Consider the following 55,888-nt stretch of genomic DNA (forward strand, 5'->3'; position numbering starts at 1 on the left):
CGGGACGTCGCCCTGTACGCCGAGCTGTACCGTGCGGGCCGTCTCCTCCTCGACGAACTCGTCACCCGTACCTACCCGGTGGAGGACTTCGCGAGGGCGACGGCGGACGCGGAGGCGGGGCGGGTGGCGCGGGGGGTGCTCACGTTCTGACGGCGCCGCTCTCCGCCCTGAACGTCCGCCGGTACGCCGTCGGGGTGACCCCGAGCGCCGCCTGAAGGTGCTGGCGCATCGACTGGGCGGTGCCGAAACCGGCGTCCCGGGCGACCTGGTCGACGGAGAGCCCGGTGGACTCCAGCAGGTGCCGGGCCCGTTCGACGCGCTGCTGGGTGAGCCACTGGCCGGGGCTGACGCCCACCTCCTCACGGAAGCGGCGTGTGAACGTCCGTACCGACATGGTCTCCTGGGCGGCCATGTCCCGCAGCTGGATGGGCTCGTGGAGGCGGCCGAGCGCCCACGCGCGCGCGGCGGTCGTGCCCGACAGCTGCGGGTCGGGCACCGGCCGCTCGATGTACTGCGCCTGTCCACCGTCGCGGTGCGGCGGGACGACCGTACGGCGGGCGACCTCGTTGGCGACGGCCGTGCCGTGGTCGCGGCGCAGCATGTGCAGGCACAGGTCGATGCCGGCGGCGACGCCCGCCGAGGTCAGGACGTCGCCGTCGTCGACGAACAGGACGTCGGGGTCGACCCTGACGCTGGGGAACAGGCGCTGGAGACGGGCGGCGTCGGCCCAGTGCGTGGTCGCGGGGCGCCCGTCGAGGACGCCGGCGGCGGCCAGGACGTACACGCCGGTGCAGATGGAGGCGAGGCGGGTGCCGGGGCGGATGCGGGCGAGGGCGCCGGCGAGGTCGTCGGTCAGGATGCCCTCCTCGAAGACCGGACCGAGTTCGTACGACGCCGGGACGATCACGGTGTCGGCGGTGGCCAGCGCCTCCGGGCCGTGTGCGACCTGGACGGCGAAGTCCGCGTCGGTCTCGACCGGGCCCGGCGGCCGGACCGAGCAGGTGACGACCTCGTACAGGTGCCGCCCCTCGGCGTCCCTGGGGCGGCCGAAGATGCGGTGCGGGATCCCCAGTTCGAAGGGGAGCAGTCCGTCGAGGGCGAGGACCACGACGCGGTGCGGGCGGAAGCCGGACAGGCTCATGGCCCGATCCTAGCGAAGGTCGTCCTTCGGGCCACTCGCCCGGGGAGACGGCGGACCCGAGGCTCTTTGACGTGACTCAGACTGACGCGACTCGGACGGACGGGACTCGGCCGGGCGGATCCGAGGCAGACGTGTCCAGGACAGACCTTTCCCAGTCGGTGGAAGCCGTCGGTGGGGTCGGCCGTGCCGGGAAACGGCGGCCGCGGATCCACCGGGCGTGGTTCGTCGCCGCCGTCACCTTCGTCACGATCATCGGTGCGGCCGCCTTCCGCTCCCTGCCCGGCCTGCTCATCGACCCGCTGAACGACGACTTCGGCTGGTCGCGCGGGACGATCGGCGCGGCCGTGTCGATCAACCTGGCCCTCTACGGCCTCACCGCGCCCTTCGCGGCGGCCCTGATGGACCGCTTCGGCATCCGCCGGGTCGTCGCCGTCGCGCTGACCGTGATCGCGCTCGGCTCCGGCCTGACCGTATGGATGACGGCGGCCTGGCAACTGCTGCTCTGCTGGGGTCTGCTGGTCGGCCTCGGCTCCGGCTCGATGGCGCTCGCCTTCGCCGCGACGGTCACCAACCGCTGGTTCACCGAGCGCCGGGGCCTGGTCAGCGGCATCCTCACCGCGGCCGCCGCCTCCGGCCAGCTGATCTTCCTGCCGCTGCTGTCCTGGATGATCACCCGGTACGACTGGCGGCCGGCGGCGGTGACGGTCGCCCTCGCGGCCCTCGCGGTCGTCCCCTTCGTCTGGCTGCTGCTGCGCGACCATCCGGCGGACGTCGGGCAGATGCCGTACGGGGCGAAGGAGTTCGTCCCCAAGCCGCCCCCGGTGCCGGGTGCGGCACGGCGCGCGGTCACGGTCCTGGCCGCGGCGGTGCGCACGGGCCCGTTCTGGCTGCTGGCCGGGAGCTTCGCGATCTGCGGCGCCTCCACGAACGGACTGGTCCAGACCCACTTCGTGCCGGCCGCCCACGACCACCACATGCCCGTCACGGCGGCGGCCTCCCTGCTGGCGGTGATCGGCGTGTTCGACGTGGTCGGCACGATAGCCTCCGGCTGGTTCACGGACCGCTTCGAACCGCGCCGGCTGCTGGCGGTGTACTACGCGCTCCGCGGCATCTCACTCCTCTTCCTGCCGATCCTGCTGGCCCCGACGGTCCACCCCCCGATGATCTTCTTCATCGTCTTCTACGGCCTCGACTGGGTCGCCACCGTCCCGCCCACCATGGCCCTGTGCCGCGAGCACTACGGCGAGGACAGCGCCATCGTCTTCGGCTGGGTCCTCGCCTCCCACCAGGTCGGCGCGGCCCTGGTCGCCTTCCTCGGCGGCGTGGCCCGCGACACCTTCGGGTCGTACGACGTCGTCTGGTACGCCTCGGGAGCGCTGTGCGCGGCGGCGGCACTGATGGCCCTGGTGATCCGGCGCAGGCCCACGGGCCCCGTCGCGCCTGCCGTGCCGGCGGTGGGGTGACGGGTGGGGTGCGGTGGGCCGGGTGGTCCGTCGGGACGCCGGTGCCGGCGGCTGCGCGGGTGTCGGAAGCGTTGGATCGGACGGCGGCCGGCCGGGGCCCGATGTGAGGTGGCGGTCGGCCGGCGCGACCCCCGCGGGTGACGCGGAGCGCTGTCTATCCGCGGTCCGGTGCCGGTGTGTCGGTGCCGTTCGGGGGTGTTGTGGTCGGCGTGTGGAGGACGGCGCGGGCTTGTTCGGCGGCGCGGGTCATGCTTTCGCTGACGAAGTCGAGGAAGCGTGCGACGTTCTCCAGGCGGGTGGCGGCGGGAGTGAGGGGCCCGAGCACGGCGGTGCCCTGTCGTGCGATCTCGACGATGTGGGCGGTGGAGCGGGCGCTGGCGATCATGGACTGGTACCAGATGTCGTCGTCGACGATGTAACGCTCGCGGCGGCCTTCGTCGCGTTCGCGGCGCACGAAGGCCTGACTCTCGAGGAAGGCGACCGCCTTCGAGATGGACGCCGGGCTGACGTGTAGGCGCTGGGCGAGTTCGGCGGCGGTGAGGCTGCCGCTGTCGGTGATGGTGAGACAGGCCATCACCCGCGACATCATCTTGGGCATGCCCGAAGCCATCAGGACGGTGGTGAACGTCTCCTCGAACGCGGCCACGGCCTCCGCGTCGCGCCCGTCGGCCCGCGCGGGTGCCTGCGATCCATGGGGTGGGGCCTGCCGACGGCGGTGGGTGCGGTGTTCGGTGGCGCGGTGGGCGAGGTCCGCGCGGTAACTGGTGGGGCCACCGTTGCGCATCACCTCACGCGTGATGGTCGAGGTCGGTCGCTCGAGGCGTCGGGCGATCTCGGCGTAGGCGAGGCCGTCGGCCAGTCCCGACGCGATCTCCTGGCGTTCGGCCTGGGTGAGTCTGCCTCCCGGCATCGCGGTCTCCCTCTTGCTCTGCGGGGGTGGTCCCCGGTGCTCCGGTCCCCGGTGTTCTGTGGTGCTCCTCGGCGCCGAGCATAGCGTTCACCTTCAACCTGTTGCAACGCCAGTGCCGCCGTCGTTGCGTTAATCGAGAGGTCTAGTGCAACAATTTATTGGCGTTGAGCTGCGGTTATTACCTTTCATCGCAACGAAGTAGTTGTCGGACCCGTGAATGCAACGTAGCGTTTCCGGTGTCAGAAAAAAACAGCGCGTACTGGGAGAGCATGATGCAGACCTTCGCCACCTCCGCCCCGATCTCCGTCGTCCTGGACATCCCCGCCGGCCGTGTCCAGCTCATCGCGGCGGACCGCGCCGACACCACCGTCGAGGTCCTGCCCGTCAACCCCTCCAAGGGCAGCGACACCCGGACCGCCGAGCAGACGACCGTCGACTACGCCGACGGCGTCCTGCGGATCACGGCCTCGGGCGTCGGCAACCGCCTGACCGGTTCATCCGGTGCCGTGGAGGTCACCGTCCAGCTGCCCGCCGGCTCCCGCGTCGAGGCCAAGGCCGCCAGTGCCGAGCTGCGCGGCGTGGGGCGCCTGGGCGAGGTCGTCTTCGACGGCGCCTACCGCCGGATCAAGCTCGACGAGGCGGCGGGTGTCCGTCTCACCGCTGTCGACGGCGACGTCGAGATCGGCCGGCTGGGCGGGCCGGCGGAGATCAGCACCGCACGCGGCGACATCCGCGTCGCCGAGGCCGTGCGCGGCGCGGTCGTGCTCAGCACCCAGTCCGGCAGCATCTCGATCGCCGCCGCGGCCGGGGTCTCGGCCGCCCTGGACGCCGGCACCGGCCACGGCCGCGTCAGCAACTCCCTCAAGAACGACGGCACCACCGAACTCGACATCCGCGCCACCACCTCCCACGGCGACATCACCGCCCGCAGCCTGTAGTACCCCGCCCCCACAGAGAGAGGAGCACCTCCATGTCCAGCTTGGCCATCGCGGCGAACGGGCTGCGCAAGTCCTACGGCGACAAGGTCGTACTCGACGGCATCGACCTGGCCGTCCCGGAAGGCACGGTGTTCTCCCTGCTCGGCCCGAACGGCGCCGGCAAGACCACGGCCGTCAAGATCCTCTCCACGCTCATCACCGCCGACGGCGGCGATCTGCGGGTCGCCGGCCACGACCTGGCCGCCGATCCGCAGGCGGTACGGGCCGCGATCGGTGTCACCGGGCAGTTCTCCGCCGTCGACGGGCTGATCACCGGCGAGGAGAACATGTTCCTCATGGCGGACCTGAACCACCTCTCCAAGGCCGAGGGGCGGCGGGTGGCCGCCGAACTGCTGGAGCGCTTCGACCTCACCGACGCCGCGAAGAAGCCCGCCTCCACCTACTCCGGCGGCATGAAGCGCCGCCTCGACATCGCCATGACCCTGGTCGGCAACCCGCGGATCATCTTCCTCGACGAGCCCACCACCGGCCTCGACCCCCGCTCCCGGCACAACATGTGGCAGATCATCCGCGAGCTGGTCTCCGACGGCGTCACCGTCTTCCTCACCACGCAGTACCTGGAGGAGGCCGACCAGCTCGCCGACCGCATCGCCGTCCTCAACGACGGCAGGATCGCCGCGGAGGGCACCGCCGAGGAGCTGAAGCGGCTGATCCCGGGCGGACACGTCCGGCTGCGCTTCGAGGATCCGCGAGGCTATGAAGCGGCCGCCATCGCCCTCGGTGAGGCCACCCGCGACGACGAGGCCCTCGCCCTCCAGATCCCCTCGGGCGGTAGTCAGCGCGAACTGCGCTCCATCCTCGACTGGCTGGACGCCGCCGGCGTCGAGGCGGACGAGCTGACGGTGCACACCCCCGACCTCGACGACGTGTTCTTCGCCCTGACCGGCGCCGCCGCAGTCCCCCACCAGTCCAAGGAGACCGCCCGATGAGCACCCTCTCCCTCGCCGTACGCGACTCGTCGACGATGCTGCGCCGCAATCTGCTGCACGCCCGCCGCTATCCGTCGCTGACCCTGAACCTGCTGCTCACGCCGATCATGATGCTGCTGCTCTTCGTCTACATCTTCGGCGACGTGATGAGCGCGGGCATCGACGGCGGTGGCGCCGACCGCTCCGAGTACATCGCCTATATCGTCCCGGGCATCCTCATGATGACCATAGGCAGCACCGTGATCGGGGCCGCGGTGTCGGTCTCCACCGACATGGCCGAGGGCGTCATCGCCCGCTTGCGCACGATGGCGATCCACCGCGGCTCCGTGATCATCGGACATGTCGTCGGCAGCGTGCTACAGGTGCTCGCCAGCCTGGTCCTCGTGGGTGTCGTCGCGGTGGCCATCGGCTTCCGGTCCACGGACGCGACGGCCCTGGAATGGCTCGCGGCGTTCGCGCTGCTCGCGCTGTTCGCACTGGCGCTCACCTGGATCGCGGTCGGCATGGGCCTGGCCAGCCCGAACGCCGAGGCCGCCAGCAACATGGCCATGCCGCTCATCCTCCTCCCGCTCATCTCCAGCGCCTTCATCCCCGCCGACACGATGCCGGGCTGGTTCCAGCCGATCGCCGAGTACCAGCCCTTCACCCCCGCCATCGAGACCCTGCGCGGCCTGCTGCTCGGCACCGAGATCGGCAACAACGGGTGGATCGCGATCGCCTGGTGCCTGGCTCTCTGCGCGCTCGGCTACTCCTGGTCGACGTCACTGTTCAACCGCGACCCGAAGTAGCCCACTTGGCGACGCGGACCCCCGCACTTCCCGCCCCGGGGCGGCGTATCTCCGACACGCGTCGGGTACGCCGCCCCGACGCGTCAGAGGAACCGCCCCCGGTGGAACAGCAGCGGTGCCTCGTTCCCGTCGGCCGCCCCCAACGCGGTCACCCGGCCCACGACGATGAGGTGGTCGCCGCCCGTGTGGACGGCGTGGATCGTGCAGTCGATCCAGGCGAGGGCGCCGGTGAGGCGGGGAGCGCCGGAGACCGGGGTCGGGGCGTGGACGACGTCCGCGAACTTGTCGGCGCCGCTGACGGCGAAGGCACGGCACACCTCGCGCTGGCCCGCGGCGAGGACGTTGACGCAGAAGACGCCCGCGGCGGCGATCCGGGGCCAGGTCGTGGACGTACGGCCGACCATGAAGGAGACGAGGGGTGGGTCGAGGGAGAGGGAGCAGAAGGACTGGCAGGCGAAGCCGGCGGGGGATCCGCCGGGGGCGGTGGCCGGTGCCGTGACCACGGTCAGCCCCGTCGCGAAGTTCCCCAGCACCCGCCGGAACTCGCCCTGGTCGACCGGCGCCCGCTCGTCCTCACGGACGCAGCGCAGCTCCGGGCGTGGCAGCGGCTCGACCGGTCCTGCCCGAAGGTGCCGGACGGCCGCGGCCGCCGCTCCAGCGTGTCCCATCATGCGTCCATTGAAACTGACGGAACGTCAGATGGGAAGGGCGGGGCGGCCCGGGACGGCGGCGGAACGTAGGGTGCGGCCGTGACCTGGGTGGGGAGGCGGCGCGGAGTCGGTCCGGGCGGGGCGTACGAGCCTCCGCGGTTGTCCGCAGCGCGGCTGGCCGGTGTCTGGCGGGACGAGGAGGGCGCGGCGCTGCGGCTGTTGCCGGGCGGGCGGGCCGAGCTGCCGCGGATGCCCGCGGCGGCCGATCCCTTCGCGGACGCCGACTTCGAGGTGTGCGAGGGCACCGGCACCTGGACGCCCGAGGCGGACGGCGAGTGCTCCGGCCGGGCCGGTGTCGTCGTACGCGTCGAAACGGGCAGCGGTACCGGCAGCGGCTGTGGGTACGAGACCGAGTGGACGATCGCCGGGACCGACCGCGCGCCCGAGCTGTTCGCGATCTTCGGTGACCCGGACGCGGGGGCGTCGCGTGTCCTGACGCGGGCCCCCTGAGCGCCGTCACCGGCCCCGGAACCGGGCCTCCCGCCGTTCCGTGAAGCTGGCCACGCCCTCCCTGGCGTCCGCCGTGGTCATGTTGATCTCCTGGGCGGCGGCCTCGGCGGCGAAGGCAGCGGCGCGGTCGCTGTCGAGGGACGTGTTGACGAGGTGTTTGGTGAGGGCCAGGGCCCGGGTGGGGCCGGCGGCGAGGCGGTCGGCCCAGGCGCGGGCCGTCTTCGCCAACTCGTCCGCGGGAAGTACGCGGTTGACCAGGCCGAGGTGCTCCGCGTCCGCGGCCGTGAGCGCGTCGCCGAAGAACATCAGCTCCTTGGCGCGCTGCGGGCCGAGGAGACGGGGCAGGAGGTAGGTGCCGCCGCCGTCGGGGACGAGGCCGCGGCGCACGAACACCTCGATGAAGCGTGCCGGTTCGGCGGCGAGGACGAGGTCGCAGGCGAGGGCGAGATGCGCGCCGAGGCCGGCCGCCGTGCCGTTGACGGCCGCGATCACCGGTTTCTCGCAGTCCAGGACGGCGGCGATCAGGCGCTGCGCCCCGAGACGGAGGGTGCGGGCGACATCGCCGGGGATCCGTTCGCCCCTCGCGCCCCCGCCCCGCAGGTCCGCGCCCGCACAGAAACCGCGGCCCGCTCCGGTCAGGACGACCGCCCTGACCTCCGGGTCCGCGGAGGCCTCCGAGAAAAGCCGGATCAGGCGTTCGCGCAGGTCGGGAGTGATGGCGTTGAGGGATTCGGGGCGGTTGAGGGTGAAGGTCGAGACGTGCTGCTCAGTGGCGTGCCGTACCGATGACTCGGCGGAGGGCTGCGGCTTGTCGGACAAGGGCGACGCACGGGGGTAATCGGCCATGTTCATCTCATTCCGCTCGGTGGTACGGCGGCATCCGCGGTACCGGCGTCGGTACCGGAGGCGGCGGAGGCGTCGAGGTGTCGGAGGCGTCGAGGTGTCGGAGGCGGTGGCGGCCGCGGCGCCCGGTCCTCCCTCAGCGGCAGACCGCCAGCGCGTCCAGTGCCACGGCGCCCTGTCCCCACGGCAGGACCACCAAGGGGTTGATGTCGAGTTCCGCGAGGTCGTCCCCCAGTTCCAGCGCCATGCGCTGCACCCGCAGGACGACCTCCACCAGCGCGTCCCGGTCGGCGGGTGGGCGTCCTCTGACCCCGTCCAGCAGGGCCCGCCCGCGCAGTTCCGCGAGCATGTCGCGGGCCTGCTCCTCCCCGAAGGGCGGCACGCGTACCGCCACGTCCCGCAGAACCTCCACCAGGACACCGCCCAGCCCGACCGTCACCGTCGGCCCGAACAGCGCGTCGTGCGTCATTCCCACGACCATCTCCACGCCCCGCTCGACCATCTGGCACACCAGGACGCCGTCCAGCGGTACGCCCTCGTAGCGGGCGATGTCGGTGAGGTCGCGGTAGGCGTCGCGGACCTGGCTCGCGGAGGTGAGGCCGACCTTGACCAGGCCCAGCTCCGTCTTGTGGGCGATGCGCTCTCCGGACGCCTTCATCACCACCGGGTAGCCGACCAGCCCGGCCGCCCGCACGGCCGCCGCCGCGCTCGTCACCAACTGCTCGCGCGGCACACGGATCCCGTACGCCCGCAGCAGCTGCTTGGCCGCGTGCTCGCTCAGCTGCTGACCCGGTCGCATCAGCATCCTCGCCTTGCGGCTGGACGGCGAGGGGGTGCGGGGAGCCTCGTCGAAGGGGGAGCGGTAGGCGGCCGCGAACCGGTGGTGGGCGAGGTAGGCGCGCACGGCGGTCAGACAGTTGCCGACCGTGCGGAAGGTCGCCACGCGAGAGGAGCCGAGCAGTACGTCCCGGTACGCGGGCTCGGTGCCGACCGGCGACCCCCACACCACGCACACCAGCTTGTCCGTCCCCTCGGCGGCGTCCACCAGGTCCCGCACGAGCCGGTCGCTCAGCGGGGGGAAGGGGCCGGTGATCGGGCAGATCAGGACGCCGACCTCCGGGTCGTCCAGGAGCGCGTCGATGATCTTCCGGCCGCGCCGGTCGCCGACCGGATGACCGCCGTTGTCGACCGGGTTCGCGACGTTCAGGTTCTCCGGTATCCACCGGTGCAGCTCCGCCTGGCGGGCCGCGGACAACTCCGGCAACCGCAGCCCGGCCGCCGTCGCCAGGTCGGCGACGTGGGCGCCGGTGCCGCCCGAGATCGCGTACACCACGACGCCGTCCGCACGCGGTGCCTTCGCTCGGGCCAACAGAGCCGCCGTGTCCTGGAGTTCGTCGAGTCCGTCGACCCGGATCACGCCGTACTGACGCATCGCCGCGTCCACCACCTCGTCCGCGCCGGTCAGCTTGCCGGTGTGGGTGGCGGCGGTGCGGGCGCCGGCGTCGGTGCGGCCGACTTTCACGGCGACGACCGGCACCCCGCGTCGGGCGGCCCGGTCGGCGGCGAGCAGGAAGGCCCGGCCGTCCTTGAGGCCCTCGACGTAACAGGCGATGGCGCCGACCTCGGGGCGTTCGGCGAAGTAGGAGAGGAAGTCGGCGGTCTCCAGATCGGCCTCGTTGCCGGTGGGTGCCCAGTGGGAGAGGCGGATGCCGAGTTCCTGGAGGGCGAACACCGGGCGGCCCTGGTGGCCGGACTGGGTGATCAGCGCGATCGCCGGCCCGTCGAGATCGTCCCGGAAGTGCTCGAAGGCGTTGAGGTTGGTGTTGGGCCCCAGCAGCCGTATCCCCGAGCGGGTCACGGCCGCCGCGAGCCGTTCCTGGGCCGCGGCGCCCCGGGCGCCCGTCTCCGCGAAGCCGGAGGCGAAGACGACGGCGAACTTCACCTTCGCCTCGGCCAGCTCCTCGATCACCGGAAGCGGATCGGCGACCAGCAGCACCGCCAGGTCGACCTGCTCGGGCAGGTCGGCGACGGACGGGCGGCAGGGGATGCCGAAGACGGTGGTGCGAGTGGGGTGCACGGGGTGCAGCCGCGCCCCCACCCGCTCGGCCCAGTCCACCAGTTGGCGTGTGACACCGGTGTTGGGGCGTCCTTCGGCGTCCGAGGCGCCGATCACCGCGACCGACCCCGGCCGGAAGAACCGGTCCAGATCGGGGACCTCGGCATGCAGCGGGCGCCCGCTGACGTCCAGATCGCCCGCCTCGGCGGGCCGGCCGTGGACGGCGAAGCCGGGTCGCTCGTCGCACGCGAGAACCCGGGCCCGGCGGGAGTCGGTGGTGAGGGTGCCGTGGGTTGATCCAAGCATCGGTCCGCCCGCTCCTGTGTGACTGCCTGGTAACTGACGTTCTGTCAGATTACAGAACTGACGAGTCGTCAGGAATGGGTGTGCACGGAGGATGTGCGGCGAAGACGGAGGAGCGCAGGCGGACGGTCCGCGACCCCGTCAGCCCTACCCTTCGGTCCCGGCTCCTCAACCCCGGTCCTTCGGCCCCCGCCCCAGCTCGCGGCGTACCGCCTTCGCGATGCGGTCCGCGTCGATGGACAGCTCGCGGAGGGTGCCGCTGATGGGGTTGGTGAAGCCGGTGAAGTAGAGGCGGGGGGCGGCGGCCGCCGTGCGGCGGCCGTGGACCATCGGTCTGCCTCGGGGGTCGAGGACGTCGAGGTGGCCGACCAAACCCTCCAGGGCACGCGCGTACCCGGTGGCGGCGATCACGGCGTCCGGCTGGACGCGGGTGCCGTCGGCGAGGACGACCTTGCCGTCCTCGAAGCCCTGCACGGCGGCCACGACCTCCACCCTGCCCTTGCGCACCGCGTCGATCAGGCCGACGTCCTGCACGGGAATCGCCCCTTCGCGGACGCGGGTGTAGAGCCCGGTGCCGGGCCGCGGCAGCCCCTGCGCCGACAGGTCCGGCACGCTCACCTTGGCCAGCACCCGGCACATCAGGTCGACGAGCGCGACGGGCAGTCGGCGTACGAGGATGCCGCTGTACTGCGCAGGCCAGCCGGCGGTGGAGCGGCGCACGATGTGGGGAACGGTCCGCACGGCCAGCCGCACCCGCTCGGCGCCGCTCTCCACCAGGTCGACGGCGATCTCGGCGCCGGTGTTGCCGACGCCGACGACGAGGACGTCCCGGCCCGCGTAGGGGGTGCCGTTGCGGTAGGTGGAGGCATGGGTCAGTTCGCCGGTGAACGTGTCGCGTCCGGGCCAGTCGGGCAGGGACGGGGTGTGGTTGTAGCCGGTCGCGACGACGACCGCCGCTCCGGTCAGCTCGCGTCCGCCGGAGGCGTGCAGCAGCCAGCCCGTGCCGTCGGGGGTCTGCTCGACGCGGGAGACCTCGACGCCGGTGACGATCTCCAGCTCGTGGTGCTCGGCGTACTTCTCCAGGTACCGGACCACGTCGTCGCGGGCCACCCACCGTCCGAAGCGGCGGGGCATCGGCAGGCCGGGCAGGGCCGAGCGGCGCCGGGTGGTGTGCAGGCGCAGCCGGTCGTAGTGGCGCCGCCAGGACGCGCCGACCCGGTCGGACTTCTCCACCACGACGGCGCGTATCCCCTGGGCGCGCAGCGCGTACGCGGTGGCGAGGCCGCCGGGGCCGCCGCCGATGACGTAGACCGGGCGGTCGGCCTGGTTCGCGGCGCTGGTCACGGAGGGGTTCGGCTGCGGTGCGGAGTCTTCCATGAGCGCGAGCGTAATCACGCAGGGCATTGATGGGTCTCGGTCAAGACGGGAATTGGTTGCGGATCGATCACGCCTGTACGGGTGGTGTGTGCGGTGGGTGACGTCGGTCACGGTTGTGGACCTGCCGTGAAGCCGGATCCTGCTGCCGGTGGCCCGGCGCCCTCTCCCGTCGGGGCGGTCGCGGGGGCCGCTCGACGGCTTCCCGCCCCGCCACATCTGACGTACCGTCAGATTCATGGACACGATCTGGCTCACCGGCGCGCAATGGCTGGCCGTGCTGCGGATCGGGCTCGGCCTGTGGTGGCTGGAGAGCTGGCGGCACAAGGACAGGAAGGGCTGGTTCGAGCGCGGTACCGGCATCGCGTGGGCGGGGGGCGTCGCGGCCGAGCACCGCTGGACCGCCGTACGGTCCGGCTTCGACGCGGTGGTGGCGCCGAGGCCGCGCGTGATGGCGTACGTCGTCGTGTACGCGGAGCTGGCACTCGGCCTGGGCCTCGTCCTCGGGTTCCTCACGCCGATCGCCCTGGTGGGGGGCCTGCTGCTGAACCTCCTCTACTTCGTCCTCATGATCCATGACTGGGCGGAGCAGGGGCAGAACGCGATGATGGCCCTGATCTCGGCGGTCGCCCTGTTCGCCATGGCGTGGCAGAGCTGGTCGCTGGACAGCGCGCTGGGGTGGTTCCGCTGACCTCGCGGTACGACGTCCCGGAGGCCGATGCCTTCACGCGCGCGTACTGGGACGCGGCGGCCGGGGGCAGGCTGCTGATCCGGCGCTGCGGGGCGTGCGGGCGGGCCCACCACTACCCGCGGGAGTTCTGCCCGCACTGCTGGAGCGAGGACGTGCGCTGGGAGGAGGCGAGCGGCAGGGCGGTCCTCTACACCTGGTCGGTCGTCCACCGCAACGACCTGCCGCCCTTCGGGGAGCGGACGCCGTACGTCGCCGCCGTGGTCGATCTCGTGGAGGGACCGCGGATGGCGACGGAGCTGGTGGGAGAGGGCGAGCCGCGGGCGGGGGCGGAGCTGGAAGTGACGTTCCGGGAGGGGGTGCCGGTGTTCCGGCGGGCCCTTCGATCACGCGCAGGGTGATCCGTTCGGGCCTCGTTCGCCCGCCCCCGCATCCTGTGACGGCCCGAGTCCGTGGCTTTCCCGTGGTGGGGCGGGGTCCGGCGCCCTCCCCTGTGTCCATGAACGTCAAGCCCGGAGCTGGCCACGCGGAGGCGCCGGGGGAGCGGGAGGATCCGGAGGTGCGGCCCGGAGCCCGCCGCCATGAGGGAGCTCCTCGGATCCGTCGCATGGCGAGGACCTCTCCTGGTGGACGAGAGGGCGGGAACCGCGCTCGGAGCGGGCGGGAGCAGCCGGCCGCGGTGGTCCCCGTCCGAACTGCGGGGGCGACTCGGTCCCAGCCGCCGAGCAGCCCGGCGTCGGCCTGCGCGTTGCAGAGGTTGTAGCCGCCGGCCGCGTGGGCCTTCTCGGTGTGGCCGTCGACCGTGACGGAGCAGTTGATGTCCCCGGAGCCCTGAAGCTGGGCGGTCACCGTGTAGTAGAGCGCGTCGTCGCCCAAGGGCAGGGTGGCCTCGAACGTGCCGTCGTTCGGAGGGGGCCCAGCGCGCCGGCGGGGGCGGTGCCCGTCCTGCCAGTCACCGACCACCGCGCCCGCCGCGGGCCCTTTCTCGCAGGCGTCTCCGGAGGAACTCGCGTACAGCCTCACGCTGCCCGCCGCGCCACGAAGTCCGGGGGTCGCCCGCGCCGTCGCGCGTACGGTGCTCCCCGCACACGGCCTCGCCGAGGCCACCGTCGCGGTGGTGCAGATGGTGGGCGAACTGGCCGCCTGCGCCTGCCGTTTCTCCACGACGGAGGTGTACGTGTCGCTGCGCTACCGGGAGAGCGGTCTGCGCGTCACGGTCTACGACGGTCACGCCCGCCACGCCAACGCCCGCCTGGGCGCTGCCTGCGACCTGTATCGCCGGGCCTCCCTCCGCGTGCTGGACCGGGTGGTCCGGGCCTGCCACGGCGAGTGGGGCATCGGCGGCGACCGTGCGTCGGGCGCGGGTACCCGGATGTGGGCGGTGCTGCCGCGTGCGGGGGCGAACGGGTACTCCCTCGGCGGCCGCCCGTACGAGTGACCGCACGCGCGAAGCGGGTGCCTCTCTCGATCGCACGGGGTGCGGTCACGGGCACAACGCGGTGGTGGTCGAGGAGCGCGCCGCGTCAGCCGTGTCCTCAGCCCCTCACGGCCACAGCAGCTCCCGCGTCCAGTCCCGCTCGCCCCGTCGGTAGGCCAGCCGCACGTGCCGCCGTCTCGCGTCGCCCTGGAAATACTCCACCTCGTCCGGGCGGAGCCGGTACAGCGTCCAGGTCGGGGACTCGGCGGCCGGGTTCGAGGCGGCCTGTTCCCAGGCGGTGGACGATGCCGTCGCCAAGGCCTCCAGGGAGGGCAGGACCTCGCTCTGGTGGCCGGTCAGGGCGGCCGCCAGGGCCCCCGTCGACCGGGCGTGCAGGTCGGCCCGTGCTTCCGCCGCCGGGGCGACGGACACCGGGCCGCGAACCCGGACCTGGCGGCCCAGCGCGGGCCAGTAGAAGGTCAGGGCCGCGTAGGAGCGGGCGTCGAGCTGGCGGCCCTTGCGGCTGCTCGCGTGGGTGGCGAAGGACCAGCCGAACTCGTCGGCGCCGTGCAGCATCACGATCCGTGCGTCCGGCGCACCGGCCTCGTCCGTGGTCGACAGGGTCATGGTGTGCGGTTCCCGCTCGCCCGCCGCGACCGCCTCGGCGAACCAGCGCGTGAACAGCGCCAGCGGCTCGGCGGGAGCCGTCGCCGGGTCGAAGGGCGGCAGCTCGGTCACCTCCGGGTCCCACACCCGCAGCGACCTCAGCAGCTCGTGAAGATCCGTTCCCATGGTCCGAGTATCGGTCAGGACAGCGTCCGGTACCCGGCCGGAGGGCCCACCGGCTCGGGCCGCTCCACCCCGTACCCGATCCCTTGGATCGCCGGCATCGCCCAGTGGCACGCCCCGTGGAGAACGCACGTCGTGCCGTGACCCTAGGACCTCCCCAGCACCACCGTCCCGGAGGAACAGAACCAACCGCCCGTGCCCGACGCCACCCCCAGCCGGGGCAGGCTCCCGTCCCCACGTCGTACCTGACGGGCCCCCGCCTCGCCCCGCAGTTGCCGTACCGCTTCCACCAGGAGGAACAGGCCCCGCATGCCCGGGTGTTGGGACGACAGGCCGCCGCCGTCGGTGTTGACCGGGAGGGCGCCGCCCTCGACCCGGAGGCGGCCCCTCTCGACGTACGGACCCCCCTCGCCCTTTCCGCAGAAGCCGAGGTCCTCCAGGGTCACCAACGTCATGTAGGTGAACGCGTCGTAGATCTGCGCGAAGTCCATCTCGGCCGGCCGCACCCCCGCCCGTCCGAAGGCGAGCCGGCCGCTGACCGCCGCCGGGGTCACCGTGAAGTCGTCCCACTCCGTCATGCTCGCGTGGGAGACGTATTCGCCGGTGCCGAGGATCCACACCGGGGCCGTGCGGCAGTCCCGGACGTACTCCTCGGCCGCGAGCAGGACCGCCGCGCCGCCGTCGGAGCGGACGCAGCAGTGGAGCTTCGTGAACGGGTCCGCGATCATCGGGCCGGACAGGACCTCGTCGACCGTCAGCGGCGTGCGGAACATCGCCTCCGGGTTCAGGGCCGCGTTGGCCCGCGTCTGGACCGCCACCTGCGCCAACTGCTCGATCGTCGTGCCGTGTTCGATCATGTGGCGACGGGCCGCCATCGCGTACTTGGCGATCAGCGTGTGGCCGTAGGGCACCTCGAACTGGAGCGGGCCGCGCGCGCCGAACGCGTACGTGCCGGTGCGGCGGCCCGCCCGCACGTCGGCGCGGGCCGTCGAGCCGTACGCCAGCAGCACCGCGTCCGCGTGTCCCGCCGTGATCGCGTCCGCCGCGTGCGCCGCCATCACCTCCCAGGTCGAGCCGCCGACCGAGGTCGAGTCCACCCAGGTGGGACGCAGGCCCAGGTACTCGGCCACCTCGACCGGCGCGAGCGTGCCGAGCCCGGCCGAGGCGAAGCCGTCGACCCGCGAGCGGTCGAGGCCCGCGTCCGCCAGCGCGCGGCGGGCCGCCTGGGCGTGCAGCGCGTACGGCGTCGCGTCGTCCACCCGGCCGCAGTCGGACAGCGCCACCCCGACCACGGCCACCCTCCGCTGCCCCACCGTCATGAATCTGACGGTACATCAGATCAGGTGGGCGGTGGCAGGTGCCGGATGCCTGGGAAACCCGGTTCCCGACGCCTAATATGACGACCCGTCAGTCACGAGAGGAGTTCCGCCCATGGACCCCGGCCTCACCGCCGAACAGGACGAGATCCGCCGCACGCTGCGCGAACTGCTCCACCAGCGCTGCGGCCCGCACGGACTGCGCGCCGCCCTCGACACCCCGGCCGGCCACGACCCCGCCCTGTGGACCGCCCTCGCCGGCCACCTCGGCCTGCCCGGCCTCGCACTCCCGGAGGCGTACGGCGGTGTCGGCTGCCCCGTCGCCGACCTCGCCCTCGCCTGCGAGGAGACCGGACGCGCCCTCGCCCCCACCCCGCTCCTCGCCACCGCCGTTCTCGCCGCGCCCCTGATCCTGGCTCTCGGCACCGACGCCCAGCGCACCACCCTCCTCCCGCGGATCGCCGCCGGCACCCTCACCGCCACCCTCGCCGTCCCCGCCCCGGCCCTCGCCGTCGCCCTCGCACTGACCTGCGAGAACGACGGCGACTGGGCCGGTGGCGGCCGGGCCGGAGGCGTGCAGGCCCGGCGGGTCGCGGGCGCCTGGCGGCTGTACGGCGAGGCCGCGCAGGTCCTCGACGGGCACAGCGCCGGCCTGCTCCTCGTCGCCGCCCACACCGGCGGATACGTCCGCTCCCGCACCCTCCTCTTCGCCGTCGCGGGGGACAGCGCCGGGCTCCGCCGCGTACGGCAGACCGCGCTGGACGCCACCCGGCCGCAGGGTCGTGTCCAACTCAGGGACGTGGAGGCGGAGGTGCTGGGGAGCGGTGACGAGCAGGGCGTCCCGCAGGTCCTCGCCGCGCTCGGTGAGCGGGCCGCCGCCGTCCTCGCCTGCGAAGCCGTCGGCGCCGCCGACCGCGCGCTGGAGCGGACGGTGGAGTACGTCGGGCAGCGCGTGCAGTTCGGACGGGCGATCGGTTCCTTCCAGGCAGTCCAGCACCGGCTCGCCGACGTCCACGTCCAGCTCCAGGCGGCCCGGTCCGCGGCCTACTACGCCGCCTGGGCGACCGGCCGGGAGGAGCACGTCGGCGGGCTCGCCCTCGCCCAGGCGCTGGAGGCCCTGCGCGCGGCCGCCGCAGAGGCCATCCAGCTCCACGGCGGCATCGGATTCACCTGGGAGCACGACGCCCACCTCTACTTCAAGCGCGCCGCCGGCGACGAGCTGCTGTTCGGGCCCGCGCACCGGCTGCGCGCCCACGCGGCCGACCGGGCCCGCCTCTTCACGGGCGAGGAGGTGACGGTGTGACCCGCTTCCGCGGCGGCGGACCGCAACCGTCCCCCGGCCACGAAGGCGGCCCCGCCCCCACCCCCGCCCTCGGGGTCCGTCTCGTCCGGAAGGTCTCCTCCACCCCCGCCTTCGCCAAGACCGCCCCCCACCTCGTCCCCGCCCTCGACCGGGCCGTCCACCGCCTCACCGGGGGAAAGGTCCTGCTCAGCGCCCACTTGCTGCCGGGGCTCGTCCTCACCGCGACCGGTGCCCGCAGCGGGCGGCCCCGGCGCACCCCGCTCGCCTGCCTGCCCGAGGAGGGTGGCCGTGGCTGGCTCCTGGTCGGTTCCAACTTCGGGCGGCCCGGCCATCCGGCGTGGACCGCCAACCTGCTCGCCCACCCGGACGCCGAGGTCAGCTGGAAGGGCGTCGACATCCCGGTGACGGCCCGGCTGCTGACGGGCGAGGAGCGGGCGGCGGCCTGGCAGGCGGCGCTGGCCTTCTGGCCGCCGTACGCGACGTATCAGGCACGGGTGGAGCGGGAGATCCGCCTCTTCCGGCTCAGCCGCCGAGAGCGAGCCGCTGGACCAGAAGGAACGCGCCGATCCCCAGCATCGCCGCCCCCGACGTCCGGGTGACCGCGCGGGCCGCCGCCGGGCGGGCACCCAGCAGCCTGCGGGCCAGGACGCCCACCGTCGCGTAGACGGCGGCGCAGCACGCCATGTGCAGCAGCCCGAGGCCGGCGGTCTGTGCCGGGACCGGCAGGCGCGGGTCGCGGGTGACGAGGAACTGGGGCAGGACGGAGAGGTAGAGCAGCAGGCCCTTGGGATTGAGGCCGCTGATCGTCGCGCCGCGCAGGAAGACCCGCCACCGCTTTCGTTCCGCCGCTTCCCCCGCCCGCGGCACGCCCGGTCGGCGCAGCACGCTCCACCCCAGCCACACCAGGTACGCCGCCCCGGCCACCGTCAGCACGGTGAGCAGCCGGGGGGACCCCGCCACCAGGACCGCGAGGCCCGCCGCGGCCAGCGCCGTGTGCAGGGCATAGCCGCTGACCAGGCCGGTCACGGCCAGGCCCACCGAGCGGCCGCGCAGCCCGGCGGCGATCACGTACGCCCAGTCGGCGCCCGGTACGCACACCAGCAGCAGGTCCACGGCGAGGAAGGAGAGCAGCGTTGCGGAGTCCATGAAGGGGACATTAGGCGCGATACGGCCGAAGGTGTTCCCGAAGTTTTCTCGAAACCGGGGCAACTGGGAAAGGATCTGCCCCATGGACGACGTGGACCGGAAAATCCTTGCCGAATTGCAGCAGGACGGGCGGCTGACCGTGACGGAGCTGGCCGCACGGGTGCGGCTGAGCGTCTCGCCGTGCCACCGGCGGCTGCGGGAGCTGGAGCGGTCCGGGGCGATCAGCGGCTACCGGGCGGTGGTGGAGCCGACGGCCGTCGGGCTGACCTTCGAGGCGCTGGTCTTCGTCTCCATGCGGCAGGAGGACCGGGACACGGTCGCCGAGTTCGAGCGGGCCGTCGGTGAGGTGGAGCACGTGCTGGACGCGCAGCGGCTGTTCGGGGAGCCGGACTACCTGCTGCGGGTGGCCACCGCCGACCTCGCGGCCTTCCAGCGGCTGTACGACGAGCGGCTGGCGACGCTGCCGGGGGTACAGCGGCTCACCTCGACGCTGGTGATGAAGCACGTGGTGCGTGACCGGCCCCTGCCCGGCTGACCCGTCTCACGCCCCTTCGTCGCTCCGAGTCAAGCGTCCGCATAGCGCGGCAGGCGGTGGCCCATCCGGACGACCGGATGGACCACCGCCTGCCAGACAGGACTTGAGACGTGCAAAAGGACGGACCGCGGGGGCCGCGGGCTACTTCGTCGGCTTCTTGCCGGTGACGCCCAGGTACACCAGCAGCGCGACGTTCGGCTTGAGTTCAGCCTGCTTGACGCCCCACGCGCTGAAACCCTTCTGGTGCGAGGCGACCGCCGCGAGCATCGCGACCAGCGAACCGGCGACCGCGCCCGGGTTCACGTCCTTGTCGACCTTGCCCTTGGACTGCAACTCGGCGACGGCGTCCGAGAGGGAGTTGTTCACCGAGTTGAGGATCTTCATGCGGAGTTTGTAGAAACGTTTGTCGCCCTCGGCCGCACCGAGGTCGACGACGCGGAGGATCGCGTCGTTCCTCTTCCAGAACTCCAGGAACCCGTCGACGAGTTCCTGGGCGGTCTGCCAGCCGGCCTTGCCGACCCAGGACCGTCCCTCCAGCAACTGGGTCAACCCGGCGCCCTCGGCGGCCATTTGCTCCGCGATCTCCAGGACGGCGCCCTCGACGTCCGGGAAGTACTGGTAGAAGGTCGCGGGCGAAGTGCCCGCCTTCCGGGCCACATCGATGACCTTGACGTCCCGGTAGGGCGAGGAGCTGAGCATCTCGCTGAGGCAGTCGAGCAACTTCTGCCGCGTCGCCTGCCCGCGCCGACCGGCCACGCGGCCGTCGACGGTACGCACTTGTCCTGTCATGTCGTCAGCTTACCGAGGGGTGATCGGAGCGCGATTCGGCCGACTGCAAATGGGGTGCGCGGAGGCCTCGAGGCGGGTGTGCCTGGTCTGCGGCTTGCGTGGAGCGCCGTTAGTTTGGCTGTATGGCCGAAAACAGGGCATCGGTGTACGCAGAGGGCGTCCCCTGCTGGGTGGACGCGCAGCTGCCCGACGTGGACGCGGGCAAGCGGTTCTACGGCGAGCTGTTCGGGTGGGCCTTCGAGGAGGCGTACGGCTCCTCCGTGTGGGCCCGGCTGGACGGCGCGCCGGTCGCCGCCCTGGGCCGCAAGACGGACGGCCGAATGCCCACCGTGTGGACCGTGTCCTTCGCGACCCCGGACGTGGAGGCGACCGTACGCCGTATCCGTACGGGCGGCGGGCAGGTGGTCACGGCGCCGGTGCCGGTCGACGGGGCGGGCGTCGCGGCCCTGGCCGCCGATCCCGAGGGCGCCGTCTTCGGCCTGTGGCAGGCGGGCAGCCACCCCGGCTTCGGGGTGCGGCACAGATCCGGCGCGTTCGCCTGGGCGCAGCTGTACGCCCGTGACACCGCGACCGCCAACACCTTCTACGGCCACCTCTTCCACGAGGCCCTGTTCGGTCCGGAGGCGGAGCCCGACTTCGGGCGGGCGCCGGTCTCGGACGTCTTCCCCGAGGTCATGCCGCCCCACTTCCTGGTCCACTTCGGCGTCGACGACTGCGAGGCGGCTCTCGGCGCGGTGAGCCGGCTCGGTGGGCGGGTACAGGCGGACCCGTTCACCGCCTCGTACGGAACGGTGGCCGTCGTCACCGACGACCAGGGGGCGTCGTTCGCGCTGCTCCAGCGCTGAACCCTCTCGTCCGCGGGCGGGCCGGCGGGCAGGTCATGCACGGGGGCAGGGACCTGCGACAGGGCGTGTACGGGGGCATACGTGCGGGTCGTGCGCGTAGGCGTGTGCCTCATTGCGCTGATATGAAATGAGACACCCCGATTGTCTCGGGGTTCGCAACCGGTGGCCCGGCCAGGAAGAATCGGGGTGCGTGCCGCCACGGCGGTGCGGTGGTGAGACGCTGCACGGGGTCGCGTACACATATGGGTGACGTGGCCCGTACGGGGAGGTGGCAGGCAAGTGGTGGATCAGCTGACGCAGCACGATCCGCGGCGGATCGGGCCGTTCGAGGTGCTGGGGCGGCTGGGCGCCGGCGGCATGGGGCTGGTCTATCTCGCGCGTTCGGCCTCCGGCCGACGCGTGGCGATCAAGACGGTCCGCACGGAACTGGCCGAGGACCAGCTGTTCCGGGTCCGCTTCACCCGCGAGGTGGAGGCGGCGCGGGCGGTCTCCGGCTTCTACACGGCCGCCGTCGTCGACGCCGATCCGCGTGCCGCCGTGCCGTGGCTGGCGACCGCCTATGTGCCCGCGCCCTCCCTCGAGGAGATAGTGAACGACTGCGGGCCGCTCCCGGCCCAGGCGGTGCGCTGGCTGGCCGCGGGCATCGCGGAGGCCCTCCAGTCCATCCACGGCGCCGGGCTCGTGCACCGCGACCTGAAGCCCTCCAACGTCCTCGTCGTGGAGGACGGCCCCCGGGTGATCGACTTCGGCATCGCTTCCGGCGTATCGAACACCCGTTTGACGATGACGAACGTCGCCGTGGGCACCCCGGCCTACATGTCCCCCGAGCAGGCCAAGGACTCGCGCAGTGTCACCGGCGCCAGCGACGTCTTCTCCCTCGGCTCGACACTCGTCTTCGCGGCCACCGGACACCCCCCGTTCCACGGCGCCAACCCGGTCGAGACCGTCTTCATGCTGCTGCGCGAAGGCCCCGACCTCCAGGGCCTGCCCGACGAGCTGCGCCCGCTCATCGACTCCTGCATGCAGATGGAGGCCACCGGCCGGCCCAGCCCCGCCGACCTCCAGGCGCAACTGGCCCCGCACCTCTTCGGCTCCGGCTCCGACGACAGCGGTACGGCGTCGGCGTGGCTGCCCGAGAAGGCGGTCACCCTCATCGAGACGCGCCGCGGCGGCCGGCCGCCCGTCAAGCCGGCGGCACCCGCGAGCCCCCGCAGCGGCGGCGGCGCGGGCCCCGCCCGGCCCGCCGTACCGCCGCCGCCCCCGCACGACCCCGTGGTGCGCCCCCGTCCGGCCCACGCGCCCGTCGCGGTCGGCGCGCCCGACACCGGGCCCGTCCGGCTCGCCGGGGCGGCCGTGCCGATCGGGCCCGGCCCGCGGGTCGCCGACGTCCGCGCCACCGCCGCCGTGAAGGCCCCCCTGCCCGAGCCCGGCCTGGTCGCGTCCTGGTCCCGGCCCCGTCCCGGCGTCAACGGCGCCGACCCGGCCCCCACGGCCGCGCCGGCGGCCGCCGCGGAGACCCCGGCGGGCTGGCGCCCCTGGCGGTTCCGCATGTCCAACGACGTGTGGGGCACCCCGGCCGTCGCCGGCGACCTCGTCTACGTCACCTCCTTCGAGGTGCACGCCCTGGACGTGGCCACCGGCCGCCGCCGCTTCAAGACGCGTGACGTGGCCTGGTCGATGGCGGTCGCGGACGGCCGTGTCCACGCCTCCGACGGCCCCACCCTGTTCGCGCTGGACGCCCGCGAGGGCACCGACCTGTGGCGACTGCCCACCGACGCCTGGGTGTACTGCCTCAAGGCCGACCGGGGAACCGTCGTCACCGGCACCCGCGGCGGCGGCGTCCAGGCCTGGGAGGCCTCCACCGGGCAGAAGCTGTGGGAGGCCACCGGCTGCCAGAGCGACTTCGAGTCCCAGGAGGCCGGTCCCGCCCTCCACGACGGCACCGTCTACCTCTGGCAGGACGCCCGCCTGCGCGCCCTCGACGCCCGCACCGGCGAGGACCGCTGGTCGTACCCCATCGGCGACTCCGCCTCCTGCGGCGGTGTCCCGGTCCGGGTGACCGCGGCCCCCGACGGCTACGTCTACATCTCGGCCGGAACCCGCGTCCTCGCCGTCGACGTGGCGAGCGGCATGGTCCGCTGGCACTTCGAGGCCCCCGCGGTCTTCCTCTCCCCGCCCACCTTCGTCCCCGGCCCGGCGGTCACCGGCGGCGGCGTCTACCTCGCCGACTACCTCGGCACGGTCTACGCCCTCGACGCCATCGACGGCCGCGACCGCTGGCGCATCGCCACCGAGGCCCGCTCCTCCCTCGACCCGGTGCTGGTCGCCGCGGGTCACGTCCACGTCGGCAGCGGCAAGGGCCTCTACACCCTCGACGCCGTCACCGGCACGCCCAAGTGGCGCTTCCAGGCGGGCGGCGACATCGTGGGCGCCCCCGCGGTGGCCGAGGGCCGCATCCACTTCGGCTCCACCGACCACCTGCTCTACACCCTGAAGGCCGACGACGGCCGTCTCCGTTGGAAACTGGCGACCGGCGGCGAGATCACCGGCTCCCCGGTGGTCCGGGACGGCGTCGTCTACGCGTGCAGCAAGGACCGCTGCGTCTACGCCCTGGACGCGGAGAAGGGCACCGGAACGGCGCGAACGGCGTAGCCCGCGGCGCGTCCTCGAGCGACCGGGGCGCGACGCGCGCGTTCGACGGACACGGCCGCCGGCCCGTTGACCGGCCGGCGGTGCCGGCGAACGAGCCGGGCCGGGCCGAACAGGCCGGTCGAGCCTCGGTGACACGGCCGTGACAGCCGCTGTCCAAGGGGGTCGTCCACCGGGCCGTGAACGTGCCCGCGGACAGCACCGGGAGCGTCCGGGTGAAGTTCGGCGGCGGTGAGCCGGGCGAGGCGCTCGACCACTGGCGACGTCGACCCCACCGCCCTTCCCGCCATCTGACTCAGCGCATGCGGAAGCCTCGGGCGCGCCGCCCGGCGAAGAGTTCCGCCTGGTGCTCGGCGGGCAGGTTGCCCAGCGCGATGAGGTGCGGCGCCTGGGCGAATCCGGCGGCGAGGGAGGTCTCCCGCGCCGCCCACAGGGCCCGGACGGTGCCCTGGACAGCGGTGGGCGGATGTCCGGCGATCGTCGAGGCGCGGGCCACGGCCGCCTCCAGCGCGCCGCCCGCCTCGGTGAGTTCGGACACCAGGCCGATCTCGTGGGCACGTCGGGCCGACATCCGCTCGGCCGCCCCCATGAGCATCATCCGCGCGACCTCCCCGTGCGGCATGCGCTGCGCCATGAGCACCGACTCGTACGCGCTGACCATGCCGTACGTGGTGTGCGGGTCGAAGAAGGCGGCGTCGGCGCCCGCGACGACGAACTCGCACTCCCCGAGCAGGTAGAAGGCGCCTCCGCAGGCCATCCCCTCGACGGCGGCGACGACCGGCTTCCACAGGTCGTTGGCCTTGGGGCCGACGCCGAGGAGCGGATCGTCCTGCATGTAGGGGGACGCGGGCTGCGGTACGACGGCGTCCCGGTCGACCCCCGTGCAGAACGCCCGGTGCCCGGCTCCGGTGAGGACGACGGCGCGCACGCAGTCGTCGAACCGCAACGCCGTCCAGAGGTCCCCGAGTTCACGGGCCGTGTCGAGGTCGATGGCGTTGAGGCGGTCGGGCCGGTCGAGGGTGACGACGGCGACACCGGTGTCCATGTCGGTGGCCAGGCGCAGACTCACGGGCGCTCCAGGACCCACTGGGGGAGGCCGCGTTCGTCGAACACCGCCCGCACGCGGGCGCCGATGCGGACTCGGTCGGCGGGGAAGGAGCCGAGCGGTGCGCCGGCCTCGCCGACCAGGTTCCCGACGAGCCGGACGCGGGGCGCGTCGGCCAGTTCCACGAGGACGACGTTGTACGGCGCGTGCGCCGCGTAGTCGGGCAGCAGCGGCGGGTGCGGCACGGCGTACGACCAGACGCGTCCGTGTCCCGAGGTGAGCCGCCACTCGGTGGCGAAGGACTGGCAGTGGGGGCAGCAGGGGCGGGGCGGGAAGCGGGGTTCGCCGCAGTCGGCGCAGGCCTGGACGCGGAGTTCACCGAGGGCGGCGTACCGCCAGAAGGGGGCACCGTCGGCGTCGACGACCGGTTCGAGCATCTCAACTCCTCAGCAGCAGGGCGGAGGTGGGGACTCCCTCTCCGGCGGTGACGAGACAGGTGGTGGCGCCCGGCACCTGGGCGGTGCTGGTCCCGCGCAGTTGCCGCACGCCCTCGGTGATGAGGTTGAAGCCGTGGACGTAGGCCTCGGAGAGCCCGCCCCCGCTGGTGTTGAGGGGCAGCCGGCCGCCGGTCTCCAGGGCGCCGCCCTCGGTGAAGGCGCCCCCTTCGCCCCGGCCGCAGAAGCCGTAGCCCTCCAGGGAGAGGGGGATCAGGGGCGTGAAGGCGTCGTAGATCTGGGCCACGTCGACGTCCTGCGGGGTGAAGTCGGCCTGCTTCCACAGGTGTCGGGCGGCGGTCCAGGCGGGGCCGGTGAGCGGGTCGTCGTTCCAGTAGTTGACCATGCCGTGGTGCTGGGCGGGCAGGCCCTGGGCGGCGGAGTGGACGTACACCGGCCGCCGGGCGCAGTCGCGGGCGCGTTCCCCGCCGACGACCACGCAGGCCAGCGCGCCGTCCGTCTCCAGGCAGTTGTCGTAGAGGCAGAGGGGTTCGCTGATCCAGCGGGAGGTCATGTACGACTCGCGGGTCAGGGGGCGGTCGTACATGACGGCGGCCGGGTTCTGGTTGGCCCGGTTGCGGCAGGCGAGGGCGATGTTGAACAGGTGGTCGCGGGTCACGCCGTACTCGTGCATGTGGCGGCGGGCGAGGACGGCGATCTCGTCGACGGGCCGCAGCAGGCCGAAGGGCCGGGTCCACTGGGCCGGGGTGGGCAGCTGGACGGCCGTGTTGGTCCACGGGCGCGGTCCGCTGCCCCGCTTGCGGGACCGCCAGGCGACTCCCACGGTCGCCTGACCGGCGGCGATGGCGGCGGCGAGGTGGGCGACGGTCGCGCAGGACCCGCCGCCGCCGTACGGGACGCGGCCGAAGTAGGTCAGGTCCCCGAGTCCGAGGGCCTTCGCCAGCTCCACCTCGTCCGTCTCCTCCATGGTGTACGAGGCGAGGGCGTCGACCTCGCCGGGCGCGATCCCGGCGTCGTCGAGCGCGGCGAGGACGGCGCGGCAGGCGAGGGTCCTCTCGTCCTCGGGGAGGTGCTTGGCGAAGGGCGTCTGCCCGATGCCGACGATCGCGGTGGCGTCCTTGAGACCGGCCACGGGTCACCTCCTGGGAGCCGAGCGGCCTGACAGGGCATCAGATTACCGCTAATCTGACGGTCAGTCAGCTCATGGGGCTCGGGGAGGTCGTCATGCGCGGTGCGGGTGCCGGGGAGTGGGCGACGATTCCGGAGCTGGTCCGGTGGGCGGCGCGCCGGTACGCCGACGTCGAGGCGGTGGTGGAGGGCCGTACCCGCGTCTCCTACGGCGAACTCGGCGCACGCGTCGAACGGTCGGCGGCCGCCTGCCTCGCCCATGGCGTCCGGACGGGCGACCGGGTCGCGATCTGGGCGCCGAACTCGCTGGACTGGATGGTCGCCGCGCTCGGCGCGGTCTTCGCGGGGGCGGTGCTGGTGCCGCTGAACACCCGCTTCAAGGGCGGCGAGGCGGCGGACGTCCTGGCCCGCAGCGGTGCCCGGCTCCTCTTCGTCACGGGCACCTTCCTCGGCACCTCGTACGTGGCCTCACTGCGGCGGGCGGCCGGCGAGGGGGCGGGGGAGGTGCCGGGTGCCGGGCCGAGGGAGGGGCCACTGCCCGCACTGCCCGCTCTGGAGACGGTGGTGGTCCTCTCGCAGGACGCGCCGGTGGGATTCCGGAGCTGGAAGGACTTCCTGGCGGGCGGGGAGGGCGTGAGCGCGGCGCAGGTGCGGGCGCGCTCGGCGGAGGTCTCCGGCTCGTCGCCGTCCGACATCGTCTTCACCTCGGGGACGACCGGCCGCCCCAAGGGCGCGGTGATCACCCACGCCCAGACCCTGCGGGCGTACGACATCTGGTGCGACCTGGCGGGCCTGCGCCGCGGCGACCGCTACCTCATCGTGAACCCCTTCTTCCACACCTTCGGCTACAAGGCGGGCGTGATCGCCTGCCTCATGCGGGGCGCGACGATGATCCCCCAGCCGGTGTTCACCGTGGACACCGTGCTGGCCAACGTGGCCTCCGAGAGGGTCTCCGTGCTGCCAGGCCCGCCGACCCTGCACCAGTCCCTGCTCGACCACCCCGCGCGGGACGCCTACGACCTGTCCGCGCTGCGGCTCGTGGTGACGGGCGCGGCGGTGGTGCCGTTGCGGCTGGTGGAGCGGCTGCGCGGCGAACTGGGCGTGGGCACGGTCCTCACCGCGTACGGCCTGTCCGAGGCGAGCGGCATCGTGACCATGTGCCGCCGCGGCGACGAGCCGTCGGTGATCGCGTCGACGTCCGGCCGGGCGATCCCCGGCACGCGGGTGCGGGTCGTCTCGGCGACGGGGGCCGAACTGGGTCCCGGCGAGCCCGGCGAGGTCCTGGTCCGCGGCTTCAACGTCATGAGCGGCTACTACGAGGACGAAGCCGCTACCGCCGAGGTGCTGACCCCGGACGGCTGGCTGCGTACCGGTGACGTGGGCGTCCTGGACGACGCCGGCAACCTCCGCATCACCGACCGCATCAAGGACATGTTCATCGTCGGCGGCTTCAACGCCTACCCGGCCGAGATAGAGCAACTCCTGGGGCTGCACCCGGAGGTGGCCGACGTCGCCGTCATCGGCGTCCCGGACGCCCGGCTCGGCGAGGTGGGCAAGGCGTACGTGGTCCGGCGCCCGGGGGCCGTGCTGACCGGCGACGACCTGATCGCCTGGTCCCGACGCGAGATGGCGAACTACAAGGTGCCCAGGGCGGTGGAGTTCGTGGCCGGACTGCCGCGGAACGCGAGCGGGAAGGTGGTGAAGGGGCAGCTGCGGGGGAGGGGGCGTTGAGGAGGGGCCTCGCCGGTGGTGCGGGGCGCCTGGCGGGGGCGCCCCGCGGGCGCGGTCAGCCGAAGGCGCGGACCGCCTGGTAGTACGTCCACGCCGTGCTGTTGCAGGTGGTCCGGGTGGCGCCGCCGTAGGTGTTGCACACACGCTTGAGGTCTTCGTAGAAGGCGCTGTCCAGGCGGGACTTGTTGGCGGAGAAGGCGCCGATCGCCTTGTAGTTGCGGTAGCCGAAGTCGTGACGGGCGCAGGACGTGGAGAAGGGGAAGCCGAGCGGGTTGTCCGGCGAGGAGGAGCAGTAGTCGGTCGACCAGTCGAAGCCGTACGCGGACCAGGCGGACTGGTTCGCGCGGGCCGCCGCCCAGGTGTTGTAGCTCGACGCGCTCGTCTGGGTCCAGCTCGCGAGGACCTGGGGCTTGTCGGAGGGAGCGGCCTCGGCGGTGGTCGCGGTGACGAACACGGCGCCGAGGGTGAGGGTCGAAGTGGCGAGAGCGGTGGCGAGTCTGCGGTGCATTCCCACACCTCCATGAGGCTGTCGCCCGCCCATCGGGCGACAGGTCCATGCCAAATGGTTGCCGCCTGCGGGGCGCCTTCACACCCCGTCAGGCCGAAGGATCTCTGAACTCCGCGATGCGGCAGGCGAACGGAACGCCAAGTGCCGTTCCTGCGGCGTCGGTTGCTCTCAACCGGACGCGCCTCGACCGCGGCGGCTCCCCCTCCGCGCCGCCGCGGTCGATCGGCCCCCTCGGGTAGGTCTACCTGCCGTTCAGGTCCAGGGCGGGCGGGGCCGGCATGCTGTTGTCCAGCGTGGTGATGTTCTCGGACAGGGCGGGCGGGGCCGGCATGCTGTTGTCCAGCGTGGTGATCTCCACGGCCTCGGCCGGCTCGCTCGGCATGCTGTTGTCCTGCGGAGTGGCGTCCGCTTCCCTCTGCTTGTCGGTCATGGACTCGAGTTCCTCTGCTGTGGTGTGACAGGTGGGGAACGCCCGCCCGGAAGCTCCCCCGAGGTGCCGCCGGACGGGCGTTCGGAGCGGCACACTAACCGGTCGCGCTCCCGGCCGAACCGTCTGCCCCCCGACGCGACGGTCCGACAGACACGACAGTGCCGGGCGGAGATAAACGAACGCTGAACGTCCGACCGCCGCGGGGACGTTCAGCCCGCGGCGACGGGCGCGAGCAGCGCGCGGACCGCGCCGGCCTCCGGGGCGCCGCACTCCTCGTAGAGTTTGAGCGCGTCGTTCCAGCAGGCCCTGGCCCGGTCCACCTGGCCGAGGCTGGACAGTGCCCGGCCCAGGAGCGTCAGGACGTTGCCCCGCATCCGGTCACCGCCGACGCACCCCAGGGCGAGGGCCTGTTCCGCGTGCTGGGCGGCCTGGGCGGGGCGCCGGTCGGTGAGGTGCACCTCCGCGATCCGGAAGTGGGTGTTGCCGACCCACAGCCGCTGCCGGTGTTCCGTGAAGACACGCTGGGCGTCGGTGAACTGCACCAGGGCCTCGGCGTGCCGGCCGGCCTCCGTGAGGGCGAGACCGAGGGCGAAGTGCGCGTTGGCGCGGCGCATCGGCCGGTCCAGTTCGGCGTGGACGGCGAGACTGTGCCGGGCGATCTCGACCGCCTTGGCGGTGTTGCCCATGCCCAGGTAGGCGCGGGAGAGATTCGCCAGCGTGACGGCCTCGTTGAGCCGGTTGCCCGCGGCGCGGTAGCCGTCGATGGCCTGCTCGAAGAAGGTCCTGCCGTCCGCGTGCCGACCCTGGTGCAGGGAGATGAGCCCCCGGTCGTTGGCCACCCAGCTGATGGCGTCGTCCTGAGCGAGGGCGGCGAGTTCCATGGCGAGCTGGGCCTGCTCCCCGGCTTGCAGGATGCGGCCGGAGACCAGGAGGACGTTGGTGAGCATCATCCGGGCCCGGCCTTCGGCGCGGCCGTCGCCCGCGGCTCGGGTCGCTTCGCACATGGCCCTGGCCGTCGTCTCGTACTGGTGCGAGTTGGCCCCCGACTCGGTGAGGTCCTTGGCCGCCCAGAGGAGATCGACGGCGTGCCGCAGTCTGCCGGTGCCCGCGGCCTGTTGGGCGCAGGCCAGCAGACAGGCCGCCTCGGCGTAGAGCCAGTCCAGCGCGGCGGAGCCCTCCGTGAACCGCAGTCCCGGGTACCGCGTCGGCTCCAGGTGATCCACCAGCCGGTCCCCCGGCCGCTCGATCGCGTAGACCCCCGCCGCCGTCGCCAGGTAGAAGTCCAGCAGCCGCGCCGTCGCCGCCCCCCGCTCGCCCGGCGACGACTCGTCCCGTTCGGCGCATGCACGCGCGTAGAGGCGGACCAGGTCGTGGAAGCGGTAGCGGCCCGGCGCGGCCGACTCCAGCAGGGAGGTGTCGACCAGGGACTCCAGCAGGTCCTCGGTCTCCTCCGGCGGCAGGTCCAGTACGGCCGCCGCCGCCGTGAGGGACATGTCGGGCCCGTCGGCGAGACCGAGCAGGCGGAAGGCGCGGGCCTGGGCCGGTTCCAGTTGGCCGTAGCCGAGTTCGAAGGTCGCTTTCACGGCGAGGTCGCCGGCCTGGAGTTCGTCGAGGCGGCGGCGTTCGTCGGCGAGCTTGGCGGCGAGCACGGACACCGTCCAGGTGCGCCGGGCGGCCAGCCGGGACGCGGCGATGCGGATCGCGAGCGGCAGGAAGCCGCAGGCCGCGACGACGTCCAGCGCGGCCTTGCGTTCCGACGCCACCCGTTCCTCGCCGACGATCCTCGTGAACAGCGCGAGCGCCTCCTCCGGCGACATCACGTCCAGGTCGACGAGGTGGGCCCCGGCCAGGTCCACCATCCGCACGCGTGAGGTGACGAGGGCGGCGCAGCCTTCCGTGCCGGGCAGTAGCGGACGTACCTGGGCGGCGTCCTTGGCGTTGTCCAGCAGCACCAGCACACGTCGGCCGTCCAGCACCGAGCGGTACAGCGCGGCCCGTTCCTCGAGGGAGTCCGGGATGGCCGGGTCGGGGGTGCCGAGGGCGCGGAGGAAGGCTCCGAGGACCGTGACGGGTTCGGCGGACCGCGCGCCGGCGCCCTGGAGGTCGACGTAGAGCTGCCCGTCGGGGAAGGCGGGGCGGGCCTGGTGGGCCACGTGCACGGCGAGGGTCGTCTTGCCGACGCCGCCGATGCCCGCCAGCGCCGACACGGCCATCACCCGGCCGCCGTCGCCGCCTTCGCCGGACGCCGCGGCGAGCACCTCGCTCAGCTCGGTCACGAAGGCGGCTCGGCCGGTGAAGTCGGCCACGGACGCCGGGAGTTGCGCGGGCCGCACCGGTGCGGCGGAGGGCTCGGACTGCGGCGCCGAGGGCTCCGCCAGTTCCGGGTCGGCCTGGAGGATGCGGCGCTGGAGGTCGCGCAGGCCCGGTCTCGGGTCGACGCCGAGTTCCTCCGCCAGCAGCCGCCGTGTGTCGGCGTACACGGCGAGGGCCTCCGCCTGCCGGCCGCCGCGGTACAGGGCCAGCATCAGCAGCTCGCGCAGCCGCTCGCGCAACGGGTAGGCGGCCGTCAGCGCGGTCAGTTCGGAGACCGCCTCGGCGTGGCAGCCCTGTTCCAGGTCCATGTCGAGACGGGACTCGAGGAGGCCCAGCCGCCACTCCTCCAGGCGTACGCGCTGCGTCTCCGCGTACGGTCCGGGCACACCGGCCAGCGCCTCGCCGTCCCACAGGCCGAGGGCGCGGTTCAGCAGCTCCCGTGCCCGGCCCAGGGCACCGGTCGCCTTCGCCTTCTCCGCCTCGGCCGCCCACTCCTGCGCCACCGCCAGGTCCAGGGCGCCCTCGCCGAGCCCGCGCACCGCGTATCCGCCGGACTCGCTGACCAGGACCCCCGGGTCGAGGACCTTGCGCAGCCGGGAGGCGTACGTCCGTACCGCCGCCAGCGCCTGCGACGGCGGATCCTCCCCCCACAGCGCGTCGATCAGCTCGGCGGCGGTGGCCGTACGGCCCTCGCGGAGCAGCAGGGCGGCGAGCAGCGCGCGTTGCTGGGGTGAGCCGGTGGCCAGCGGCTGCTCGCCGCGCCGGGCGCGCACCGGGCCGAGCACGTCGAAGCGCAAGGCCGCCGGCTCCCGGAGGGAGCCGGGACGCTTCTGCTCCGGCACGCGCGGTACACGGTCGTCCATGGGGCTCCCCCTACGGTCGTCTCGTTCGGATCACCCTGGGGCCTCGGGGCCTGGTGCGCGCGACCGCGGCGTCGTCGTCGGTGGCCGGCGCCCCGCGCCGACTCCCTCCTCCGCCTTGCGGCCGCACGCACCGGGCCCCGCGCACGGCGTGAGACCGGCACCGCGTCTCCGGGTCAGGCTGATCCGAAAGAAGCGCCCTGGGCATCATGACCAACTATGTCAGTCTGCCCTGTGCGTGCCCGGACCGTCAGCCGTGGGAGACGGCGATCACAGGGCGGGCGCGGGAGTCCACACAGGCGTCACGCGCTCTCCGCACACGTTCGATCACGGGCGCTCACCGAGCGCCTGCCGCAGAGTTGCTGACGGTCCGTCAGATCAGCGCTACCGTGCCCTCATGGAGACCCGTGAGAGCTTCCCGCAGATCATCTCCGTCGACGACCACACGGTCGAACCCCCCACCGTCTGGCAGGACCGCCTGCCGAAGAAGTACCTCGGCACCGGCCCCCGCGTCGTCCGCGCCCCGCTGCGCGAGATGACCTTCCTCGGCGGCCGCTTCCAGCCCGTCATGGGGGAGCCCGGCGACGACGGCCCGCTCGGCGACTGGTGGGTCTACGAGGACCTGCACCGGCCCCTGACCCGCCTCGACACCGCCGTCGGCTTCGGTCGCGACGAGATCAGGCTCGAAGTGATCACGTACGAGCAGATGCGCCCCGGCTCCTACGACGTCCCCGCCCGCCTCGCCGACATGGACGTCAACCACGTCCAGTCCGCCGTCTGCTTCCCCACCTTCCCCCGTTTCTGCGGCCAGACCTTCACCGAGGCCGCCGACCGTGAACTGGGCCTGCTCTGTGTGCGCGCCTACAACGACTGGATGGTGGAGGAGTGGTGCGGCCCCGCCGCCCACGGGCGCCTGATCCCGCTCACCCTCATCCCCCTGTGGGACGCCGAACTGGCCGCCGCCGAGGTCCGCCGCAACGCCGCCCGCGGGGTCCGCGCGGTCGCCTTCTCCGAGATACCGCCGCACCTCGGCCTGCCCTCCGTGCACACCGACGCCTGGGACCCCTTCCTCGCCGCCTGCGACGAGACCGGCACCGTCATCGCCATGCACATCGGTTCGTCGAGCCGCATGCCGTCCACCTCCGCCGACGCCCCGCCCGCCGTCGGTTCCACCATCACCTTCGCCAACTGCTGCTTCTCGATGGTCGACTGGCTGATGAGCGGCAAGTTCGAACGCTTCCCCCACCTGAGGATCATGTACGCCGAGGGCCAGATCGGATGGATCCCCTACATCCTGGAGCGCGCCGACGTCGTCTGGGAGGAGAACCGCGGCTGGGGCGGCGTCGCCGACAAGGTCCACCGCCCGCCGTCCGAGCTGTTCGCCGAGCACGTCCACGGCTGCTTCTTCGACGACGCCTTCGGGCTGCGCAACCTGGACTCCGTCGGTGTCGGGAACGTGCTCTACGAGACCGACTACCCCCACTCCGACTCCACCTGGCCCAAGTCCCGCGAGGTCGGTGAGGCGCAGATGGGGCACCTGGCGCCGGACGTCGTGGAGCGGATCGTGCGGGGCAACGCCATCGAGTTGCTCGGGCTCACCGCCGAGGGGCTGTGGAGCGGTCCCCGGTGAACATCGCCTACGGCATCCAGCTTCCCGTCCAGTCCCAGAGCACGCTCTACGCCGAGCCCTGGGAGAGGGGCGCCGGCCCCGAGGACCTGAGAGCCGTCGCGCGGGCCGCCGAGGCGGCCGGATTCGCGTACGTCGCCTGCTGCGACCATGTCGCCGTCCCGCGCCGGCTCGCGGCCGCGATGAGCACGGTCTGGTACGACCCCGTCGCCACCCTCGCCTTCCTCGCCGCCGCGACCGAGCGCGTACGGCTGCTCAGCCACGTCGCCGTGGTCGCCCTGCGCCACCCCCTCCTCACCGCCAAGCAGTACGCGACCCTCGACCACCTCAGCGGGGGCCGGCTGATCCTCGGGGTGGGCGCCGGGCACGTGCCGGAGGAGTTCGAGGCGCTCGGCGTGGACTTCGGGCGGCGCGGCGCCCTCCTCGACGAGACGATCGACGCCCTGCGCGCCGCGCTCGGCCCCGAGGAGTTCCCCGCCCACCACGGCGAGGCCTACGACTTCGAGGACCTCGGGCAACGGCCCCGACCCGCCCAGACCCGCGTCCCCATCTGGGTGGGGGGATCCTCGCCCGCCGCCGTGCGCCGGGCGGCTCTCAAGGGCGACGGCTGGCTCCCCCAGGGCGACCCCCGGGACCGGCTCCCCGCGCAGATCGACCGCATCGGACGCCTGCGCGGGGACACCCCCCTCACCATCGGCGCCCTCACCGAACCCCTCTATGTCGGCACCCCCGCCTGGGACGTCGGCCGCCGCACCCTGCACGGCGCCCCGGAGTCGATCGCCGAGTCACTACGGGCCTACCGGGCGATGGGGGTGCACCAGATCCAGGTCCGCCTCCGCTCCCGCAGCCGCGCCGAACTCACGGACCAGATGGCCGCCTTCGGGGCCGACGTCGCCCCCCGCCTCTGAGGAGAACCCATGGGCAAGCTCGACGGACGCGTCGTCCTCGTCACCGGGGCGGCGCGAGGTCAGGGCGAACAGGAGGCGCGCCTGTTCGCCGAGGAGGGCGCGCGGGTCGTCGTGGCCGACGTCCTCGACGAGCGGGGCACGGCCCTCGCCGAGGAGATCGGGGCGCTCTACGTCCACCTCGACGTCGCAGAGGAGGCACAGTGGCGGGAAGCGGTGGAAGCGGCCGAGCAGGCGTACGGTCGCCTCGACGGGCTGGTCAACAACGCCGGCATCCTGCGCTTCAACGCCCTCACCGACACGCCCCTCGACGAGTTCATGCAGGTCGTGCGGGTCAATCAGGTCGGCTGCTTCCTCGGGATCAGGACGGCCGCCCCGGCGCTGGCCGACGGCGGCACGATCGTCAACACGGCCTCGTACACGGGCCTGACGGGCATGGCGGCGGTCGGGGCGTACGCGGCGAGCAAGCACGCGATCGTCGGACTCACCCGCGTCGCGGCCCTGGAACTCGCGCCTCGCGGGATCCGGGTCAACGCCGTGTGCCCCGGCGCGATCGACACCGCGATGTCCAACCCGGCCGCGCTGGACCCGACGGTGGACGCCGAGGAGACCGCCAAGGCCCTGGACGGGCTGTATCGCAAGCTGGTGCCGCTGGGCCGGATCGGCCGCCCCGAGGAGGTGGCCAGGCTGGCGCTGTTCCTCACCTCGGACGACTCCTCCTACATCACCGGGCAGCCGTTCGTGATCGACGGCGGATGGCTGGCGGGAGTCGCCGTTGTCTGACGGACCGTCAGCTATTGACGGTACCTGCGCCCGGTGCCACAGTCGGCGGCAACCGCTTCATCTGACGATGCATCAGAACATCCTCGTCCGGCCGGCACGACCACCTGACTCGGGACGGTGAACCCCCATGGAATTCGGGCTCTTTGTACAGGGATACGTCGGCAAGCGAGCCGAGACCGACCCGCTCGCCGAGCACAAGGCACTGATGGAGGAGACCGAGTACGTCATCCAGGCCGACCGGTCCGGCTTCAAGTACGCCTGGGCGTCCGAGCACCACTTCCTGGAGGAGTACTCCCACCTCTCCGCCAACGACGTCTTCCTCGGCTACCTCGCCCACGCCACCGAGCGCATCCACCTCGGCTCCGGCATCTTCAATCCGCTCGCGCAGGTCAACCATCCGGTGAAGGTCGCCGAGAAGGTCGCCATGCTCGACCATCTCAGCGGCAACCGCTTCGAGTTCGGGTCCGGACGGGGCGCCGGCTCGCACGAGATCCTCGGCTTCCTCCCCGGCATCACCGACATGAACCACACGAAGGAGATCTGGGAGGAGACCATCGCCGAGTTCCCCAAGATGTGGCTCCAGGACGAGTACGAGGGCTTCCAGGGCAAGCACTGGCAGCTCCCGCCCAGGAAGATCCTTCCCAAGCCGTACGGCGGCTCCCACCCCGCGATGTGGTACGCCGCCGGGTCGCCGCCGTCGTACGCGATGGCCGCCCGCAAGGGGCTCGGGGTGCTGGGGTTCAGCATCCAGAAGGTCGCCGACATGGAGTGGGTGCTGGAGCAGTACAAGACGGCGATCGTGAACGCCGAGCCGATCGGCGACTTCGTCAACGACAACGTGATGGTGACGACCACGGCGATCTGCGCGCCGACCCACGACGAGGCCATCCGGATCGCGGTCGGCGGCGGGCTGCACTACCTGCCGTCGCTGGTGTTCCGGTACCACGACACGTTCCCTCGCCCCGAGGGGTTCCCCGAGTGGCCGGAGACACTGCCGGAGTACACCCCCGAGTTCGTCGAACTCCTCGTCGAGGAGGAACTGCTGGTCTGCGGGGACCCCGACGAGGTGCTGCGGCAATGCAAGCGCTGGGAGCAGGCCGGGGCCGACCAGCTGAGTTTCGGCCTTCCCGTGGGGGTGCCGAAGGAGGAGACGCTTCAGACGATCCGGCTGATCGGGGAGCACGTGATTCCGAAGATCGATACGGACCCCGTGCACCGGACCACGCGGTTCCGCAGGGCCGGCTGAGCCTGTCGGCGGCTGCGGGACCGGATGCGGTCGGCCACGCGGTTCCCCGCGCCCCTTCGGGCGCCCTCCACACCGGACGCCCCAGGAGGCACCCCCATGCTCGACCACCTCATCACAAGCGCGACCGTCGTCGACGGGAGCGGGGCGCCGGGGCGTGTCGCCGACGTCGGTGTCCGCGACGGTCGCATCGCCGCCGTAGGGAAGATCACCGAGGCGGCGCGCACGGTCGAGGACGCCGCCGGGCTCGTCCTCGCGCCCGGCTTCGTCGATCCGCACACGCACTACGACGCCCAGCTGTTCTGGGACCCCTACGCCACCCCGTCCCTCAACCACGGGGTGACGACGGTCGCCGCCGGCAACTGCGGCTTCACCCTCGCCCCGCTCAACCCCGCCCGCCCCGAGGACGCCGACTACACGCGCCGGATGCTGTCCAAGGTCGAGGGCATGTCGCTGGTCGCGCTGGAGGAGGGGGCACCCTGGAACTGGCATTCGTTCGGGGAGTACCTGGACGCCCTGGAGGGGCGGATCGCCGTCAACGCCGGCTTCATGGTGGGGCACTGCGCGCTGCGGCGGTACGTGATGGGGCCGGACGCGGTGGGTGGGCGGCCGAGCGAGGAGCAGCTCGCGCGGATCGTGGGGCTGCTGCACGAGGCGATGGACGCGGGCGCCTGGGGATTCTCCACCACCCAGTCCTCCACCCACTCCGACGGCGACGGAGCGCCGGTCGCCTCCCGGCACGCGCGCCCCGAGGAACTGCTGGCGCTCGCGAAGGCCGTCGGCGAACACGAGGGCACGCAGATCGAGGCGATCGTCGCGGGCTGCCTCGACCAGTTCAGCGACGCGGAGATCGACCTGCTCGTGGAGATGAGCGCGGCGGCCGGACGCCCCCTGAACTGGAACGTCCTCACCGTCGACGCGGCCGTCCCGGAGCGGGTGCCGAGGCAGCTCACGGTGAGCGAGCGGGCGCGGAAGGCGGGCGGCAGGGTGGTCGCCCTGACCATGCCGATCCTCACGCCGATGAACATGTCCCTGGGCACCTTCTGCGCCCTGAACCTGATCCCCGGCTGGGGACCCGTCCTCGGCCTCCCGGTCCCGGAGCGCATCGCGCGCCTGCGCGACCCTCGGGTACGGGCGGAGCTGCTCGGGCACGCCGACTCCAAGGAGGCGGGCGTGTTCCGGCGGCTGGCGAACTTCGGCCGGTACGTCATCGGCGACACGTACAGCGAGGCGAACCGCGGCCTGTCGGGCCGGGTCGTCGAGGACATCGCGGCCGAACGCGGTCAGGACCCCTTCGCCTGCCTGGTGGAGATCTGCGCGGCCGACGAGCTGCGTACGGTCCTGTGGCCCATGCCGACGGACAACGACCCCGCGTCCTGGGCGCTGCGGGCCGAGACCTGGCGGCACGAGGACGTGCTGCTCGGCGGCTCCGACGCCGGCGCGCATCTGGACCGCATGTGCGGGGCGCCGTACACCACCCGGTTCCTCGGGGACTGTCTGCGCGGGCGCAAGCTGGTCGGGCTGGAGCAGGCGGTGAAGATGCTGGCGGACGATCCGGCGCGGCTGTTCGGGCTGCGCGGACGCGGCCGGATCGAGGAGGGCTTCCACGCCGACCTCGTGCTGTTCGACCCGGAGCGGATCGAGGCGGGCCCGGCGACCCTCGTGCACGATCTGCCGGGGGGCAGCCCGCGGCTGGACTCCAAGGCGCTCGGGGTGCGGGCGGTGTGGGTCAACGGGGTGGCGGCCATCCGGGACGACGCGGTGACGGGTGCCGTACCGGGGAGGGTGCTGCGCTCGGGGCGGGACACGCGGACGGTGGGCACCCGGTGAACCAGCGGCTGTTCGTCGGCGGCCGGTGGGTCGAGCCGGACGGCGGTCACCACGAGGTGACCGATCCGGCGACCGAGGAGACCGTCGGGTGGGCGCCCGAGGCCTCGCGGGACCAGGCGCTCGCCGCCTGCGCCGCGGCCCGCGAGGCCTTCGGCCCGTGGTCGCGCACGGCGCCCGGTGAGCGTGCCGCGGTGCTGGCGCGGGCCGCGGACGTCATCCGCGGCCACCTCCTGCCGTACGCCGAACTCGCGCAGGCCGAGACCGGCGCGACGACGGCGACCGCGCGGGGGATGCAAGTGGGGGTCGGCGCCGCCCGTTTCCGGCGGTACGCGCGCGTGGAGCCCGCCGAGTGGGCGATCGAACCACAGATCAACGAGGCGGGCCCGATGGGGAAGGCGGGCGTGATGGGGGCGCTGGCCGTCCGCCAGCCCGTCGGTGTGGTCGCCTGCATCACGTCGTACAACAACCCGTGGGCGAATCCGGCGGGCAAGATCGCCCCGGCGCTCGCCATGGGCAACACCGTCGTCGTCAAACCCGCTCCGCAGGACCCCCTGTCCGTCTACCGGATGGCGGAGGCGCTGGAGGCGGCGGGCGTACCGCGCGGGGTCGTCAACGTGGTCTCCGGCCGCTCGGTGGAGGTGGGGGAGACGGTGGTGGCCTCCCCGGACGTCGACATGGTCAGTTTCACCGGCTCCACGGCCGTCGGACTGCGCATCGCCGAGGTGTGCGGCCGGTCGATGAAACGCCGGCTGATGGAACTCGGCGGCAAGGGCGCGGCCCTGGTCATGGACGACGCCGACGTCAGCTCGGCCGTGGCCGGCATCGGGACGACCTTCTCCTTCTACAGCGGCCAGATCTGCACCGCCCCGACCCGCGTACTGGCCCAACGGGGTGTGTACGACCGTCTCGTGGAGGGCCTGACGGCGTACGCCCGCCGCCTGAGGGTCGGCGACCCGCGGGACCCGGACACGGTGGTCGGGCCGCTGATCTCGGCGGCGCACCGGGACCGGGTGGAGTCGTACGTGGAACTGGGGCGCGAGGAGGGCGCGGTGGTGATGACGGGTGGCCGACGCCCGTCGCTGGACCGGGGTTTCCATGTCTCCCCGACCCTCCTCGCCGACTGCACGAACGACATGCGGGTGGCCCGCGAGGAGATCTTCGGCCCGGTCGTCGTCGTCATCCCCTTCGACGAGGAGGAGGAAGGCCTGGCCCTGGCCAACGACAGCGACTACGGCCTCATCGACTACGTCTGGTCCCGTGACACCGCGAGAGCCTTCCGCCTCGCCCGCCGCCTCCGCGCGGGAGGCGTCGGCATCAACACGGTCGGCCGCAACATGGAGGCCCCGTTCGGCGGCTTCAAGCGGAGCGGGGTGGGCCGGGACGTCGGCTCGTACGCCCTGCACGCGTACAGCGAGGTGCAGTCGATCGTGTGGCCGGGGTAGACGGGCCCGACGGTCACTGCCCCGGCCACGGCCTGGGGTCGCGGCCGCCGACTTCCCGGTCGGGCACGGCTCGAAGCCCGGTCCCGACCGCCTCCGTGACCGGCTCCTCCACCGTCGTCATGCCGTCGTCCCACGGCCCCCCAGGGCTTCTGTACGGCGATCACGCGTCGCCCGGCCGGTCCCCTGGCCCTGATCAGCCGTCCAGATCCACCCGCACCGTCAGCAGATGCGTCCCGAAGGTCCGCACACCCACGCTGTTGAGCCGCGGCAGGCCGCGCAGGCGCGCCACCGGGTCGTCGTCGGGCAGCAGGTGCGCCGTGCCCGTGTGCCATCGCCCCCTGATCCGCACCCGCACCCGCGGATCCGCCTTGATGTTGCGCACGTACTGGGCCCGCTCCCCGAACTCCGCCACCAGCCAGAAGGAGTCACCGACCCGCCGTCCCCCGAGCGGCGTCTGCCGGGGCAGCCCGGAGACCCGGCCGGTGGTCTCGAGGACCGTCTGGAGGGGGAAGCGGCGGAGGAGGGGGTTGATCCGGCGCTGGAAGGCCGTCGCGGCGCGGAAGCGGAGGTCGGTGAGGCGGGACATCGGCCGTGCGACTCCTTCACACAAGGGACTCGGACTGTCGCTTCCATGGTCCCGACGCGCACGTGACGAAGGCGGGCGGGCCTGGGACGCGGGTCGCCCGCCGCCGCGGTGCGGCGGGGCAGGAGACCCCTCCCCCGCCCCGCCGCGGAGAAACACCACCATTCAATGCCGACCAGTCGGTATGGACACCGGCTCCGTCTCCCGGTACAGATGAGGACGTCACTCGCGGCGAGGGAACCGCACACCCGCGAAAGCCGCACAGCCCCAGAGCCGCCCGCGTCGAAAGGCCCCCATGCGCATCGCCGTCACCATCTTCCTCACCGACGGGACGATCACCCCCACCCGCCTGGCCCGCGAGCTGGAGCAGCGCGGCTTCGCCGGGCTCTACCTGCCCGAACACACGCACATCCCCGTCGAGCGGACCAGCCCGTACCCCGCGGGCGGCGACCTGCCCCCCGAGTACGGCCGCACCCTCGACCCCTTCGTCGCCCTCGGTCAGGCGGCGGCCGTGACGGAGCGCCTCGGCCTCGGCACCGGGATCACCCTCGTCGCCCAGCACGACCCGATCGACCTCGCCAAGCAGATCGCGACCCTGGACCACCTCTCCGGCGGCCGCTTCACCCTCGGCCTCGGCTTCGGCTGGAACGTGGAGGAGGCCGCCGACCACGGGGTGCAGTGGCGTACCCGCCGCGAGCTGGTCCGTGACCGGATGGCGTTGATGCGGGCCCTGTGGAGCGAGGAACCCACCGCCTACGAGGGTGAGTTCGCCAGTGTGCGGGCGAGCGAGGCCCATCCCAAGCCCGTGCAGAAGCCCCGTGGCCCGGTCGTCGGCCCCCGCACCCTTGTCGGGGGCGCCGCCGGCCCGAAACTGTTCGCGCACATCTGCGAGTACGCCGACGGCTGGCTGCCCATCGGCGGGCGCGGCCTGTCCGAGTCGCTGCCCGCCCTGCGCGCGGTGTGGGCGGACGCGGGCCGCGACCCGGCGGCCCTCCAGGTCGTGCCGTACGCCGTCCACCCGTCGCCGGGCAAGCTCGCGCACTACGCCGAGCTGGGCATCGAGGAGGTCGTGGTGCAACTGCCGCCCGCCGGGGAGGCGGACGTGCTCAAGGCCCTCGACGCGTACGCCCCCTACCTGCCCGGCGCCGCGGACCGTCAGTGACACCGTGCGCCCGGCCCGCGGTGATCCCGCACCCGGCCACCGGTGACCTCCCGGCCACCGGTGACCTCCCGGCCACCGGTGACCTCCCGGCCACCGGTGACCTCCCGGCCACCGGTGACCTCCCGGCCACCGGTGCCTCGGTGCCCCCGGCCACCTGCCCCGGCCACCGGCCGCACCGTGCGACGCCCGCCCCCGAGGGCCGATCCCGGCGTCCCGGCCGGACCTGATCAGCGCGAACGTATGCTCAGGGGATGACGACTTCCGCGACCTCCGGAACCGGACCCACCGAGAACTCGCTGCGTCGCGCCCTCAAACGTGCCCGGGACGGCGTCGCCCTCGACGTCGTCGAGGCGGCGGTCCTGCTCCAGGCCCGTGGCGAGCACCTCGTCGACCTGGCCGCGTCCGCCGCGCGGGTGCGGGACGCGGGCCTGGAGGCCGCCGGGCGTCCCGGCGTCATCACGTACTCGAAGAGCGTCTTCGTCCCGCTGACCCGGCTGTGCCGGGACAAGTGCCACTACTGCACGTTCGTCACCGTCCCCGGCAAGCTGCGGCGCGCCGGGCACGGGATGTTCATGTCCCCGGACGAGGTGCTCGACATCGCCCGCAAGGGCGCGGCCCTCGGCTGCAAGGAAGCGCTGATCACCCTCGGCGACAAGCCCGAGGACCGCTGGCCGGAGGCGCGCGAGTGGCTCGACGCGCACGGCTACGACGACACCATCGCCTACGTCCGCGCCGTCTCCATCCGCATCCTGGAGGAGACGGGTCTGCTCCCGCACCTCAATCCGGGCGTCATGACCTGGACGGACTTCCAACGACTCAAGCCGGTCGCCCCGTCGATGGGCATGATGCTGGAGACGACCGCGACCCGGCTGTGGTCCGAGCCCGGCGGCCCGCACTTCGGCTCCCCGGACAAGGACCCGGCCGTACGGCTGCGGGTCCTGGAGGACGCGGGCCGCTCGTCGGTCCCCTTCACCTCGGGCATCCTGATCGGCATCGGGGAGACGTACGAGGAGCGCGCGGAGTCGCTGTTCGCACTCCGCAAGGTCGCCCGCGCCTACCACGGCGTCCAGGAACTGATCATCCAGAACTTCCGGGCCAAGCCGGACACGGCGATGCGCGGCATGCCGGACGCCGAACTCGACGAACTGGTGGCGACGGTGGCCGTCGCCCGCCACATCATGGGTCCGAGCGCCTGCCTCCAGGCCCCGCCCAACCTGGTCGACAGCGAGTACGAGCGGCTCATCGGCGCCGGTATCGACGACTGGGGCGGGGTGTCCCCGCTCACCATCGACCACGTCAACCCCGAACGCCCCTGGCCGCAGATCGACGAACTCGCGCAACGGTCGGCGGCAGCCGGCTTCGAGATGCGGGAACGGCTGTGCGTGTACCCGGAGTTCGTGCGGCGCGGTGAGCCCTGGCTGGACCCGCGCCTGCTGCCGCACGTGCGCGCGCTCGCCGACCCCGAGACCGGCCTGGCCGTGCCGGACGCGGCCGTCGAGGGCCGCCCGTGGCAGGAACCCGAGGAGGTCTTCGAGGCCGCCGGCCGTACGGATCTGCACCGGACCATCGACACCGACGGCCGTACGTCCGACCGACGTGACGACTTCGACGAGGTGTACGGCGACTGGGGCGCCCTGCGGGAGGCCGCCGCGCCCGGCATGGCACCGGAGCGCATCGACACGGACGTACGGCAGGCGCTCGCGACGGCGGCCGACGACCCGACGAGGCTGACGGACGACGAGGCGCTGGCGCTGCTGCACGCCGACGGGCCCGCGCTCGACGCCCTCTGCCGCGTCGCCGACGACGTCCGCCGGTCGACGGTCGGCGACGACGTCACCTACATCGTCACGCGGAACATCAACTTCACCAACGTCTGCTACACCGGCTGCCGGTTCTGCGCCTTCGCGCAGCGCCGCACCGACGCCGACGCCTACACGCTCTCCCTCGACCAGGTGGCCGACCGGGCCCAACAGGCCTGGGAGGTGGGCGCGGTCGAGGTCTGCATGCAGGGCGGCATCCACCCGGACCTGCCCGGCACGGCGTACTTCGACATCGCGAAGGCGGTGAAGGAGCGGGTGCCGGGCATGCACGTGCACGCCTTCTCGCCCATGGAGGTCGTCAACGGCGCCACCCGCACCGGGATGTCCGTCCGCGAGTGGCTCATCGCCGCCAAGGAGGCCGGGCTCGGCTCGATCCCCGGCACGGCGGCGGAGATCCTCGACGACGAGGTCCGCTGGGTCCTCACCAAGGGCAAGCTGCCGACGGCGACCTGGATCGAGGTCGTCACCACGGCCCACGAACTGGGCATCCGCTCGTCGTCGACGATGATGTACGGCCATGTCGACCAGCCCCGGCACTGGCTCGGCCACCTGCGGACCCTCGCCGGGATCCAGCAACGCACCGGCGGCTTCACGGAGTTCGTCACCCTCCCGTTCATCCACACCAACGCGCCGGTGTACCTGGCGGGCATCGCGCGGCCGGGTCCGACCATGCGGGACAACCGCGCGGTCACGGCGATGGCCCGCCTCCTGCTCCACCCGCACATCCCCAACATCCAGACGAGCTGGGTGAAGCTGGGCACCGAGGGTGCGGCGGAGATGCTCCGATCCGGGGCGAACGACCTCGGCGGCACCCTGATGGAGGAGACGATCTCCCGCATGGCGGGCTCCTCCTACGGCTCCTACAAGTCGGTCAAGGACCTGGTCGCGGTCGCCGACGCGGCCGGCCGTCCGGCGAGGCCCCGCACGACCCTGTACGGCGAGGTACCCGAGGAGCGTCAGCGGGCCGCCGCGGCGTCCGACGGCCACCTGCCGGACCTGCTGCCGGTGCTGGACTGAGGGCCGGGGGACGGGGAGCCTCGCAGTACGATGATCGGGCTCCCGGTGGCGGGAGCCCGAAACTGAGGAGATGCGTGCCCGTGCCTGCCCGACGGCTTCCTTCGTGGGCCTGGGTCACCGGTCTGACGGCCGGCGCGATCGTCGTGGTCGGCGCCCTGACGGTGCAGGCCGACAAGGGCCCGCACCCGACGGCGACCGCGGTGAAGCCGTCCGCGTCGGCCTCCGCGGACGCCAAGCCCTCGGCCTCCCCCTCCCCGACCCCCGAGGCCGCGCCCGTCCCCGACGGCTCGGGCACGGGCCGCCGTATCGTCTACTCCCTGGGGCAGGACCGGGTCTGGCTGGTCGACGCCGACGACGCGGCCCGCCGCACCTTCACGGTCTGGCCGGGAGCCGTGGACCCGGCGTCCGGGAGCTACACGGTGTCCCTGCGCAAGGACGCCACCACCGGCTCCGACGGCGTGGCGATCGAGCACATCATCTACTTCTCCGCGAAGTCCGGCGTCGACATCGCCTTCTCCAACGCGGTCGACGGCTCCTCCCCGGCCCCCGCCCCCGGCACCCGGACCGGCGGCATCCGCATGCCGAAGGCGGACGGCGCGGCCCTGTGGGCGTTCGGCGCGACGGGCACCGACGTCCGGGTCGTCGAGTAGCCGGGCGGTCAGCCCTCGCCGTCGACCGGCAGATACTGCGCGAGCAGCACGACCCCGCTGAACACGAACACCCGCGTCGCCGCGTCCAGCCCGTTCCAGTCCTGCGACTGCCACATCGCGAACCACTCCCCGCCGATCGCGATGAACCCGCCTCCGAACAGCAGCATCACCATCAGCAGCCCGTACGTGGACACCTGCCGGGCCCTGCCGAGCTCCCGCCGCGCCCAGAACCACGTCCCGGCGCTCAACACCAGCGCGGCGACGGTCTCCCAGACGATGATCAGCACGTAGGCGGCGTCCTGGAGACCCTTCCCGGTGATCGCCCGCCACATCAGATCGTCGTCCTTGAACGTCGTGTCCATCGCCAGCACATGCCGCACGAACTGCTGGTTGGTCCCGAAGTCGGTGATGTTCCCGAAGGCCACCAACGCCATGTAGAGCGCGACGGAGGCGGTGAGGAGGGTGACGGCGAGACGGAGGGCGCGTGAGGTGGGGGTGGAGGTCATGGCTGCCATGGGGGAGGTCTGCCCGGAAAGGGCCGCTGACATGTCCACGGCCCCCAATCTCCCGGCCCCGGTCGATTACAGTGGCGAACGTCGTACGTACGGACGGTGCCCGGGAGGTCTAGGTGGGTGCGACAGGCGGGGCCGTCTGGGGGCGTACCGAGCAGCAGGACTTCCGCAGCCGGGTGCGCGGCACCCTGCTCGGCGCGGCCGTGGGGGACGCCCTCGGAGCGGCCGTCGACCGGCTGGCGCTGGAGGAGATACGGCAGGCGCACGGCCCCGAGGGGCTCGTCGACCTGGCGCCCGTCCACGGACGGCGCGGTGCCGTCACGCATCTCACCCAGCTGACCCTGTTCAGCGTGGACGGGCTGATCCGGGCCCAGGTGCGGCGGGACACCGGCGCCTGGCATCCGCCGACCGATCTGCACCGGGCGTACCTGAGATGGGCCGCAACCCAGCGCGACTGGGGGCCCGACCTGCGCCGCGAGGACGACGGCTGGCTGGCCCGCGAGGAGTGGCTGTACGTCCGCCGCGATCCCGCCCGCGTCCTGCTGCTCGGCTTCGGCGACGACGTCATGGGCACCCTCGACGCGCCCAAGAGCCCCGGCGCCGACGGTCCCGAGGCCACCGTCCGCTCGGCGCCCTTCGGACTGCTCGTCGGCTGGGAGCCGCAACTGGTGGCGCAACTGGCCGTGGAGTGCGCGACGCAGAGCCACGGGCACCCCAGCGGCTACCTCGCCGCGGGCGCGTACGCGCTGACCGTGCACGCGCTGGCCCGCGGTGACAGCCTCGACGGCGCGGTGCGGCGGGCACTCGCGCTGCTGTCCGCCCGGCCGGGACACGAACCGGTGTCGCGGGCGTTGCGGCACGCACTGGACGCGGTTCGGCAGGGCACGCCCGGCCCGGCGCGGGTGGAGGAGCTGGCCGGGGCCGGGACGGCCCAGACCGTGCTGGCGGCGGCCGTCTACTGCGCCCTGGTCGCCGAGGACGTACGGCACGGGCTGCGGCTCGCCGTCAATCACGGCGCCCCGTCGGCCGCGACCGGCGCCCTGACCGGCGGTCTGCTCGGGGCCCTGCACGGCGAGACGGCCCTCCCGCCGGCCTGGCTGGCCGAGCTGGAGGGCCGTCCCACGATCCTGGAACTGGCGGACGACTTCGCGATGGAGATGACGCAGGGGCCCGCCCTGCACACCCCGGCGGCCGCGTCCCCGGGCTGGCTCGCCCGGTACCCGCGGGGCGCCTAGCCCGGGTGCCGGGCGCCGGAGGGGGGCCCAGCCCGGGTGCCCGGCGCCGGCGCCGGGAGTCCTAGTCCTTCACCGGCGCGGGTACCGCGTCCCGCGGCTCGGGGATCTCGGCCGCGGCCGACGCCGCCCCGCCGCCCCCGTCGGTGTTGATCCGCTCGATGATCGCGAGCCGTTCCGGGGTGTCCTCGGGCTTGAGGAAGCCGACCAGGACGTAGAGGACCAGGGAGACGGCGAGCGGCACGGACACCTGGTACTGGAGCGGGACACCGCCCTCGACGTTCCAGTTGATCGGGTAGTTGACCAGCCAGAAGGCCAGCAGGCCCATCGACCAGCTCACCAGTGCCGCCGTCGGTCCCGAACGCCGGAACGGCCGCAGCAGACCGAGCATCATCGGGATCGCCATCGGGCCCATCAGTCCGGCCACCCACTTGATGACGACCGTGATGATGTCCTTGAACGCGGGCGAGTTGACCTGCGTGGCCGCCGCCATGGACAGACCGAGGAAGACGACCGTCGCCACGCGGGCCGCGATCAGCCCCGACCGCTGGTTCCAGGCACGTGCCCGCGCCGAGACCACCGGCGCGCAGTCACGGGTGAAGACGGCGGCGATGGCGTTGGCGTCGGAGGAGCACATCGCCATCGTGTGGGAGAAGAACCCGACGATGACCAGGCCCAGGAGGCCGTGCGGCAGCAGCTGTTCGGTCATCAGGCCGTAGGAGTCGGAGCCGTCCGGCTTCTGCGACTCGACCAGCAGCGGGGACATCCACATCGGGTAGAAGAGCACCAGTGGCCACACCAGCCACAGCACCGCCGACAACCGCGCCGACCGCTCGGCCTCCTTAGGGGTGGCGGTGGCCATGTACCGCTGGGCCTGGTTGAGCATGCCGCCGTTGTACTCGAACAGCTTGATGAACAGGAACGCGAGCAGGAACACGGTGCCGTACGGTCCCACCAGCGGCTTCCCGTGGCCCTGGAGCGCCGGCTCGTCCCACGCGCCGAGGAAGCCGATGTCGCGGTCGGCGAGTTCCATCACCACGGCGATGAACATCGCCACACCGGCCAGGAGTTGGATGATGAACTGCCCCAACTCGGTCAGGGCGTCGGCCCACAGTCCACCGATCGTGCAGTAGACGGCCGTGATGGCGCCGGTGATGAGGATGCCCTGGTTCAGCGAGATGCCGGTGAACACGGACAACAGGGTGGCGATCGCCGCCCACTTGGCGCCCACGTCCACGATCTTCAGCAGCATCCCGGACCAGGCCAGCGCCTGCTGCGTCTTGAGGTCGTACCGGTTCTTCAGGTACTCCAGCGGGGAGGCCACGTGCAGCCGTGAGCGCAGCCGGTTGATGCGGGGCGCGAACAGCTTGGAGCCGATCGCGATGCCGAGAGCGATCGGGAAGGACCAGGTGATGAACGAGGTGACGCCGTAGGTGTAGGCGATGCCGGCGTAACCGGTGAACATGACCGCGCTGTAGCCCGACATGTGGTGCGAGATGCCCGACAGCCACCACGGCATCTTGCCGCCGGCCGTGAAGAAGTCGCTGACGTCGTCGACCCGTTTGTGGGACCAGACACCGATGGCGACCATCACGCCGAAATAGCCGATGAGCACGGCCCAGTCGAGACCGTTCATGTGCGTCCTCCCAGGGTTCGACCCGGCGCTCATCGTGGGCGCTGACGCATGAACACGACAAGGCGACGTATGGTCAAAGGGAGGTAAAATCATTCGGTATGGTGGCCTCGGTTCATCTACATGAACTCAACGCATCAGCTCTCCGGCGTTGACCAGCAGTGACTGGCCGGTGATCGCCCGAGCCCGGTCCGACGCCAGGAACACCACCGCGTCCGCGACATCTCCGTCCGTGGCCAGCTCCGGCAGCGCCATCCGCTCCGCGAGCCGCCCCAGCACGGCCTCCTCCGTCACCTCCTCCGCCGCCGCCGTGAACCGGACGTACGCCCGCACCGGCGGCCCCCACATCCACCCGGGCAGCACGGTGTTCACCCGGATCCGCCGCGGCCCCAACTCCCGCGCCAGCGAGTACATCGCGCTGGTCAACGCCCCCTTCGACGCCGCGTACGCCGCCTGCCGCACCTGCGTCGGAGCCGCCACCGACGACTGCGTCCCGATGAACACCACCGCCCCGCCCCGCTCCTTCAGCCCGCCCAGACAGGCGCGCGTCATCCGCAGTGAGCCCAGCAGGTTCACCTCGAGCACCGACCACCAGGTGTCGAAGTCCGCGTCCTCCAACCCGCCGAAGTACGAGTCCCAGGCGGCGACGTGCACCACCGCGTCGATCCCCCCGAACCGCTCCCGCGCCAGCCCCGCCAGGGCCCCGCACTGCCCCTCGTCCGTGATGTCCGTCGCCCGGTACGCCGTGTGCGTCCCGGCCGGATCGATCGCGGCCGCGCTCTTCGCCAGGTTCTCCTCCGTCCGCGCCCCCAGCACGGCGTTCCCGCCGTCCCGCACGACGGCCGCGGCGACCTGCCGGCCGAGCCCTGCCCCGACTCCCGAGACGACGACGGTCTTGCCGACCAGCAGTGACATGAGGACCCTCCCTGACCCTGGCGCATCAACTGACGGAGCGTCAGAGTATGGGCGACCCACCGGCGAAGGAGAAGAGGAAGGGCAACGCCATGAGCGAGGAGCCCCACAGCGACCCCCGCCCCGACACCCGCAGCGAGACGTACGCCGAACTGGCCGCCGTCGGCCCCTACGGGGTGCACCCGGGCCACGCCCTGATCACCATGGTCGAACCGCACGCCGGCCACGAGTACGCCTACAACCGCTGGTACGAGGACGACCACTACTACGCCGGGGCCATGGCCATGCCCTGGATGTACGCCGGCCGCCGCTGGGTCGCCACCCGCGACCTCCAGCTCCTGCGCCGCCCCGAGAACTCCGCCGTCGCCCGGCCCGTCACCGCCGGCTGCTACCTCTCCACCTACTGGATCACCGACGGCCGCTACGACGACCACATGCGCTGGACGGTCGCCATCAACAAGCGCCTCAACCGGGACGCCCGCGTCCACCGGGCCCGCACCCACGTCTTCACCGCGTTCCAGGACCACGAGACGACCGTGTACCGCGACGGCGCGGCCGGCCCCCGCGACTTCCACGCCCTGGACCACCCCTACGCCGGCCTGGTCCTCCAGGTGATCGACGCCCGGACCGCGGAGCACCGTGCCGACCTGCTGGAGTGGCTGCGCACCCGCCACCTCCCCAGGCTCCTCGCCGGCTCCCCGACCGCCCTCGTCACCGTCTTCCGCCCCACCCCCCTGCCCGGCGACCGCATGACCTACGTCCAGCAGGTCGAGGGCGTCGACACCCGCCTGACCCTGCTCTGGTTCCTGGAGACGGACCCACGCGACTGCTGGGAGAGTCACTTCACCGCCCTGGAGGAGACGGTGACGCGGACGGGCCTCGGACGGGTGGAACTGCTGGCCCCGTTCATCCCGACGGTGCCGGGCACGGACCGGTACGTCGACCGGCTCCGCTGAGCCCGACTACCTCTTCAGCTCGTCCGGACACGGCGTACCCCGCGGCAGCTGGTACGGCGCCGCCAGCCGGTACGTCCCAGCCTCCGGCGCGACCAGCATCGTCCACCTGTCGCCGTCCGCGTCCTCCTCCGTCTCGAAGAGACAGCCGTGGACGTTGTCGTACGCCTTCGGCTCCCCCTCGGCCCGGTCCTCGGACGCCTTCGTCTCCTGCGGAGGCTTCAGGCTCCTGCCCTCCGCGTCGACGATGCTCAGCCACGGCGAGTACGGGATCCGGATCAGGATCCGGCCCGCCTTGCGCACATCGACCGTCATCTCACCCTGCGCCGCCCGCTGCACGACCGCGTTCGGCTCGGCGAGCGGCGCCGGGGCCTTCACCTCGAACAACTGCCAGTTGGCGTCGCCCCAGATCTGCTCCAGGTACGGCAGCCCCCGCTGCACCAGCTCCCGCTCCCGCTGCCCGCCGTCCCCGTCCGGCTCGTCCTTGGGCACGACCACGAAGTGCACGGCCCACCGCTTGAGCCAGTCGTGATAGTTCGCCGAGTTCAGGGTGTCGTCGTAGAAGAGGGGATTGCGCTCCATGTCGGCCTGCCGGTTCCAGCCGCGTGCCAGGTTGAAGTACGGCGCGAGCGCGGAGGCCTCGCGGTGCGAGCGGGCCGGGACGACCTCCACCCGGCCCTTCTCCGCGCCGACCTCCTGCAACTCGTTGACCAGCGGCGCCAGCTCGCGCGCCCAGGACGCGGTCGGAGTCGTCCGGTAGACGTCGTCGACCGACTTGAAGCCGATCCAGCCGACGAAGACGAGCGAGGACACCACGATCGCGTACCACTTGCGGCTGCGCGGCACCGCGAAGGGCAGCGCGGCCATCAGCACCACGCCGGAGAACAGCATGGCGAGCCGGGTGATGTTGGACCCGATCTGCGAACTGATCAGCCAGACCCCGAGCACTCCGAGGCCGTAGACCGCCGCCGTGATCCGTACGGTCTTCCAGTCGTGCGGGACGAGCGCGAAGACGACCGCCGAGAACACCAGCGGCAGCGCCGTCGAACCGAAGGACATCGGCTGCGTGCCGGAGAAGGGGAACGCCCACGCGGACACCGCGACGACCGCGGTCGGAGCCAGCCCGAGCGCCCACGCGCCCGGCCGCCGCTTCTGGAGGAACAGGGCGACCGCGACCAGTCCCAGGAACAGACCCGCCACCGGCGACCCCATCGTGGCGAGCGCGGCGAGCGGAGCCGCGCACAGCGCCTTCGCCCACCGCTTGTAGCGCCAGCGGTGCGGCCAGCAGAACACCACCGCGACCGCGCCGAGCGCGAACATGTTGCCGAGCCCGAACGTCACCCGGCCCGACGCCGCGTTGCACAGCAGCGCGAACACCCCGGCCAGCGCGGGCCACACGGGGTTCTTCACCGGTCGGCAGCGCAGCAGGATCAGCGTCAGCAGCCCCGCGGAGATCGTCCCGGCGATCATCATCGTCGTACGGACACCGAGCACCGACATCAGATACGGCGACACGACGCTGTACGACACCGGGTGCATGCCGCCGTACCAGGCGAGGTTGTACGCGGAGTCGGGGTGCCGACCGACGAACTCGGCCCACGCGTCCTGCGCGGCGAGATCCCCTCCGCTGTTCGCGAACGCGAAGAACCAGGCGAGGTGCAGCACACCGGACAGGGCCGTGACCGAGAGCACGAGGTGCCGGCGGAGCCCGTCGCGCACCCGGTCGGCGACCGCGCTCACGCGGGACTCCCCGGCGGCCGCTTCCCGCTCACCCGCCTCCGGGGCGGACGCGGGAGCGGGGTTGGGGGTTGTGGCCGTGCCGTCGCGGTCGTGGTCACCGGACTGGGGGGCGGGCAGGCGTACCCGCCGGCCGGCGTCCGGGTCCGGACCGGTTCCGTCGGCGCGTGTCGGCTCCGCAGTGGCCACCTGAAGGCACTCCCCGTGTCCCGTCTTCCGCTGGCGGCCGCGTCCCGTTCGCGACCGCTTCACGGCCGCGTCGCCACGACCGCCCACCTGTCCCGTTTCGTGACGCTAGCACGCACCCCGCCGAGCGGCTGCCCGGCGGGGTGCGTCCAGGACGGAGCCCGTGCGGCGGCTCAGCCGATGCGTGTCAGCTTGTCCGAGAAGCCCGGCTCGACCAGGTCCGTCTGAAGCGCGACCGGCACCTTCACGGCACTGCTGGAGCCGTCCCCGACGGTGAGCGTGCCCACCTGGGTGCCGGCCTTCGCGGTGTGCGGCACCTCGTCGGCGGCGAACGACAGCTTCACCGTCATGCCCGCCCAGCCGACCGCGGAGACGTCCTGGGTGATGACCACGGGCGTGTGGCCGCCGAGCTGGTCGTCCACGTACCCGACGACGTCGCCCTTCTTCAGGATCTTCGCCGAGGTGAGCGCGTCCTCGGCGGCGAGCAGCGCCGTCTTGCTCACCGCGTTGACCGTCTCGAGGATGTTCGGCTTGTGCTGGCCGAGGATGGCGCCGACCAGGGTCACCGGCTTCCCGTCGACCTCCTTGCGGGAGGCGAAGAGCAGGTTGCCGCCGGCCGCGCTGGTACTGCCGGTCTTGATGCCGATCGCGCCGATCTCGAACGGCAGCGTGTTGTAGTTGTTCCAGTACTTGCCCGACGGGTCGGTCCAGCTGGCCGCGCCGGAGATGGAGACCAGGGCCGGCACCTTCACGAACGCCCGGCCCAGCTTGACCTGGTCCTCCGCCGTGGAGACGGTGCTCTCCTTGAGGCCCGAGGGGTCGGTGTACGTCGTGTTCGTCATCCCCAGTTCCTTGGCGGTGGCGTTCATCTTCTTCACGAACGCCTCCACCGAGCCCGCGTCCCAGCGCGCGAGCAGCCGCGCGATGTTGTTGGCGGAGGGGATGAGGACCGCCGACAGGGCCTGCTTCTCGGTGAGCTGATCACCGGCCTTGACGGTGTTGAGCGTCGACTCGTCGAGCGTGACGTCGTAGCCGCCCTCCTTCTCCGCCGTCGCGTCGACCTCGATCTTCGGACCTTCCTCCCCGGCCTTCATCGGGTGGTCCTTGAGGATGATGTACGCCGTCATGGTCTTGGCGACCGAGCCGATGGCCACGGGCGTCTGCTTGCCGAAGCCGCCCACCGTGCCGACGCCGTCGGCGTCGATCCAGCCCTGCCCCTCACCCGGCCAGGGCAGCTGCGTCTTCCCGCCCTCGAAGGTGTACGAGTCCTTCGCGGTGAGCGTCAGCGCGGTCGCCGGCAACGGCCGTACGGCCTGCACGATCGCAAAGGCGACCACCAGCAGGATGACCAGCGGCGTCCAGATCTTCAGCCGCCGCGCCAGCGTCCGCAGCGGGGTCGGCGGAGGCGGCGGGGTGTTCGTCAGCTCGGCCAGCAGATCCAGCGGCGGCTTCGGCGGCATCGGCTGCTGGGTCGTCCGCTCGGGCCCGATCTGCGGCACGACGGCGGTGGAGTCGGAGGCGGCGGGCCCGGCCGCGTCGTCCAGCGGCTTGAGCGCGACGAACCTGCTGGTCCGCTCGGCGGCGGCTTCGGGCTCGGACCTGGGGCCCGCGGCCTTCGTGTCGGTTTCCGGTTCGGTGTCCGGGGCCTTGGCGTCGGCTTCTGCTGCGGTGTCCGGGGTCTTGGCCTGCGCGGTCTTCTCGGCCTTGGGGACGTCGCCCAGCTTCAGCATGGTGGTCGGCTGATCGACCGCACGCTCGGCAGGCGGCCGTACGGCCTTGAAGACGGCGGTGGGCTGGTCGACGGGGGAGTCGGGCTCGTCGTCGGCGCCGGCCTTGTCCGCCGCGTCCGGCTTCGGTGCGTCGGCCTCTGCCGGTGCGTCGGCCTCCGTCCCGGTGTCCTGGTCGGCGACGTCCCTCGGGGGCTCGCCGCCCTCGTCGGACGCCTCCTCCTCCGCGCCGTCGGCCCTGTCGGTCTCGGCGGTCGGAGCCGTCCCGGTCGGGTCGCCTCCGGTGCGCTCGGGCGTCGGGGCGGCAGCGGTCGCCGCCGCGGCGGTGCCGAACCGGGGATCCTCGGCCCGAGCGGTCTTGCGGTCCGTGCCGGTCCCGGGCGCGGCGTCGTGATCGGCGGAGGCGGCGTCGGGCTGCTCTCCGTCGTCGCTCTCGTCGCTCCCGCCGGCTGTGTCGGCCGACGGGGCCACCTCGTCCGTGCCGGTCGCGCCGGCGGTGCCGCTACGGCCCGTGGCGCCCTCGGGCGTCTTCTCGCCGCTGGTCGCCCACCTGGGCGTGGGCTTGGACGGGCGCTCGTCGGCGGAGTCCGCACCGTCGCCGGTCGTGGAGTCGTCGCCGGTCGTGGAGTCGTCGGCCGCGGCCGAACCCTCTCCGGACGTCCCGGAACCCTTCGCCGACCCCGCTTCGTCCGACTTCCCGTCCGACTTCCCGTCCGACTCATCGTCCGCCGAGGCCACCCACTGGGCGACAGCCGCCCGCAGCCGATCGTCACCGCCCGCGGCGCCGTCGGCCGCCGCCTCGGCTTCTTCGACGCCCTCCGAGGCCTCAGCACTGCCCTCCGAGGCCTCAGCACTGCCCTCCGAGGCCTCAGCACCGCCCCGCGAGCCTTCAGCGGCCTCCTCCGAGCCCTCGGCGGCCTGCCCGGCCCCCGCCGACTCGTCCGCCGACTCCTGCGCGGCCTCGGCCGAACCCGTGTCCGGCACCTCGTCCGGTTCGCCTTCGTCGGTCGTCGGCTGCCGTACGGAGAACACCCGCGTCGCGGTGTCCACCCCGCCCCGGGACGTGGCCGAGAAGGCCCTGGACGCGCCCTCGTCGTTCCGTTTCACCGCGAGCCGCGGATCGCGTGCCTCGGGAACCGCTCCCGCGCTCCCCGACGTCGGTTCCGCCGACGACTCGCGCTGCTTCGACCTGTCGGGGGACTCGCCCGCCACCGATGCCTCCTCGCTGTGCCGCGCGCCCACCGCGCGCCTGCCGAACCGTGAACCGCCCGCCCGGGACCCGCCTCACGACCGTGTCCGAACCATGTACCAGTGTCCTGTGTAGTGGGCTTGGCTCCAGCGGTAGACGAGAACGACATACCTACTGGTTCCACTACGAACCGGTCACGCACTCTCGACAGATGAATGTGAGAGGGGTCACCCTGTCATTCATCCACGCGGGGAGGCATGGATGGGCAGGAGCCGCAGAACCATTCCGGAAGAGCTTCTTCTGCTGGCATTGGACCCGGCCACGGGTACCACTGCACAGCCGCAGTCGCTCGACCTTGGTCTGGCCGGAGCACAGCTAGTGGAGCTGGCGATGGCCGGACGGATAGCCCCGGACGGGGATCGTATCGCCGTGGTGTCCCCACGGCCGACCGGAGATCCGACTCTGGACTGCGCGTTGGAGTTGCTGCGAAGGCGTGGCGCTCCCGTACGGGCGGTCCACTGGATCGGCGGACCCCGACTGGGGCTCCGTCAGACGTACCTCTCGCATCTGGAGCGGTGCGGCATGGTGCATGCCGTGGCGGGTCAGATGTGCGGAGTGCTGCCGACGACTCGCTACCAGGCGACGGAGACGGCGATCAGCCGGGAGATCAAGGCCCGGCTGGACACGGCCATCCGCACCGGCGTTCCGCCGGACCCGCGGACGGCGGCGCTCGCCGCGCTGGCGCATGCGGTCGGCCTCGGCAAGCACCTGTACCCGGGGAACGAGGGGCGCTCGTCCCGATCCCGGCTACGGGACCTGATCAGACACGACCC

Annotated in this window: 49 protein-coding genes (2 of these 49 cut by a window edge); 27 read left to right on the top strand and 22 right to left on the bottom strand. The window is 72.7% G+C overall.

All coding sequences use genetic code 11. The annotated features are described in order from the left end of the window. Window positions 1–150 carry the final stretch of a Zn-dependent alcohol dehydrogenase gene (locus ACZ5Y0_RS12485; protein ID WP_469128872.1) on the top strand. The gene continues 900 nt to the left of window position 1, outside the view, so the window shows 150 of its 1,050 coding nt (coding positions 901–1,050); the start codon falls outside the window, past its left edge; the stop codon is at window positions 148–150. Here the strand turns inward: ACZ5Y0_RS12485 and ACZ5Y0_RS12490 are convergent. Next, window positions 140–1,141, bottom strand: a complete 1,002-nt coding sequence (locus ACZ5Y0_RS12490; RefSeq protein ID WP_469128612.1) for a GlxA family transcriptional regulator — start codon at window positions 1,139–1,141, stop codon at window positions 140–142. The two genes, ACZ5Y0_RS12485 and ACZ5Y0_RS12490, sit on opposite strands and share 11 nt — an antisense overlap. Window positions 1,142–1,299: 158 nt before the next feature. Here ACZ5Y0_RS12490 and ACZ5Y0_RS12495 point away from each other — a divergent pair, with 158 nt between their 5' ends. Next, on the top strand, window positions 1,300–2,604 hold the full coding sequence (locus tag ACZ5Y0_RS12495) for an MFS transporter (RefSeq protein ID WP_469128873.1): 1,305 nt from the start codon (window positions 1,300–1,302) through the stop codon (window positions 2,602–2,604). Window positions 2,605–2,758: 154 nt separating this feature from the next. Here the strand turns inward: ACZ5Y0_RS12495 and ACZ5Y0_RS12500 are convergent, their stop codons facing one another. Then, complete coding sequence (locus ACZ5Y0_RS12500; RefSeq protein WP_469128613.1) at window positions 2,759–3,514, bottom strand: helix-turn-helix domain-containing protein; 756 nt, start codon at window positions 3,512–3,514, stop codon at window positions 2,759–2,761. Between the two features lie 272 nt (window positions 3,515–3,786). On the opposite strand from ACZ5Y0_RS12500, the gene ACZ5Y0_RS12505 reads away from it, so the two are divergent. From ACZ5Y0_RS12505 to ACZ5Y0_RS12515, 3 genes are read left to right on the top strand one after another with little or no spacing between them, the layout of a single operon-like run. Then, window positions 3,787–4,452 carry a DUF4097 family beta strand repeat-containing protein gene (locus ACZ5Y0_RS12505; protein WP_469128874.1) on the top strand — a complete coding sequence of 222 codons (666 nt, stop codon included), beginning with the start codon at window positions 3,787–3,789 and terminating at the stop codon, window positions 4,450–4,452. A gap of 32 nt (window positions 4,453–4,484) precedes the next feature. Beyond that, window positions 4,485–5,441 (top strand): ATP-binding cassette domain-containing protein, encoded by a 957-nt coding sequence (locus ACZ5Y0_RS12510; protein ID WP_469128614.1) that lies wholly within the window; start codon window positions 4,485–4,487, stop codon window positions 5,439–5,441. After that, entirely contained in the window at window positions 5,438–6,229 is a 792-nt protein-coding gene (locus tag ACZ5Y0_RS12515) for an ABC transporter permease (RefSeq protein ID WP_469128615.1), read from the top strand. The genes ACZ5Y0_RS12510 and ACZ5Y0_RS12515 overlap by 4 nt, the downstream gene beginning before the upstream one ends. Window positions 6,230–6,312: 83 nt before the next feature. Here ACZ5Y0_RS12515 and ACZ5Y0_RS12520 read toward each other — a convergent pair whose 3' ends face one another. After that, window positions 6,313–6,897, bottom strand: a complete 585-nt coding sequence (locus ACZ5Y0_RS12520; protein WP_469128875.1) for a flavin reductase family protein — start codon at window positions 6,895–6,897, stop codon at window positions 6,313–6,315. A gap of 141 nt (window positions 6,898–7,038) precedes the next feature. Here ACZ5Y0_RS12520 and ACZ5Y0_RS12525 point away from each other — a divergent pair, with 141 nt between their 5' ends. Beyond that, on the top strand, window positions 7,039–7,389 hold the full coding sequence (locus ACZ5Y0_RS12525; RefSeq protein WP_469128616.1) for a hypothetical protein: 351 nt from the start codon (window positions 7,039–7,041) through the stop codon (window positions 7,387–7,389). Between the two features lie 6 nt (window positions 7,390–7,395). Here ACZ5Y0_RS12525 and ACZ5Y0_RS12530 read toward each other — a convergent pair whose 3' ends face one another. The 3 genes from ACZ5Y0_RS12530 to ACZ5Y0_RS12540 all read right to left on the bottom strand — a co-directional run bounded on the left by ACZ5Y0_RS12530 (window position 7,396) and on the right by ACZ5Y0_RS12540 (window position 11,968). Further along, window positions 7,396–8,235 carry an enoyl-CoA hydratase/isomerase family protein gene (locus ACZ5Y0_RS12530; protein WP_469128617.1) on the bottom strand — a complete coding sequence of 280 codons (840 nt, stop codon included), beginning with the start codon at window positions 8,233–8,235 and terminating at the stop codon, window positions 7,396–7,398. 133 nt (window positions 8,236–8,368) lie between these two features. After that, window positions 8,369–10,594: an acetate--CoA ligase family protein gene (locus ACZ5Y0_RS12535; protein ID WP_469128618.1), complete on the bottom strand. Its 2,226-nt coding sequence runs from the start codon at window positions 10,592–10,594 to the stop codon at window positions 8,369–8,371. Window positions 10,595–10,759: 165 nt separating this feature from the next. Beyond that, the gene (locus tag ACZ5Y0_RS12540) at window positions 10,760–11,968 is read right to left on the bottom strand and encodes a flavin-containing monooxygenase (RefSeq protein ID WP_469128619.1); all 1,209 of its coding nucleotides are present in this window, start codon (window positions 11,966–11,968) and stop codon (window positions 10,760–10,762) included. Between the two features lie 235 nt (window positions 11,969–12,203). Between ACZ5Y0_RS12540 and ACZ5Y0_RS12545 the strand changes: the two genes are divergently transcribed. The 3 genes from ACZ5Y0_RS12545 to ACZ5Y0_RS12555 all read left to right on the top strand — a co-directional run bounded on the left by ACZ5Y0_RS12545 (window position 12,204) and on the right by ACZ5Y0_RS12555 (window position 14,091). Next, a complete protein-coding gene (locus ACZ5Y0_RS12545; RefSeq protein WP_469128620.1) occupies window positions 12,204–12,656 on the top strand; it encodes a DoxX family protein in 453 nt (150 codons plus the stop codon). Beyond that, a complete protein-coding gene (locus ACZ5Y0_RS12550) occupies window positions 12,644–13,054 on the top strand; it encodes a Zn-ribbon domain-containing OB-fold protein (RefSeq protein WP_469128621.1) in 411 nt (136 codons plus the stop codon). Before ACZ5Y0_RS12545 ends, ACZ5Y0_RS12550 begins: the two co-directional genes overlap by 13 nt. A gap of 674 nt (window positions 13,055–13,728) precedes the next feature. After that, window positions 13,729–14,091 (top strand): hypothetical protein, encoded by a 363-nt coding sequence (locus ACZ5Y0_RS12555; RefSeq protein WP_469128622.1) that lies wholly within the window; start codon window positions 13,729–13,731, stop codon window positions 14,089–14,091. 105 nt (window positions 14,092–14,196) lie between these two features. On the opposite strand, the gene ACZ5Y0_RS12560 is transcribed toward ACZ5Y0_RS12555, so the two are convergent. Both ACZ5Y0_RS12560 and ACZ5Y0_RS12565 read right to left on the bottom strand, forming a co-directional pair. Beyond that, window positions 14,197–14,862 carry a pyridoxine/pyridoxamine 5'-phosphate oxidase gene (locus ACZ5Y0_RS12560; protein ID WP_469128623.1) on the bottom strand — a complete coding sequence of 222 codons (666 nt, stop codon included), beginning with the start codon at window positions 14,860–14,862 and terminating at the stop codon, window positions 14,197–14,199. Window positions 14,863–15,005: 143 nt separating this feature from the next. Continuing rightward, window positions 15,006–16,178: a thiolase C-terminal domain-containing protein gene (locus ACZ5Y0_RS12565; protein ID WP_469128624.1), complete on the bottom strand. Its 1,173-nt coding sequence runs from the start codon at window positions 16,176–16,178 to the stop codon at window positions 15,006–15,008. Between the two features lie 112 nt (window positions 16,179–16,290). On the opposite strand from ACZ5Y0_RS12565, the gene ACZ5Y0_RS12570 reads away from it, so the two are divergent. Together ACZ5Y0_RS12570 and ACZ5Y0_RS12575 are read left to right on the top strand one after the other, a co-directional pair. Then, complete coding sequence (locus ACZ5Y0_RS12570; RefSeq protein WP_469128625.1) at window positions 16,291–17,478, top strand: acyl-CoA dehydrogenase family protein; 1,188 nt, start codon at window positions 16,291–16,293, stop codon at window positions 17,476–17,478. Continuing rightward, window positions 17,475–18,077: a nitroreductase family deazaflavin-dependent oxidoreductase gene (locus ACZ5Y0_RS12575; RefSeq protein ID WP_469128626.1), complete on the top strand. Its 603-nt coding sequence runs from the start codon at window positions 17,475–17,477 to the stop codon at window positions 18,075–18,077. The genes ACZ5Y0_RS12570 and ACZ5Y0_RS12575 overlap by 4 nt, the downstream gene beginning before the upstream one ends. Here the strand turns inward: ACZ5Y0_RS12575 and ACZ5Y0_RS12580 are convergent. Then, a complete protein-coding gene (locus tag ACZ5Y0_RS12580) occupies window positions 18,001–18,624 on the bottom strand; it encodes a LysE family translocator (protein WP_469128627.1) in 624 nt (207 codons plus the stop codon). The genes ACZ5Y0_RS12575 and ACZ5Y0_RS12580 overlap by 77 nt on opposite strands. Before the next feature lie 82 nt (window positions 18,625–18,706). Between ACZ5Y0_RS12580 and ACZ5Y0_RS12585 the strand changes: the two genes are divergently transcribed. Next, window positions 18,707–19,159: an Lrp/AsnC family transcriptional regulator gene (locus tag ACZ5Y0_RS12585; RefSeq protein ID WP_073493728.1), complete on the top strand. Its 453-nt coding sequence runs from the start codon at window positions 18,707–18,709 to the stop codon at window positions 19,157–19,159. A 141-nt stretch (window positions 19,160–19,300) separates the two neighbouring features. Here the strand turns inward: ACZ5Y0_RS12585 and ACZ5Y0_RS12590 are convergent, their stop codons facing one another. Beyond that, the gene (locus ACZ5Y0_RS12590) at window positions 19,301–19,936 is read right to left on the bottom strand and encodes a TetR family transcriptional regulator (protein WP_469128876.1); all 636 of its coding nucleotides are present in this window, start codon (window positions 19,934–19,936) and stop codon (window positions 19,301–19,303) included. Between the two features lie 134 nt (window positions 19,937–20,070). On the opposite strand from ACZ5Y0_RS12590, the gene kbpA reads away from it, so the two are divergent. Together kbpA and afsK are read left to right on the top strand one after the other, a co-directional pair. After that, window positions 20,071–20,793, top strand: coding sequence for an AfsK-binding protein KbpA (gene kbpA, locus ACZ5Y0_RS12595; protein WP_469128628.1), 723 nt, complete (start codon window positions 20,071–20,073; stop codon window positions 20,791–20,793). 279 nt (window positions 20,794–21,072) lie between these two features. Continuing rightward, a complete protein-coding gene (afsK, locus tag ACZ5Y0_RS12600; RefSeq protein ID WP_469128629.1) occupies window positions 21,073–23,445 on the top strand; it encodes a protein serine/threonine kinase AfsK in 2,373 nt (790 codons plus the stop codon). Between the two features lie 292 nt (window positions 23,446–23,737). Here the strand turns inward: afsK and ACZ5Y0_RS12605 are convergent, their stop codons facing one another. Genes ACZ5Y0_RS12605 through ACZ5Y0_RS12615 form a run of 3 tightly spaced genes read right to left on the bottom strand, consistent with a single transcriptional unit; the run spans window position 23,738 to window position 26,074 of the window. Beyond that, on the bottom strand, window positions 23,738–24,511 hold the full coding sequence (locus ACZ5Y0_RS12605) for an enoyl-CoA hydratase/isomerase family protein (protein ID WP_469128630.1): 774 nt from the start codon (window positions 24,509–24,511) through the stop codon (window positions 23,738–23,740). Next, entirely contained in the window at window positions 24,508–24,924 is a 417-nt protein-coding gene (locus ACZ5Y0_RS12610; RefSeq protein ID WP_469128631.1) for a Zn-ribbon domain-containing OB-fold protein, read from the bottom strand. The genes ACZ5Y0_RS12605 and ACZ5Y0_RS12610 overlap by 4 nt, the downstream gene beginning before the upstream one ends. Before the next feature lies 1 nt (window position 24,925). After that, window positions 24,926–26,074 (bottom strand): lipid-transfer protein, encoded by a 1,149-nt coding sequence (locus ACZ5Y0_RS12615; RefSeq protein WP_469128632.1) that lies wholly within the window; start codon window positions 26,072–26,074, stop codon window positions 24,926–24,928. A gap of 92 nt (window positions 26,075–26,166) precedes the next feature. On the opposite strand from ACZ5Y0_RS12615, the gene ACZ5Y0_RS12620 reads away from it, so the two are divergent. Beyond that, window positions 26,167–27,801, top strand: coding sequence for a FadD3 family acyl-CoA ligase (locus tag ACZ5Y0_RS12620; RefSeq protein WP_469128633.1), 1,635 nt, complete (start codon window positions 26,167–26,169; stop codon window positions 27,799–27,801). 55 nt (window positions 27,802–27,856) lie between these two features. On the opposite strand, the gene ACZ5Y0_RS12625 is transcribed toward ACZ5Y0_RS12620, so the two are convergent. The 3 genes from ACZ5Y0_RS12625 to afsR form a co-directional block, all read right to left on the bottom strand. Continuing rightward, a complete protein-coding gene (locus ACZ5Y0_RS12625) occupies window positions 27,857–28,309 on the bottom strand; it encodes a phospholipase (RefSeq protein ID WP_469128634.1) in 453 nt (150 codons plus the stop codon). 241 nt (window positions 28,310–28,550) lie between these two features. Next, entirely contained in the window at window positions 28,551–28,739 is a 189-nt protein-coding gene (gene afsS, locus ACZ5Y0_RS12630) for a regulatory protein AfsS (RefSeq protein WP_469128635.1), read from the bottom strand. A gap of 209 nt (window positions 28,740–28,948) precedes the next feature. Then, window positions 28,949–31,915, bottom strand: a complete 2,967-nt coding sequence (gene afsR / locus ACZ5Y0_RS12635) for an SARP-family global regulator AfsR (protein WP_469128636.1) — start codon at window positions 31,913–31,915, stop codon at window positions 28,949–28,951. Window positions 31,916–32,309: 394 nt separating this feature from the next. Between afsR and ACZ5Y0_RS12640 the strand changes: the two genes are divergently transcribed. The 6 genes from ACZ5Y0_RS12640 (at window position 32,310) to ACZ5Y0_RS12665 (ending at window position 39,742) form a co-directional block, all read left to right on the top strand. Next, complete coding sequence (locus ACZ5Y0_RS12640; RefSeq protein WP_469128637.1) at window positions 32,310–33,542, top strand: amidohydrolase family protein; 1,233 nt, start codon at window positions 32,310–32,312, stop codon at window positions 33,540–33,542. 2 nt (window positions 33,543–33,544) lie between these two features. Further along, complete coding sequence (locus ACZ5Y0_RS12645) at window positions 33,545–34,447, top strand: TIGR03619 family F420-dependent LLM class oxidoreductase (RefSeq protein ID WP_469128877.1); 903 nt, start codon at window positions 33,545–33,547, stop codon at window positions 34,445–34,447. Between the two features lie 9 nt (window positions 34,448–34,456). Then, on the top strand, window positions 34,457–35,227 hold the full coding sequence (locus tag ACZ5Y0_RS12650) for an SDR family NAD(P)-dependent oxidoreductase (RefSeq protein WP_469128638.1): 771 nt from the start codon (window positions 34,457–34,459) through the stop codon (window positions 35,225–35,227). 127 nt (window positions 35,228–35,354) lie between these two features. Then, a complete protein-coding gene (locus ACZ5Y0_RS12655; protein WP_469128639.1) occupies window positions 35,355–36,473 on the top strand; it encodes an LLM class flavin-dependent oxidoreductase in 1,119 nt (372 codons plus the stop codon). Between the two features lie 96 nt (window positions 36,474–36,569). Continuing rightward, window positions 36,570–38,300, top strand: coding sequence for an N-acyl-D-amino-acid deacylase family protein (locus ACZ5Y0_RS12660; RefSeq protein WP_469128640.1), 1,731 nt, complete (start codon window positions 36,570–36,572; stop codon window positions 38,298–38,300). Beyond that, window positions 38,297–39,742 (top strand): aldehyde dehydrogenase family protein, encoded by a 1,446-nt coding sequence (locus ACZ5Y0_RS12665; protein WP_469128641.1) that lies wholly within the window; start codon window positions 38,297–38,299, stop codon window positions 39,740–39,742. Before ACZ5Y0_RS12660 ends, ACZ5Y0_RS12665 begins: the two co-directional genes overlap by 4 nt. A gap of 193 nt (window positions 39,743–39,935) precedes the next feature. Here the strand turns inward: ACZ5Y0_RS12665 and ACZ5Y0_RS12670 are convergent, their stop codons facing one another. Further along, a complete protein-coding gene (locus tag ACZ5Y0_RS12670; RefSeq protein ID WP_469128642.1) occupies window positions 39,936–40,328 on the bottom strand; it encodes a nitroreductase/quinone reductase family protein in 393 nt (130 codons plus the stop codon). Window positions 40,329–40,620: 292 nt separating this feature from the next. Here ACZ5Y0_RS12670 and ACZ5Y0_RS12675 point away from each other — a divergent pair, with 292 nt between their 5' ends. From ACZ5Y0_RS12675 to ACZ5Y0_RS12685, 3 genes are all read left to right on the top strand, one after another. Then, window positions 40,621–41,487, top strand: coding sequence for an LLM class F420-dependent oxidoreductase (locus ACZ5Y0_RS12675; protein ID WP_469128643.1), 867 nt, complete (start codon window positions 40,621–40,623; stop codon window positions 41,485–41,487). A gap of 251 nt (window positions 41,488–41,738) precedes the next feature. After that, window positions 41,739–44,324: a bifunctional FO biosynthesis protein CofGH gene (locus tag ACZ5Y0_RS12680; RefSeq protein ID WP_469128644.1), complete on the top strand. Its 2,586-nt coding sequence runs from the start codon at window positions 41,739–41,741 to the stop codon at window positions 44,322–44,324. Between the two features lie 74 nt (window positions 44,325–44,398). Beyond that, complete coding sequence (locus ACZ5Y0_RS12685) at window positions 44,399–44,974, top strand: hypothetical protein (RefSeq protein ID WP_469128645.1); 576 nt, start codon at window positions 44,399–44,401, stop codon at window positions 44,972–44,974. An 8-nt stretch (window positions 44,975–44,982) separates the two neighbouring features. Here the strand turns inward: ACZ5Y0_RS12685 and ACZ5Y0_RS12690 are convergent, their stop codons facing one another. Continuing rightward, window positions 44,983–45,480 (bottom strand): DUF2165 domain-containing protein, encoded by a 498-nt coding sequence (locus ACZ5Y0_RS12690; RefSeq protein WP_469128878.1) that lies wholly within the window; start codon window positions 45,478–45,480, stop codon window positions 44,983–44,985. 122 nt (window positions 45,481–45,602) lie between these two features. Between ACZ5Y0_RS12690 and ACZ5Y0_RS12695 the strand changes: the two genes are divergently transcribed. After that, the gene (locus ACZ5Y0_RS12695; protein WP_469128646.1) at window positions 45,603–46,721 is read left to right on the top strand and encodes an ADP-ribosylglycohydrolase family protein; all 1,119 of its coding nucleotides are present in this window, start codon (window positions 45,603–45,605) and stop codon (window positions 46,719–46,721) included. Window positions 46,722–46,782: 61 nt separating this feature from the next. Here ACZ5Y0_RS12695 and ACZ5Y0_RS12700 read toward each other — a convergent pair whose 3' ends face one another. Continuing rightward, on the bottom strand, window positions 46,783–48,354 hold the full coding sequence (locus tag ACZ5Y0_RS12700) for a sodium:solute symporter family protein (protein WP_469128647.1): 1,572 nt from the start codon (window positions 48,352–48,354) through the stop codon (window positions 46,783–46,785). 126 nt (window positions 48,355–48,480) lie between these two features. Beyond that, a complete protein-coding gene (locus tag ACZ5Y0_RS12705; RefSeq protein ID WP_469128648.1) occupies window positions 48,481–49,266 on the bottom strand; it encodes an SDR family oxidoreductase in 786 nt (261 codons plus the stop codon). Window positions 49,267–49,355: 89 nt separating this feature from the next. Between ACZ5Y0_RS12705 and ACZ5Y0_RS12710 the strand changes: the two genes are divergently transcribed. Continuing rightward, window positions 49,356–50,219 carry a hypothetical protein gene (locus ACZ5Y0_RS12710; RefSeq protein ID WP_469128649.1) on the top strand — a complete coding sequence of 288 codons (864 nt, stop codon included), beginning with the start codon at window positions 49,356–49,358 and terminating at the stop codon, window positions 50,217–50,219. Window positions 50,220–50,225: 6 nt separating this feature from the next. Here the strand turns inward: ACZ5Y0_RS12710 and ACZ5Y0_RS12715 are convergent, their stop codons facing one another. Next, a complete protein-coding gene (locus ACZ5Y0_RS12715) occupies window positions 50,226–52,142 on the bottom strand; it encodes an MFS transporter (protein ID WP_469128650.1) in 1,917 nt (638 codons plus the stop codon). Window positions 52,143–52,312: 170 nt separating this feature from the next. Further along, window positions 52,313–55,078: a D-alanyl-D-alanine carboxypeptidase gene (locus ACZ5Y0_RS12720; RefSeq protein WP_469128651.1), complete on the bottom strand. Its 2,766-nt coding sequence runs from the start codon at window positions 55,076–55,078 to the stop codon at window positions 52,313–52,315. A gap of 238 nt (window positions 55,079–55,316) precedes the next feature. Here ACZ5Y0_RS12720 and ACZ5Y0_RS12725 point away from each other — a divergent pair, with 238 nt between their 5' ends. Further along, window positions 55,317–55,888: the 5' portion of a GOLPH3/VPS74 family protein gene (locus tag ACZ5Y0_RS12725; protein ID WP_469128652.1), read on the top strand. It continues 187 nt past the right edge of the window; 572 of the gene's 759 nt are visible here — the first part of the coding sequence; the start codon lies at window positions 55,317–55,319; its stop codon lies beyond the right edge, outside the window.

Source organism: Streptomyces sp. NPDC033216, assembly GCF_055577115.1.

Excerpts from the sequence above, each read along its gene's own strand:
- ACZ5Y0_RS12570 (WP_469128625.1), top strand. The coding sequence starts at position 16,291 with ATGGACCCCGGCCTCACCGCCGAACAGGACGAGATCCGCCGCACGCTG.
- ACZ5Y0_RS12670 (WP_469128642.1), bottom strand. The coding sequence starts at position 40,328 with ATGTCCCGCCTCACCGACCTCCGCTTCCGCGCCGCGACGGCCTTCCAG.
- ACZ5Y0_RS12530 (WP_469128617.1), bottom strand. The coding sequence starts at position 8,235 with ATGGCCGATTACCCCCGTGCGTCGCCCTTGTCCGACAAGCCGCAGCCC.
- ACZ5Y0_RS12620 (WP_469128633.1), top strand. The coding sequence starts at position 26,167 with ATGCGCGGTGCGGGTGCCGGGGAGTGGGCGACGATTCCGGAGCTGGTC.
- ACZ5Y0_RS12520 (WP_469128875.1), bottom strand. The coding sequence starts at position 6,897 with ATGGGACACGCTGGAGCGGCGGCCGCGGCCGTCCGGCACCTTCGGGCA.
- ACZ5Y0_RS12710 (WP_469128649.1), top strand. The coding sequence starts at position 49,356 with ATGAGCGAGGAGCCCCACAGCGACCCCCGCCCCGACACCCGCAGCGAG.
- ACZ5Y0_RS12580 (WP_469128627.1), bottom strand. The coding sequence starts at position 18,624 with ATGGACTCCGCAACGCTGCTCTCCTTCCTCGCCGTGGACCTGCTGCTG.
- ACZ5Y0_RS12535 (WP_469128618.1), bottom strand. The coding sequence starts at position 10,594 with ATGCTTGGATCAACCCACGGCACCCTCACCACCGACTCCCGCCGGGCC.
- ACZ5Y0_RS12565 (WP_469128624.1), bottom strand. The coding sequence starts at position 16,178 with ATGACGGTGGGGCAGCGGAGGGTGGCCGTGGTCGGGGTGGCGCTGTCC.
- afsR (WP_469128636.1), bottom strand. The coding sequence starts at position 31,915 with ATGGACGACCGTGTACCGCGCGTGCCGGAGCAGAAGCGTCCCGGCTCC.
- ACZ5Y0_RS12545 (WP_469128620.1), top strand. The coding sequence starts at position 12,204 with ATGGACACGATCTGGCTCACCGGCGCGCAATGGCTGGCCGTGCTGCGG.
- ACZ5Y0_RS12690 (WP_469128878.1), bottom strand. The coding sequence starts at position 45,480 with ATGACCTCCACCCCCACCTCACGCGCCCTCCGTCTCGCCGTCACCCTC.
- ACZ5Y0_RS12585 (WP_073493728.1), top strand. The coding sequence starts at position 18,707 with ATGGACGACGTGGACCGGAAAATCCTTGCCGAATTGCAGCAGGACGGG.
- ACZ5Y0_RS12700 (WP_469128647.1), bottom strand. The coding sequence starts at position 48,354 with ATGAACGGTCTCGACTGGGCCGTGCTCATCGGCTATTTCGGCGTGATG.
- ACZ5Y0_RS12500 (WP_469128613.1), bottom strand. The coding sequence starts at position 3,514 with ATGCCGGGAGGCAGACTCACCCAGGCCGAACGCCAGGAGATCGCGTCG.
- ACZ5Y0_RS12705 (WP_469128648.1), bottom strand. The coding sequence starts at position 49,266 with ATGTCACTGCTGGTCGGCAAGACCGTCGTCGTCTCGGGAGTCGGGGCA.
- ACZ5Y0_RS12505 (WP_469128874.1), top strand. The coding sequence starts at position 3,787 with ATGCAGACCTTCGCCACCTCCGCCCCGATCTCCGTCGTCCTGGACATC.
- ACZ5Y0_RS12515 (WP_469128615.1), top strand. The coding sequence starts at position 5,438 with ATGAGCACCCTCTCCCTCGCCGTACGCGACTCGTCGACGATGCTGCGC.
- ACZ5Y0_RS12655 (WP_469128639.1), top strand. The coding sequence starts at position 35,355 with ATGGAATTCGGGCTCTTTGTACAGGGATACGTCGGCAAGCGAGCCGAG.
- ACZ5Y0_RS12540 (WP_469128619.1), bottom strand. The coding sequence starts at position 11,968 with ATGGAAGACTCCGCACCGCAGCCGAACCCCTCCGTGACCAGCGCCGCG.
- ACZ5Y0_RS12490 (WP_469128612.1), bottom strand. The coding sequence starts at position 1,141 with ATGAGCCTGTCCGGCTTCCGCCCGCACCGCGTCGTGGTCCTCGCCCTC.
- ACZ5Y0_RS12610 (WP_469128631.1), bottom strand. The coding sequence starts at position 24,924 with ATGCTCGAACCGGTCGTCGACGCCGACGGTGCCCCCTTCTGGCGGTAC.
- ACZ5Y0_RS12510 (WP_469128614.1), top strand. The coding sequence starts at position 4,485 with ATGTCCAGCTTGGCCATCGCGGCGAACGGGCTGCGCAAGTCCTACGGC.
- ACZ5Y0_RS12675 (WP_469128643.1), top strand. The coding sequence starts at position 40,621 with ATGCGCATCGCCGTCACCATCTTCCTCACCGACGGGACGATCACCCCC.
- ACZ5Y0_RS12680 (WP_469128644.1), top strand. The coding sequence starts at position 41,739 with ATGACGACTTCCGCGACCTCCGGAACCGGACCCACCGAGAACTCGCTG.
- ACZ5Y0_RS12660 (WP_469128640.1), top strand. The coding sequence starts at position 36,570 with ATGCTCGACCACCTCATCACAAGCGCGACCGTCGTCGACGGGAGCGGG.
- afsS (WP_469128635.1), bottom strand. The coding sequence starts at position 28,739 with ATGACCGACAAGCAGAGGGAAGCGGACGCCACTCCGCAGGACAACAGC.
- ACZ5Y0_RS12625 (WP_469128634.1), bottom strand. The coding sequence starts at position 28,309 with ATGCACCGCAGACTCGCCACCGCTCTCGCCACTTCGACCCTCACCCTC.
- kbpA (WP_469128628.1), top strand. The coding sequence starts at position 20,071 with ATGGCCGAAAACAGGGCATCGGTGTACGCAGAGGGCGTCCCCTGCTGG.
- ACZ5Y0_RS12650 (WP_469128638.1), top strand. The coding sequence starts at position 34,457 with ATGGGCAAGCTCGACGGACGCGTCGTCCTCGTCACCGGGGCGGCGCGA.
- ACZ5Y0_RS12560 (WP_469128623.1), bottom strand. The coding sequence starts at position 14,862 with ATGGGAACGGATCTTCACGAGCTGCTGAGGTCGCTGCGGGTGTGGGAC.
- ACZ5Y0_RS12640 (WP_469128637.1), top strand. The coding sequence starts at position 32,310 with ATGGAGACCCGTGAGAGCTTCCCGCAGATCATCTCCGTCGACGACCAC.